Below are 56,313 nucleotides of genomic sequence, written 5' to 3' on the forward strand. Positions count from 1 at the left end.
TTCGACACGGTGGATCTTGCCGCCGCGGGTGGTGACGATGCCCTTGTAACGCTCGATCATCGCCGGCACTTGCTCGCTTTGGTCCGGGTGGACGATAAATACGATTTCATAGTGACGCATGTAGACTCCTTATGGACTTATTGAGACGCCCACCCCGGCGTCAAGACGGGTGTGGGAAGAGGAAAACCAGCGATCATACTAGGTTTTGGGCATGACGGCAACGTTCTGCTGCACTTCCCTTCACTTCCTGCAGCCCCTCTGCGACAAATACCTCCTCGCCCGCATGACGGCCTCTTATATATAGGTCGAAAAATCCAGCGATTCCACGCCATGGATGCAGCGCCGATGCAGATTCCCGCATGTTGCCGTTGACACATGGAATGGTGCTGTATAAAAATACAGACTGTTCATACAAACAGCCCTCCACACCGGAAGGCCAACCTCATGCTCAAACTGACCGCGCGCCAGGAACAGATCCTGAACCTGATCAAGAACGCCATCGAGAACACCGGCTTCCCTCCCACGCGCGCCGAGATCGCGGCCGAGCTGGGCTTCCGCTCCGCCAATGCCGCCGAGGAACACCTGCAGGCACTGGCCCGCAAGGGCGCCATCGAGATCTCCCCCGGCACCTCGCGCGGCATCCGGCTGCGTGACTCCGGCACCGGCGCCACGATGGCGGGCCGCCAGATGGCCCTGCCCCACCCGACCCTGATGCAGCTGAGCCTCCCCCTGATCGGACGGGTCGCCGCCGGCTCCCCCATCCTGGCCCAGGAACACGTGGAAAAGACCTACCAGGTCGATCCCGCCATGTTCTCCGGCAAGCCGGACTACCTGCTCAAGGTGCGCGGCATGTCCATGCGCGACGCCGGCATCCTCGACGGCGACCTGCTGGCCGTACGCAAGACCGACCAGGTCCGCAACGGCCAGATCGTGGTGGCCCGACTGGCCGACGACGTCACCGTCAAGCGCTACCAGAAGAGCGGCGCCGTCATCACCCTGTTCCCGGAGAACCCGGAGTTCGAGCCCATCATCGTCAAGCCAGACGAAGACCAGTTCGCCCTGGAGGGCTTGGCGGTGGGCCTGTTGCGCAGCTGGAACTAGGTCAGCAACAGCCCGAACCGGACGTCATTTCCCGCAAGCACAAAAAACCTTCACTAAAAACGAAGGTTTTTTTGCTTTCTGTTTCTGCCTTCGCGATGTCGGCACTACGCATATCATGCCTGCTGGATAGCTATGCCCGGCGCCACCGATGCGCCCAACCACCAGGATCTTATCGATGTCCACGCGCAAGAGCAGCAACAAGCACGCCCTCCCTGCCCAGAAGGCCCAACCGGCCACCAAGGTCTCGCAGCCGGCAGCGCCCAAGTACAACCTGCAGGATCTACTGGAAATCCGCAAATGCCTGGATCTCCTCGACGACCGCAAGTCCGACGAGGCCAAGGCGCTCTGCATGTCGGTCCTGGCGCGCAACCCCACCCTGGTGTTCGCCAATCACGCCCGTGGACTGGTGGCGATGCAGGAAAGCAAGTTCGCCGAAGGTGAGCACTACCTGCTCAAGGCGATCGAGGCCGATCCGGACAATGCAGACTACCTGGGCAACCTGGCCACCTGCGTACTGAGCCAGGACCGCATCGACGAATCCATCAAACTGTTCGAGCGCGCCATCGCCGTCGACGGCGAAAACCGTGCCGCGCGCGTCGGCCTGGCCAATGCCCTGCACCAGAAGAATGATCCCGAAGCCTCCATCGCCTATTTCCAGGACGCGGTGCGGCGCGAACCTGATGCACCCGGCCCACTCTCGCACCTGGGGCGCGCACTGATCGATGCCAAGCGCTACGAAGAAGCGGTGGCCACCATCCTGAAATCACTTGAACTGCAGATCACCTTCGCCCCCTCGCACACCGCCCTGGGCGAAGCCTTCCATGCCATGGAGATGTACAAGGAAGCGGTCGAATCCCACAAGACAGCCATCCTGCTGGATCCACAGGACACCTACGCCCACAACAAGATCGCCGACACCTACCTGAAGCTCAAGCAGGTGGACGAGGCGCACGAGCACTTGATGCGCATCATCGAGATCGCGCCCAAGGATCCCAACGGTTACGTCAAGCTGGGCGCGAGCTACTTCACGGCCAAGGATGACTTTGAGGCATCCATGGCCATGTTCCGCCGCGCACTGGAGGTCGACCCGAAATACGCATTAACGTACAACAACATCGGCGCCGTCCAGCACGATCACGGCGAAACCCACGAAGCGGTGGCGAATTTCCGCACGGCGCTTGAGTTGCGCCCCAACTACCCCACCGCAAAGCACAACCTGGCACTGAGCCTGCTATTGCACGGCGAATTCAAGGAAGGCTGGGAGTGCCACGAAAGCCGACTGATTACGCGCGAACGCTCCCACGTCTACCGCGTCATCCACAAGCTGTTCGAGGTCATCCCGAAGTGGGATGGCAAGTCCTCGCTGGCGGGCAAGTACATCCTGCTGATGCACGAGCAAGGCTTCGGCGACAGCATCCAGTTCCTGCGCTATGCCCGCAAGGTCATGGAAATGGGCGCCCGCGTGGCGGTTCACGTCAAGAACCCGCTGTATCGACTGTTCCAGTCCTTCACCCCCGAGGTGACCCTGATTCGCGAAAGCGACCCCCTGCCGCCAGCCGACTGCTCCTATGTATTGATGAGCCTGCCCTACGCCACGGGCATGGAACGGGTGGAGGACATTCCCACCTACCCCAGCTACCTGGCCGCCGACGCGCTCCTGGCCGCCACCTGGCGCGAGAAGATTGGCGCCCTGAGCAAGTCGCCCCAGCACCTGCGGGTGGGCATCGTCTGGGGCGGCAACCCGGAGCACGGCAATGACCGCCATCGTTCCATCCCCCTGGACCGGGTCAAGCAGCTGTTCACGCTGCCCAAGATCGAATTCTATTCATTGCAAAAGGGCAAGCCGCTGGAAGGCCTCAAAGACCTCCCGCCCGAGATGGTGGTCCACGACCTCGGCAGCGCCTGCGAAGACTTTGCCGATACGGCCGCGGCAATCAGCAACCTGGATCTGGTCATCAGCGTGGATACCTCGGTAGTCCACCTGGCCGGGGCCATGGGGCATCCGACCTGGGTCCTGCTCCCTCACGTACCTGACTGGCGCTGGCTCAACGATCGCGAGGACTCGCCCTGGTACCCGAGCATGCGCCTGTTCCGCCAGCCCGCGATCCAGGATTGGGACTCGGTCATGCAGCGCGTTGCCCAGGAATTAATTGCCTTGCAACAAAAGAAGGCCTAGACCATCCAAATTGCCACCCAGAAAACCGCCCGTACAGGGCGGTTTTCTTTTGGCAACTGAAATTGCCTGACCACAACGTAAAAAACCCTAAAGTTTTTCGGAATACCGTCGAAAAAGGATTTGCTTGGATTTTAAAAGCACGTAGTTTTAGTTCGGAAAGCCTTGAAAAAGATTTTTTGCCCAAAGCCCTAAACTTTTTCCAAGACTGCCCGATAAAGCAATCAACAGAGGTTGAAACGCCTGAGGCTCATGGGTAGAAGACCAAAGTTAAGCACTGAAACTCGGATCATCGGTCTCAAATCTTAGGAGAATTAACATGGCATCAATCATTAATACCAATATTGCGTCGATTGACACCCAGCGCAATTTGAACATGTCGCAGGCGTCCCTGCAGACCTCGATCCAGCGCCTGTCCTCTGGTCTGCGCGTCAACAGCGCAAAGGACGACGCCGCCGGTCTGGCCATCGCCACCCGCATGGACTCCCAAGTCCGCGGCCTGGCAGTGGCACAACGTAACGCCAACGACGGTATCTCGATGGCGCAAACCGCTGAAGGCGCTCTGTCGACCGTGAACGACAACCTGCAGCGTATGCGTGAACTGGCAGTGCAAGCTTCCAACGGCACCAACAGCGCACAAGACCGCAAGACCCTCAACGACGAATACACCCAGCTGTCGCAGGAAGTGTTCCGCGTCCTGAACGGCACCAGCTTCAACGGCCAAAACCTGTTCACCGGTGTCGGCCAAGGTGCTTCGGCTGGTACCGGCTCGGATTCGGCTAACGTCTCGGCAGCTCTGACCCTGTCCTTCCAGGTCGGCGCCAACGTCGTGAACAACAAGCTGAACGACCAGATCACCCTGACCCTGGACGACCTGTCGAACAACTCGACCATCGCCAACGTCATCGGCACCAGCGCCAAGGGCCTGATCGGTCTGGGCGACACCTCCGGCGTGAGCACCGCACAAGCGACCTACACCTCGGCACAAGCTGCCCTGGACAACCTGTTCGCTACCGGTTCCTCGCTGTCGGCTACCGCCCTGGCCTCGTCGGCTGTGACCCTGCAAGCCGCCGTTGACAGCGCCAAGCTGCAACTGGATGCCGCTGTTGCACAACCGTCGGCACAAAGCGATGCACAAAAGGCCATCCAGAACCTGGATCTGGCGATCAACCTGATCTCCTCCAAGCGCTCCGAGTTCGGTGCCGTGCAGAACCGCTTCACCGCCGTCATCAGCAACTTGCAAGTGTCGAGCGAAAACATCACCGCATCCAAGAGCCGTATCATGGACACGGATTACGCGTCGGAAACTGCAAACCTGACCCGTGCTCAGATCCTGCAACAAGCTGGTACCGCGATGCTGTCGCAGGCGAACTCCTCGCCTCAGTCGGTCCTGTCTCTGTTGAAATAAGACCAATAGCTAGGTAGGATGACGTGCGGAGGATACGCAATATTCTCCGCACGTTTTTTTAAGCAAGGGAGTAGGACCATGTCGATTGCACCACTGAACTCCACAAGCGCGGCCGATTCCAGCATTAACTATCCGCCCGCACAAGCTGCCGCCAATCCGAATCCGGTCGCGCCTGCTGTTGCTCCTGCAGCTTCCGCCTCGACGACAACGACCAGCGATGCACCCAAGCCGACCGACAAGCAGGTCGACCATGCTGTGAGCAAGCTCAATGACTTCGCTGCAGCCAATGCATCCTCGCTCAGCTTCGCCAAGGATGATACTTCCGGCAAGATGGTCATCAAGATCATGGATACCGAAACAAACACCCTGATCCGCCAGATCCCCAGCCAGGAAGCCATCAATATTGCGCAGTCGATCGACAAGCTGCAAGGTTTGCTGCTCAAGGAAAAGGCCTGAGTCTGGTACGAACTGCAGTGATCGACAAAAAAACATGCCTCTTCGCCCTGCGGCAGGTTGCATGATAGGATCGGTTACCTCAGTTCATAACGGATTTAACTAGTTATCTGCACAGCGTCCTTCGCCGCCGACGCCGTACTTGAGAGTTGCTCTCCTGTTGACTGCGCCAGCGAAGCCTACCGCGCTGTGCACCAAGCGAAACATCAGGAGTGAATCATGGCGACTTCCACCGGCACCATTACCACCTCAGCAGGCCCCCTCGACGTCAACACGCTCGTCAGTAACCTGATGCAGGCCGAGAGCGCTCAGGACCTGACTCCGCTGACCAACCAGGCCAGCAGCTACAACGCACTCGTTTCCGCCTATGGCACCTTGAAGAGCGCACTGAGTACCTATCAGAGCGCCATCCAGGGCATGACCACGGCCAGCTTCAGCTCCCAGAAAAGCTCGGTCTCCAATGCCGGCACGGGCAGCAACCTGACCAGCAATCCCTTCACGGCCACCATCAACAGCGACTCGTCGACCCAGATCCTGGCCCAGAAGATCCAATCGGCCGGCGTTGCCAGCGGCACCACGTTCAACGCGGGCGACTCCATCGCCATCAAGGTCGGCAGCGGCTCACCCACCTTCGTCACGCTCAAGGCAAATTCGACCATCGCCGGCGTGCGCGACGCCATCAATGCCGCCAATGCGGGCGTGACGGCTTCGGTCGTGACCGATGGCAGCGGCGACCACCTGGTACTGGAATCCAACACCGGCGGCACCGCCAATACGATCAAGGTGTCGGCCAACAATACCCTGTCCGGATTCGCCTACGACCCCTCCAGCTCGACCCCCAGCACCGTGACCCAGATCCAGGCGCCGCGCGATGCGACCTCTGCCGCCTCGGGCAACTATGCGGTGTCGATCTCGCAACTGGCGCAAACGGCGAAACTGAGCTCGGCGGGCATTGCCCCCGGAACCACGTTCGACAACGGCCTGCTGGCCATCAAGACCGGCACCGGCTCGACCGCGGTGATCCAGCCCGCCACCAATACCCTGGCCGGCGTGCGTGACGCCATCAACGCCAGCAGCGCCGGCGTGAATGCCACCATCGTCAGCGATGGCACCAATGATCACCTCGTCATCACCGCCAAGGACAGCGGCGCGGCCAACACCATCAAGATCACCGGCACCGGCAGCTATTCGGTGTTCAGCAGCGACCCCAGCGGTACCACGATCTCGCCCAATGTCTCGACCTCCCAGACCTATGCCAGTGGCACCCTGAGCCTGAAGGTCGGCGATACGACGGTCGCGATCAACCCCACCGCCAACGGCAGCGGCACCATCGACCTGACGCAGGTGATGAGCGCCATCAACGGCGCCAACGCCGGTGTGACGGCCTCGATCACCAATGACGGCACCAATAATCACCTGGTGCTCACGCCGACCGGTAGCAGCGCCACCAGCGCGGTGGCACTGACCGGCACGGGCGACTATTCCGGCCTGACCATGGCCGGCATGGGCCAGATGATCAAGGCCCAGGATGCCAAGCTGTCCATCGACGGCGTGACCGTCACCAGCCCCAGCAACCAGGTTGAGAATGTCATCTCCGGTGTCACACTGAATTTGACCAGTGTGACCAATTCCTCGGATAACCTGACCCTCAACATCTCCAACGATACCTCGGGCCTGACCACCGCGGCCAATACCTTCGTATCGGCCTATAACACGCTGGAAAAGGCCATCTCCAGCCTGACCGCGCAAACGCCGTCGACCACGCTGGGACAGTCGACCAATTCGTCCCCGCTGGCCAGCGAGTCGTCGGTGCAGACCATCGTCGACCAGTTGCGCAACACCCTGTTTGCGACGGTCAATGGCGGCAACGGCATCAGCTCTCTGTCCGATATCGGCATTTCCTTCCAGAAAGATGGCACCCTGGCACTGGACGCGACCAAGCTGTCGACCGCCGCCTCCAGCAACTTCGCCGGCATTGCCAATCTGTTCACTGCAACCGATGCGGATACGACCAACACCACGTCGGCCAACAATGGTATCGTCACGAAACTGCAGACGCTGATGACGAGCCTGCTGAGCGATACCGGCCTGATCGCCACCAAGACCAATGGTCTGCAGACCAGCCTGAAGCTCAACCAGGCCCAGCAAACTGCAGTTCAGACGCGCCTGACCGCCATGCAAGATGCCTACACCAACCAGTTCAACCAGCTGAACACGACCCTGTCGAGCATGCAGGCCACGCAAAGCTACCTGACGCAACAGCTGGCCAACCTGCCCAAGACCAGCTAAGACTCAACCCGCGAACACAGGAGAATGTGATGTTCGGAACCATGAAACGTGGCGCCAACGCCTATGCCAACATCGGCATGGAAACCGGCGTGCTGGCCGCCAATCCGCACAAGCTCATCACGATGCTGTTCGACGGCGCGCTGGTCGCCATTGCCATGGGCAAGAAGCACATGGCCGATGGCGACATCCGCAGCAAGGGCAAGTCGATCACCCATGCCATCCTGATCATCGACAATGGCCTGCGAGCCAGCCTGAACAAAAACGTCGGCGGCGAGCTGGCCCTGAACCTCGACTCCCTATACGAGTACATGAGCCGCCGCCTGTTCCAGGCCAACGCCACCAATGACCCGGCCATCCTGGACGAAGTCCACGGGCTGCTCACCGACATCCGCTCGGCCTGGGAGCAAATCAATCCCAACGGCACACCCGGCGTGGCACCACAAGTGCCGGCAGCCTACGAGGACGCCGTTTCGCCAACCCGCCTTGCAAAGGTGTAATCAGACATGAACGGTGATGACGTCATCGCCATCTACGAGTCGATTTCGCTATTGACCGACCAGATGCTGGGTGCCGCACATGCGGCCGACTGGGAACTGCTGGCCACGCTGGAGAACCAGTGCGGCCAGCACATTGCGAACCTGCGCATCTGCGAGGAAAACATCGCCCTGACCCAGGTGCAACGCGACCGGAAGGTCGTCTTCATCACCAAGATCCTGGAAGACGATCGCGACATCCGCAACCTGACCGAACCCGGCCTGCGCAAGCTGTCGGCGCTCATCCAAAGCAATCACACCGAACGCAAACTGCTCAACACCTACGGCATAGGTAGCTGATCATGTTGCCGCGGGCAGATATCGCCACGGCTGTACAGCCCGTCAATCCAGTCGATCCGGCCACTGCCGTCGTTTCAGTCGCCGATGCCAAGCAGGAAGCCTTCAGCCGCCTGGCCCAGATCGCCGTGGGCCAGCAGTTGGCCGGACGCATCCTCTCCACCTTCGATGACGGCACCTTCCTGGTGCGCATTGCCAATACGGCCGCGCGCATGGTGCTGCCGCCCAATGCCCGCACTGGCGACTCGCTGGTCCTGACCCTGGTCTCCAAGGACCCGCGTCCGACCTTCGCCGTCAAGGAAGACAGCATTGGCCAGGATAGCGAGAGCAGCTCAGTTGCCCTGAGTACGGCGGGCCGGGCGATGCAGAAAGACCTGAAGTCGCTGCAGTTCGTCACCCGTGACGAAAGCGGCGCCGGACAGATCGCCGAGCACGAGGAAGCCCTGCTCGATGCCCAGGCCAAGGGAGCCCAGTCCGGTCAGGCCGGCACCGCCACCAGCACACCCACCACCCTGAGCAATGCCGCCAAGCTGATCAACAGCCTGCTGCAGGCGTCCCAGCAGGGCGACATGGCCGATCACGTCAGCGCGACCACACCACTGCTGGCCCGGGCTGGCGCACCGACCGACCAGGTCGCAAACGCCTTGCAGAATGCCATCACCTACAGCGGCGTCTTCTACGAATCCCATGTCTCTGCCTGGGCCGCCGGGCAGCGCTCCGCCGAAGATCTGATGAAGGAACCGCAGGCCCAGGTCGCCGCCCAGAAAGGCGGTGACATCAACCTGCTCAGTACCGATGACCCGACCCAGAACCAGCTGGGGCAGATCATCAACCTGCAGCTCAACGCCCTGGAGCAGCAACGCGTGCTCTGGCACGGCGAGGTCTGGCCTGGCCAGAAGATGGAATGGGAAATCAACCAGGAAGACGGCAACGACAAGCCCAAGACACCAGGCGAAGCGCAGGAGCCACCCAGCTGGCACAGCGTGGTGCGCTTCAACTTCGCCCACCTGGGCAGCGTGAGCGCCTCCATTCGCCTGATCGGCCAGCAGATCCATGTGCAGGTCAAGGCCGATAACGAAGCCGCCACCGCCGCCCTGCGCACCAACACTCCGATGTTCGCCGATGCCATGGCAGCGGCTGGCACCTCCCTGGACTCCCTGATCGTCAAGCAAGCCGATGGAGAAATCTAACATTGCAATGCAGAATGCGGTCGCGCTGGCCTACAACGCCAACCAGGCCGCTCCCCAAGTCGTGGCCAAGGGCCGTGGCCTGGTGGCCGAAGCCATCATCGCCCGCGCCCGCGAGAGCGGGGTCTATGTACACGAATCCAAGGAGCTGGTATCACTGCTGATGCAGGTGGAGCTGGACCAGCAAATCCCCCCTGCCCTGTACCGCACCGTGGCCGAATTACTGGCCTGGCTATATCGTATTGAAAATATGCAATTAGGGCAGTCGGTGATGTATGATACGAGGTTAAATTATTCCAATAATCCCTCTGGGGAAAGCGATCCCACTCGCTGAATTTCAGACGTACAAGACGCACAGATGGCTAATTACGACGAGATCGACGACGACAGCCCATACCGGGTTCATTCACGGAGGGAGATCATTTCCCTGCTGACCAGCATGATGGAGAAAAACCAGCTGCTGAGCCTGCTGATCAAGGGCGGATCGGAATCGGTCATCACCTCCATTCTCGAAGTGGATGACGACGATGGCGCCATGATCATCGACGCCGCGCCCAGCGCCATGCTCAACGACAGTATCGTCTCCAGCAAGCGCATCAACTTCGAAGCGATCTACAACAGCATCCGCATCACCTTCGCCGTCGACGGCGCGAGCCAGGTCGAATACCAGAACCGCCCCGCCCTGCGCGTGGCGCTGCCGGACAGCCTGGTGCGCCTGCAACGCCGCGAATACTTCCGCATCCCCACGCCGATCGCCAAGCCGCTGCGCTGCACCTTCCGCATCACGCAAGCGGATGGCTCGTTCATCACCGTGGTCACGCTGCTCAACAACATCAGCGCCGGCGGCGTGGGCATTACCGACGAAAAGAAGGTCCTGCCCACCACCCAGGGCACGATCTATGAAGACTGCCAGCTGGAACTGGGCGATAGCACCCTGGTGTCGGTCAAGCTGCAGGTGCGCGACTGCAAGGAATTCAAAATGACCACCGGCAAGACGGTCAACCGCTTCGGTTGCCAGTTCGTCGACATTCCGCGCACCGTGCTGGCCGCCATCCAGCGCTTCATCACCAAGCTGGAACGCGAACAGAATGCCAAGGCCTCCGGCATGATGTGACGCCGGCAGGCAAGCGAACAACAAAACACCCCAGGAACCGGCGACCGGTTGCTGGGGTGTTTTTTTTGCTCCTCCCGAGCACGACGGCCGGGAGAATGAATACGCCCGCCTACACCTGCATCGTCATGATGTCCCGGTAGGCCGACACCAGCTTGTTGCGCACCTGGATGCTGGTCTGGAAGGAGATGCTGGCCTTTTGCGAGGCAATCATCACGTCCGACAGGTTCACACTATCATCGCCCATGGCGAAGGCCTGGGACATTTTTGCAGCCTGCTGCTGGGAATCGTTGACCTGGTTGATCGCGCCCTTGAGCACATCGGCAAAATCCACGCGCGGCGCCGCTTTCTCGGCAGCAACATCATTCTGAACCGGGTCCACAATGCCCTGGGCACGTGCCGCCGCAGCCTTGAGCTGGGCCACCATCGCCTCGATCTTGCTGGTATCAATCACGCTGTCGATCGCCATTTCTCATCCCTTGATTGCCATATTTCAGAACCTGCCGGCGCGTAGCACGTACTACCGCCATCTACAGCAGCACCTTAACACCATTGCATTGACAAATCGCACCAATAAGCGGGGAAATTGCCATTCTGTTCGGGCGATCAAATTCCCAACTCCAAAGGACAATCCACACTGAGCAAAAAACCTCTTAAGGGTAGGCAAGCAGTGAACAAAGTCATTATCAAGCTGGCAATCGCAGGGCTGCCAGAGGGGAAATCATGGCGGTAGCAGCCGACGGCACAATGACCGGCGACACCAACAACCAGACCGAGAACAGCAATCTCGAGGGTCTGCCCCAGGCGCAACCCGCCCCGGGCGGCGTGGTTGGCTATGCCCGCTCGCCACAGGGCCGGCGCATCCTGCTCATCATTGCCGCTGCCGCGACCATTGCCGTGATGGTGGGTATCTGGCTGTGGAGCCAGAAGGTCGAGTACCGGGTCCTGTTCTCCAACTTCAATGACCGCGACGGTGGTGCCATTGTGGCCTCGTTGCAGCAGATGAACGTGCCCTACAAGTATTCCGAAGGCGGCTCGGCCATCCTGGTGCCGGAGAACATGGTGCATGACGCCCGCCTGAAACTGGCGGCGCAAGGCCTGCCCAAGGGCGGCAATGTCGGCTTCGAGCTGATGGAAAACCAGAAGCTGGGCATTTCCCAGTTCCTCGAACAAGTCAATTTCCAGCGCGCACTCGAAGGTGAGCTGGCGCGCTCGGTGCAATCGCTGTCCTCGGTGCAGACTGCCCGCGTCCACCTGGCCCTGCCCAAGGCATCCGTCTTCGTGCGCGACCAGCAAAAGCCGACCGCCTCGGTCGTGCTGGCCCTGTACCCCGGCCGCTACCTGGATCAGCAACAGGTCAGCGCCATCGTCCACCTGGTCGCCAGCAGCGTGCCTGAGCTCTCGCCCAAGGCCGTGACCATCGTCGACCAGAACGGCAACCTGCTCTCCGACACCACCAAGCAGGCGCAGACCAATACCCTGGATCCGACCCAGCTGAAGTACGTGCAGGACATGCAGCAGGACATCATCAAGCGCGTCGAATCCATCATCGCCCCCATCGTGGGCAATGGCAACGTGCGCGCCGAAGCCACCGCCGATGTCGATTTCTCGCGCTCCGAGCAGGCATCGGAGGCCTACAAGCCCAACCAGGCCAAGGACACCGCCGCGGTGCGCAGCAAGCAGAGCAGCGAGGCCAACAATTCGTCCTCGGGAACCTCTGGCGTGCCGGGCGCCTTGACCAACCAGCCGCCGGCGCCGGCCACGGCACAGATCGTCAATCCGGCGGCCGCCAATGGCGCCGCCAACCAGGCAGCCACACCCAATGGCGCAGCGCCCTCGCCTACTGCCAGCGGCAACTCGCGCAAGGATGAGACCGTCAACTACGAGGTCGACAAGACCGTGCGCTACACCCAGCAACCGATGGGTGGCGTGCGTCGCCTGACCGTGGCCGTGGTGGTGAACTACAAGCGCACCATCGACAATACCGGCAAGATCGTGATGCGTCCGCTCACCGAGGCCGAGCGCAACCAGATCACCGATCTGGTCAAGGAGGCGATGGGCTACAACAAGGATCGCGGCGACTCGCTCAACGTGGTCAACACCCAGTTCAGCACCGACCTGGAACCGGAAGTGCCGCTGTGGAAGCAACCGGGCATGATCGACCTGGCCAAGGAAGCGGGCAAGTACATCCTGCTGGCTGCCGTGCTGCTGTTCATCTACTTCCGCGTGCTGCGCCCCATCATCTGGAAGCTGTCGGGTCGCGAAGAACGCGAACGCCTGGCCAAGGAAAAGGCCGAGGCCGAAGCCGCCGCCGTTGCCGCCGCAGTCGCCGCCGGCTTCGATCCGGACGATCCGGATGCCATCGTCAACCTCTCCGGCGAGCCCGAGGTCGACGAACGCGCCGCCTACAAGGCCAATCTCGAAACCGCCAAGCAGTGGGCCAAGAATGATCCCAAGCTGGTGGCAAGCATCATCAAGTCATGGGTGAACAATGAGTAACGACGGCGTTCAGAAAGGTGCCATCCTGATGCTCGCCCTGGGCGAGGATGAAGCGGCCGAGGTGATGAAGTATCTGGGTCCGAAGGAAGTCCAGAAGCTGGGCGCGGCCATGTCGGCCCTGCGCAATGTCAGCTTCGAGGAAATCAATGAAGTGCTGGAAGCCTTCGTCGCCGAGACCGGCCAGGCCTCTTCGCTGGGCCTGGATTCGGACGAGTACATCCGCAGCGTGCTGACCAAGGCCCTGGGCGACGACAAGGCCACCTCCCTGCTCAACCGCATCCTGGGTGGTCGCGACGCCTCCGGCATCGAAAGCCTCAAGTGGATGGACGCGCAGTCCGTGGCAGAGCTCATCCGCAACGAACACCCGCAGATCATCGCCACCATCCTGGTCCACCTGGAGCGCGACCACGCCTGCGGTATCATCAACAATTTCACGGAACGTTTGCGCAACGACGTCATCCTTCGTATTGCAACCCTGGACGGCGTGCAGCCGGCCGCGTTGCGCGAACTCAATGACGTGTTGACCAAGCTGCTGACCGGCAACGAAAGCCTGAAGAAGCAACAGATGGGCGGTATCCGTACCGCGGCCGAGATCCTCAACTTCATGTCGGGCGAGAACGAGACCGCGGTGATGAACAACCTGCGTTCCTACGACGAGGACATGGCGCAGAAGATCATGGACGAGATGTTCGTCTTCGAGAACATCATCGACATCGACGGCCGCGGCATCCAGCTGCTGCTGCGCGAAGTCCAGTCCGAGTCGCTGATCGTGGCCCTGAAGGGTGCCTCGCAAGGCCTGCGCGACAAGATCTTCGCCAACATGTCTCAGCGCGCGGCCGAGATGATGAAGGAAGACCTGGAATCCAAGGGACCGGTGCGCCTGTCCGAAGTCGATGCGCAACAGAAGGCCATCCTGCAGATCGTGCGCCGCCTGGCCGACGAAGGCCAGATCGTGCTCGGCGCCAAGGGCGAGGACGCGTTCGTCTGATGCGCTTGACGCCCATCGTGCAGTTTGCTGTCGGCATGCCGGCCTGAGGAGTCAAAGAAGCCATGCGTGCAAAGATCATCCCCAAGGAAGAGATGACGCCCTACCAGCGCTGGGAGCTGGCGTCCTTCAACGAAGAACCCGAACCGGAGCCCGAACCGCTGCCGGTGGAAGAGGAATACCTCGAAGAGCCACCGCCAGTGCCGCAACTGACGGCCGAGCAGCTCGACGCCATCCGTGAAGCGGCACGCCAGGAAGGCTTTGCCGAAGGTCGCGCGCATGGCCTGCAGGCCGGACGTTCGGAAGGCTACATGGCGGGCTTGCAACAGGGCCAGAAGGAAGTCAACGAAGTCATCCAGCATTTCCGCCAGATCGCCGTCAATTTCGGCACCGAAGTCTCGCAATGCAGCGAAAGCATGGCCCCGGAACTGCTGGACCTGGCCCTGGACCTGGCCAAATCCATGCTCAAGACGGCGCTCAACGTGCGCCCGGAGCTGGTGCTGCCCACCGTCACGGCGGCCATCCAGACCCTGCCCGTGCTGCAGTTGCCTGCGGTGCTGACACTGCACCCGGAAGATGCTGCGCTGGTACGCCAGCATCTGGGCGAAGAACTGGGCCAGCAAGGCTGGAAGATCGAAGACGACGCCCACATGGAGCGCGGCGGCTGCCGCGTGGAAACCCGTACCAACCAGATCGATGCCTCGCCCCAGACCCGCTGGAAACGCCTGGGCGAATCGCTGTCCCAGCAGCTCGACTGGCTGGATTGAGTAGCGCACGTGACCCTGACCTGAACGGGAGACCCGCATGAACTCCCCGATGCCTTCCCATAGCAGTCTCTGGCAAGCCTATCTGCACAACTGTCGCAGCCTGGTGGCCACGGCCGAACCCACCCAGACCGCTGGCCGCATCACGCGCGTGGCCGGCCTGGTGATGGAAGCGGTCGGCCTCAAGCTGCCCGTGGGCAGCCCCTGTAATGTCCCCCTGCCCAATGGCATGATGATCGAGGCCGAAGTCGTCGGCTTCCAGGACGAGCGCCTGTTCCTGATGCCGCAAAGCGATGTCGAAGGCATCGTGCCGGGTACGCGCGTCTTTGCGGTCGAGCCGGTCAAGCCGCCCCCGCGCACCGGACCGATCACCTTCACGCCGCGCCGTGTGGACGAACATAGCCGCCGCCTGCCGGTCGGCGACGAATTGCTGGGCCGGGTGCTCGATGGCGCCGGCCGCCCGCTGGACAGCCTCGGCCCCCTGCATACCGAACGCTCCGCGCCCCTGGCCGTGCGGGCCGCCAATCCGCTGGGGCGCGCACCGATCCGCGACATCCTCGATACCGGCATTCGCGCCATCAACTCCATGCTCACCGTAGGCCGTGGCCAGCGCATGGGCCTGTTCGCCGGCTCCGGCGTGGGCAAGAGCGTGTTGCTGGGCATGATGGCGCGCTATACCAGCGCCGACGTGATCGTGGTCGGCCTGATCGGCGAACGCGGCCGCGAAGTCAAGGAATTCATCGAGCAGATCCTCGGCGCCGAAGGCCTGGCGCGCTCGGTCGTGGTGGCCGCACCGGCCGACACCCCGCCACTGATGCGCCTGCAGGGCGCCGCCTACTGCACCTCGATTGCCGAGTATTTCCGCGACCAGGGCAAGGATGTGCTGCTGATCATGGATTCGCTGACCCGCTATGCCATGGCCCAGCGCGAGATCGCCCTGGCCATTGGCGAGCCGCCCGCCACCAAGGGCTACCCGCCCTCGGTGTTCGCCAAGCTGCCCGCACTGGTCGAACGCGCCGGCAATGGCGACGAGGGTGGTGGCTCGATTACGGCCTTCTACACCGTGCTGACCGAAGGCGACGACCAGCAGGACCCGATCGCCGATGCCGCCCGCGCCATCCTGGACGGCCACATCGTGCTCAACCGCCAATTGGCCGAAGCCGGACACTACCCCGCCATCGATATCGAACAATCGATCAGCCGGGCCATGCACAGCATCACCGACGCCGATCACCAGCGTCGCTCGCGCCATCTGAAGCAGCTGTATTCGCGCTTCCAGCGCAACCGCGACCTCATCAGCGTGGGTGCCTACGCGGCCGGCAGCGACCCGATCCTGGACGAGGCCATTGCATTATTGCCAAGAATGGAAGCGTTTTTGCAACAGGGGATCCATGAACAGGCCGATGTATCAGAGAGCTTGAGGCAACTTACCGCTCTATTCGGGTGATTGAGAGCTGCAGCGCAAAAATATAATCAAAACCATCATGGCTACTCCCTCCGCACTTGATACGCTGATCGAATTGGCGACCAAAGAGACCGACGAAGCGACCAAACGCCTCGGCCGGGCTATTCGCGTGAGCGAGGAAGCGCAACAGAAGCTGGTGATCCTGCAGCAATACCGCGATGACTACGCGGCCCGCTTCCAGGAAACCCTGAGCAATGGCCTCACGGCGTTGAGCTACCGCAACTTCCAGTTGTTCATCGAGAAGATCGATACGGCCATCGATGGCCAGGAAGATGTCGTCAAGAGCAGCCAGCAACGTGTGGCCGAAGCCCGCGCAGCATGGCAGGCCTGCGAACGCAAGCGCATGTCCTACGACACGCTGGCCGCGCGCGCCAGGGAGCAGCAGTTGCAGAAGGAAAACAAGCGCGACCAGAAGTCCATGGACGAGCATGCCTCCCGCATGACGTTCTACAAGCGCTGATCCGGACCCGACGAGAGCAGCACAGGCAGCAGGCAGCACGTAAAATCGCAAACCAACGCACGTAATAGCAAGTTACCGACAGGCTACCCATCATGAATCCTTCCCTGCCGCTGTTGAATGTGCTGACCGGCTCGCAAGCCGCCAACGCCTCGCGCTCGTCCAATCTCGCCGACAGCTTCAGTGCTGACGCGTCGTTCACCCAGATGCTCAACAACCAGGTCAGCGCGCGCACTGCAGACAACAATGCGCAGAATGCCGCACCTGCAAGTCAGGATTCGTCGGCATCGGCACCGCCCCCGGCGACGCCAGCTCCACCGGCAGCCCAGGCGGCCCAGTCCACCACCAGCAGCGACAAGAGTGCCTCGACCAGCGCCACCAGCGACAAGCAGGAAACCAGCGCCAAGAACGACGATCAGGACGACGACACCACCACCCAGGCCTCGGCGGAATTGCTGGCCCTGGTAGCCAACCTGCAGCAGAATGCGGTCACCCCCGTCAACAACAGCAAGGGCAGCGACGCCGACCTGCTGGCCCAGGGCAAGCGCGGCAATGGCAAGGGCTCGCTGGAGGCGCTGGATGCACAGGCGGCCGCCCTTGATGCCAAGGGCAAGAAGATCGACATCAACGGTCTGCAGAGCAGCATCGATGCCAACAAGGCCAGGCTCGACGCTGGCGCCACGCAGACCAGCCAGGATGACGGCCAGGCCAGTGCCGACCTGGGTGCCGATGGTGGTCGCGGCGGCAAGCCGGCCATCGACCTGAACAGCGCCGCCAAGGCTGCCCCCAAGAATGACAGCAGCGCCCAGGCCACCTCGGCACAACTGGCCAAGGTAGCGCCGGAAGCACAGGCCTCGCGTCAGGACCTGCCCCTGGCGACCCCGACACCGGTGCTGATGCCGGCCATGCAGCAGACCCTGGCCGCCAATCAGCCGCAAGCCGTGTTCGGTGCAGCCTATACCGACAAGATCCAGCCCAATGTCGGCAGCGCCGGCTGGGATCAGGCGGTCGGCAACAAGATCACCTGGATGGCCACGGGTGGCATCCAGAGCGCATCGCTGACCCTGAACCCGCCGGACCTCGGTCCCATGCAGGTGGTCCTGAGTGTCCACAACCAGCAGGCCGACGCCACCTTCATCACCGCCCAGCCGGAAGTCAAGCAGGCGCTTGAAGCCGCCATGCCCAAGCTGCGTGAAATGATGGACCAGGCCGGCATCCAGCTGGGCCAGGCCACCGTCAACACCGGCATGCCCAACCAGCAGCAAGGCGCCAATAGCCAGCAGCAGGCGCGGGGTTCGTCCTCCTCGGGTGGATCAGGACAGGATGAAGAAGGCGATCTGGCCCTGGCCGGGGTCGCTGGTACGACCCAGGCCACCACCAGCGGGCTGGGACTGGTCGACACCTTTGTCTGAGCCCTGCCGGCCGGCACAGCCCCAGGAAATGCAATTTCGTCCGCGCAGGACTCAACAATAAGAAATCTTTGCCGTTAAGCAGATATCCGCGATATCAAAGTACCAAGTACCACGCGCTGACGAACTGAAAGGAATAGTAGATGGCAACAAAAGGAAAGGCCCCGGCCAAGGGCGCTGAAGCAGACGCAGCACCAGCGAAATCGAGCAAGAAGATGCTCTTCATCATCGTCGGCGCCGTGCTGGTGCTGGTCATCGGTGGTGCGGCAGCTTTCTTCATGATGGGGGGCAAGAGCAAGAAGGGTGAAGACCACGCCGAAGAACATGTGGAAGCCAAGGCGCCCACCTTCGTGGTCATCGAACCCTTCGTCGTCAACCTGCAGCAGGAAACCGGCGACCAGTACCTGCAAGTGGCCATGACCCTGCAAGTACAGGATGCGCAGACAGCAGAAGCGCTCAAGCTCTACATGCCCCAGGTGCGCAGCCGCCTCCTGATGGTCCTGTCGAGCAAGAAGGCCTCGGAGCTGCTCACCAGCGACGGCAAGCGCAAGCTCACCGACGAGATCGTCGACCAGCTGGGCGAGCCGTTCTCGGGCAAGGGCAAGGGACCGCAGATCACCGATGTGTTCTACACTTCCTTTGTGATCCAACAGCAGTAACCGAAGTCAGAGATTCACACGACCATGGCCGAGCACTTTCTCTCACAGGAAGAAGTCGATGCCCTTCTGAAGGGCGTGACAGGAGATGAAGACGAAGAAAAAATCGTCGAAGAAGCTCCTGGTACGGTACGTACCTACAACCTGGCAACGCAGGAACGGATCGTGCGCGGGCGTATGCCCACGCTCGAAATCATCAACGAGCGCTTCGCCCGGCTGTTCCGCATCGGCTTGTTCAACTTCATCCACCGTACCGCCGAGATTTCGGTCGGTCCGGTGAAGGTGTCCAAGTACAGCGAATTCATCCGCAACCTGGTGGTGCCGACCAACCTGAACCTGGTCCACATCAAGCCCTTCCGTGGCATCGGGCTGGTGGTCTTCGATCCCCAGTTCGTGTTCATGCTGGTGGACAACATGTTCGGCGGCGATGGTCGTTTCCATACCCGTATCGAAGGTCGTGAATTCACGCCCACCGAGCAGCGCATCATCATGCGCGTGCTGGAGATCACCTTCGAAACCTACGCCAAGTCGTGGGAGCCGATCTATCCGATCGAATTCGAGTTCATCCGCTCGGAAATGAACACCCAGTTCGCCAACATCGCCACCCCCAACGAAGTGGTGGTCTCGACCACCTTCACCGTGGAACTGGGGCCGGTGTCGGGCGAAATCCATATCTGCACGCCCTACTCGATGATCGAGCCGGTGCGTGACCGCCTCACCAGCAGCATGCAGGGTGAGGCACTGGAAGTCGACAAGCGCTGGATCCGCCTGATGAAGCAGCAGATCCAGACCGCCGAGGTCGAACTCATCGTCAATTTTGGCACTGCCCGACTCAACTTTACTGATCTGCTGCACATGCAGGTCGGCGACGTGATCCCGCTGCAAACCACCGAGACCGTCCAGGCACAGGTCGACGGCGTGCCCGTGATGGAGTGCAGCTACGGCCAACTCAATGGCCAATACGCCTTGCGTGTGGAAAAACTGCTGTCCATCACCCATCAAGAAACACCGGAAAGCTTTCAAGGAGATTAGTAATGGCTGATGAGAATGTAGCAGGCGCGGGCGCGGCCGAAGACGATCCGTGGGGCGCGGCCATGGCCGAGCAGACCCAGGCCGAGGAAGCGCAGAAGAAAGGCCAGATGGAAGACGAGAAAGGTATCTCGGCAACCCCGGCTGCAGCCACTGTCTTCAAGGACCTGAGCTCGAGCGATATCAAGACCAACACGCCCAATGACATCGACTTCATCCTCGACATCCCGGTCCAGCTGACCGTGGAACTGGGCCGTACCAAGATCGCCATCAAGAACCTGCTGCAACTGGCGCAGGGCTCGGTGGTGGAACTGGATGGCATGGCGGGCGAACCGATGGACGTGCTGGTCAACGGCTGCCTGATCGCGCAGGGCGAAGTGGTGGTGGTCAACGACAAGTTCGGTATCCGCCTGACCGACATCATCACGCCGGCCGAACGCATCCGCAAGCTCAACCGCTGAGCGGGACGGTCTCTATTTGATGAAACGCATCCGCGCAGCATCCCTTTCGCGCAGCCTGCAACAGACCCGGGCGGGCCTAGTGTCCGCCCGGCTCTTTCTGGGCGGCAGTCTTCTCGCCTGCGCCCAGGCCTGGGCCGAGAACGCGGCACCGGCCAGCACGACGACGGCATCCATAGCGACGCCGCCGGCCGCGGTGGCCGGGTCGGCCATCCCCTCCTCCAGCGGCAGTGTCTTCACCATGCTCTTCGGACTGGCGGCAGTGCTGGCCCTGATGGCGGCAGTCGCCTGGCTGCTCAAGCGCTTTGGCCTGACCCAGGGCCTGGCCGGCAATGCGGTGGCCAAGGTGGTCGGTGGCGTCAGTGTCGGTACGCGTGAACGCGTGATGGTGGTCGAGGTCGGCGAACAATGGATCGTGGTCGGGGTCGCCCCCGGCCGGGTCAACGCGCTGGCCACCCTGCCGCGCCAGGAAGTCGCGCCGCAACAGGATAGCAAGACCGGCACGCCGGCCTTCGCCGCCTGGCTCAAGCAAACCATGGATAAACGTAATGGCGAGGCCGATCGCGGTGCTCGCCCAGGTCAAGATGGCAGCACATCCTAACCCGCAAGGGACTTTCCCGGCGACGGCGCCCCAGCCGGGCCGACGCCCGCTGGCCGGCACGGCCAGCCTGTTGTATCGCTTCCTGTGCAGCCGCAAGTGGCTGCTGCTGGTGCTGTGCCTGCCCCTGGCAGCCTCGGCACAGCAAGGACTCCCCGCATTGAACAGCATGCCGGCAGCTGGTGGTGGCACGAACTATACGTTGCCCATCCAGACCATGCTGTTGCTGACGTCGCTGTCGTTCATCCCGGCGGCGATGCTGATGATGACCAGCTTCACGCGCATCGTGATCGTGCTGTCCCTGCTGCGCCAGGCACTGGGCACGCAATCCACGCCACCGACCCAGGTGCTGGTGGGCCTGTCGCTGTTCCTGACCTTCTTCGTCATGGGGCCGGTGTTCGACCGCATCTACACCGACGCCTACCAGCCCTTCTCCGAGAACAAGATCCAGATGATGGAGGCGCTCGACAAGGGCGCCGCGCCACTCAAGGAATTCATGCTCAAGCAGACCCGCCAGGCCGACCTGGCGCTCTACGTCAAGCTCTCGCGCGGCCCGGCGCTGCAGGGACCGGAAGACGTGCCACTGCGCCTGCTGGTGCCGGCCTTCGTGACCAGCGAATTGAAGACTGCCTTCCAGATCGGCTTTGCCATCTTCATCCCCTTCCTCATCATCGACATGGTGGTGGCCAGTATCCTGATGTCCATGGGCATGATGATGATGTCGCCGGCCATCGTCTCGCTACCCTTCAAGCTGATGCTGTTCGTGCTGGTGGATGGCTGGCAGTTGCTGATCGGGTCGCTGGCCCAGAGTTTCTACTAGGATTAAGGAATAGGAGAGCCCCATGACTCCTGAAAGCGTCATGACCCTGGGCCGTCAGGCCATGGAAGTCACCCTGCTGATCGCCGCGCCGATGCTGCTGACGGCGCTCATCATCGGTCTGCTGGTCAGCATCTTCCAGGCCGCGACCCAGATCAACGAACAGACCCTGGCCTTCATCCCCAAGCTGGTGGGCGTGTTCCTGGCCCTGATCGTGGCCGGTCCCTGGATGCTCACCATCATCCTCGACTACATGCGCACCATGTTCAGCGGCATTCCCGCCATGGTCCAGTAATCCCGGGGCCGTGGCCGGTACCATACCGGCCACGGCCGCCTGATCCACGCCAATGCTCACCTTTTCCAGCCAGCAACTCTACGCCTGGGTCGCCATGTTCATCTGGCCGACCACGCGCATGCTCGGCCTGCTGAGCCTGGCGCCGCCCTTCGGCAGCGCCAGCGTCCCCATGCTGGTGAAGATCCTGCTGGGCATTGCCATCGGCGTGGTCATCGCACCTGACGTCCCCATTCCGCCGGCCATCGATCCCATGTCGATGACGGGCCTGCTGATCCTGCTGGAGCAACTGCTGATCGGCCTGTCCATGGGGCTGGCCATGCGTATGGTGTTCGCCGCCGTAGAAGCGGCCGGTGACCTCACCAGCTCCACCATGGGCCTGTCCTTCGCGGCCTTCTTCGATCCCCAGAGCCAGGGCCGTACCGCCGTCATCAGCCAGGTCTTCTCGCTGCTGGCGACCATGGTCTTCCTGAGCCTGAACGGCCACCTGATCCTCCTGCAGGTAATGGCCGAGAGTTTCCAGACCCTGCCCATCACCGGCCAGCCCATCACCGCCGAGGGCTTCCATCAGCTAGCCCTGTGGGGGAGCAAGATTTTCAGCATGGGTATCCAGCTGTCGCTGCCGTTCCTCATTGCCCTGCTGATCACCAACTTCGCGCTGGGCATCCTGACCCGGGCGGCGCCGCAACTGAACCTGTTCGGGATCGGTTTTTCGATTACCATGCTGGCTGGCTTCCTGCTGATCGGCTTTGGCCTGCCCTACATGCTCACGCCGCTGCAACGCTTCCTCTCGGAAGGCGTCGAAATGGTGCGGCTGCTGGGCAGCGTCCCGCCGATCAAGGTCCTGCCACGTCCGTGACGTTGACGGAGACGGGCATGCGCTGGCTAAACCGCGCATACACTCGATCACAGAAAATTTACCTGTCCTGACGATCGCCGACAGTCTCCCGATACACACTATCGCCTGCCAAGAAATGTCCGCAGTGCGCACCCGTCCCGCATGAATATTGCCAAGCTCCGTCGTCCCAAGATCCTCCTTTCCACCCTCTTCGTCCTGCTATTGGTCGGCTATGTCGGCTATCGCTGGCTGACGCCACCACCGCCGCCCAGCTACCTGAGCGCACCGGCTACCGTGGCCGATATCCAGGACGTGGTCCTGGCCAGCGGCACCGTCAAGGCCTACAAGCAGGTCAGCGTGGGTGCGCAGGCATCGGGCCAGATCAAGTCGCTCAAGGTGGCCCTGGGTGACCAGGTCAGGAAGGGTCAGCTGGTGGCCGAGATCGATTCGCTGACCCAGGCCAACTCCCTGGCCAGCGCCGAATTCTCGGTGCAGAACCTGCAGGCGCAACTGCGCTCCAAGGAAGCCACCCTGAAACAGGCGCAACTGGCCTATGAGCGCCAGAAGACCATGCTGGCCGGCGACGCCAGCTCGCGCGAGAGCTTCGAGAGTGCCGAAGCCACACTGAACTCCACCCGCGCCGATATCGCCTCGCTGCAGGCCCAGATCAAGTCCGCTGCCATCGAGGTCGACACCGCCCGCGTGAACCTGGGCTACACCCGCATCACCTCGCCCATCGACGGCCAAGTGGTTGCCATAGTCGCGCAGGAGGGCCAGACCGTGAACGCCAACCAGAGCACGCCGACCATCATCAAGGTGGCGCGCATGGATACGGTGACCGTCAAGGCGCAGATCTCGGAGGCCGACGTCATCCGGGTCAAGCCGGGCCAGCAGGTCTACTTCACCATCCTGGGCGACCCCGACCACCGCTACCGCACCACCCTGCGCGCCATCGAGCCGGCACCGGACTCGATCCTGCAGGACGACACCTCCACCAGCACCACCAGCAGCAGCACATCGAGCAGCAGCTCCAGCTCCACGGCGATCTACTACAACGGCTTGCTGGACGTCCCCAATCCGGATGGCAAGCTGCGCATTTCGATGACGACCCAGGTCAACATCGTGCTCTCCGAGGCCAGCAACACCCTGGTGGTGCCGTCCACCGCGCTGGGCGAGAAGGATGCCCAGGGCCGCTACACCGTGCGCGTGCTCGATGCCCAGGGCCAGGCGCAGCCGCGCAAGGTCAGGACCGGCATCAACACCAATGCCCAGGTGCAGATCATCGAAGGCCTGAAGGCCGGCGAACGCGTGGTCACCGGCACGGCCACGACAGCGACGATCGACAGCACCACCGAGCGCCGTGGCCCGCCACCGCGCATGTAAGGGGCGGCCATGAGCACACCCCTGCTACGGCTGCGCGGACTGCGGCGCGACTTCCCGGCTGGCGACGACACCATCACCGTCCTCGACGACGTCAATCTCGATATCGCCGCCGGCGAGATGGTGGCCATCGTCGGTGCGTCGGGCTCCGGCAAGTCCACCCTGATGAATATCCTCGGCTGCCTGGACAAGCCCAGTGCCGGCAGCTACCAGGTGGCCGGCCGCGAGACCGGCGAACTGGATCCGGATGCGCTGGCACAGTTGCGGCGCGAGCACTTCGGCTTCATCTTCCAGCGCTATCACCTGCTCTCCGACCTGGATGCCACCGCCAACGTGGAAGTGCCATCGGTCTATGCCGGGCGTGAGCGCAAGGAGCGCCGCGCGCGCGCCACGCAACTGCTGGCGCGCCTGGGCCTGGCCGAACGCAGCCACCACAAGCCCGGACAATTGTCGGGCGGCCAGCAGCAGCGCGTCTCGATCGCCCGCGCCCTGATGAATGGCGGCGACGTCATCCTGGCCGACGAACCAACCGGGGCGCTGGACAGCCACAGCGGCCTGGAAGTGATGAACATCCTCAAGGAACTGCATGCCGAGGGCCACACCATCATCATCGTCACGCACGACATGCAGGTGGCCAGCAACGCCCAGCGCATCATCGAGATCAAGGATGGCGTGATCGTCGCCGACCGTCGCAACACGAGCCCGGATGCCACCCCGGCGGCGACCCTGCAGCCGCAGCAGCGACAGGCGGCACGGCCCTGGCGGGCGGCGCTGGATCGCCTCAAGGAAGCCCTGCACATGTCGCTGCTGGCCATGAACGCGCACCGGCTACGCAGCTTCCTGACCATGCTGGGCATCATCATTGGCATCGCCTCGGTGGTGTCGGTCGTGGCCCTGGGGAGTGGCTCGCGCGAGCAGATCCTCTCCGACATCAGCGCCATGGGCACCAATACCATCGACATCTTTCCCGGCGCCGACTTCGGCGACATGAAGTCGGCCGCGATCCGCACGCTCACACCCGCCGATGCCGCGGCCCTGGCCGAGCAGAACTTCGTGGACAGCGTCACGCCCAGCGTCTCCACGTCCTCGTCGGCGCGCTATGGCAACATCTCGGTGTCGGCCACCATCAATGGTGTGGGCGAGCAGTATTTCCGCGTGCGCGGCCTGAAGATGGAACGCGGCAAGAGCTTCGACCAGGATGGCATCCGCCGCTACGCCCAGGAAGTGGTCATCGACGCCAATACCTACAAGAAGCTCTTCCCCGCCGATCGCGATCCGCTGGGCGAGGTGATCTTCCTGGGCAGCGTGCCCTGCCGCATCATCGGCGTGACGCAAAAGCGCGAGAACGGCTTTGGCAACAACAATGCCCTCAATGTCTGGGTCCCCTACACCACCGCCATGAGCCGCGTGATCGGTCAGCGCTACCTGAGCGGCATCACCGTGCGCGTCAACGACAACGTGCCCAGCGCGGCGGCCGAGCAAGGCATCGTCCAGCTGATGACGCTGCGCCACCGCACCAGGGACTTCTACATCTTCAACACCGACAGCATCCGCCAGACCATCGAGAAAGCGACCGCGACGCTGACCCTGCTGGTCTCGATGATCGCCCTGATTTCGCTGGTGGTGGGCGGCATCGGCGTGATGAACATCATGCTGGTCTCGGTCACCGAGCGCACCCGCGAGATCGGCGTGCGCATGGCCGTGGGCGCGCGCCAGGACGACATCATGCAACAGTTCCTGATCGAGGCGGTGCTGGTGTGCCTGGCCGGTGGCTTGATCGGTGTGCTGCTGGCACTGTCCTTCGGCGCCATCTTCTCGCACTTCGTCAGCAGCTTCCGCATGATCTATTCGACTGTCTCCATCGTCAGCGCCTTTGCCTGCTCGACCCTGATCGGCGTCGTCTTCGGCTTCCTGCCGGCGCGCAATGCGGCGCGCCTGAACCCGGTCGATGCCCTGGCCCGCGAATGAAATCCCTGTCCATGTCCCCTGTCCTTTCTCGCCTGTCGCTGGCCCTGGCACTGACCCTGCTGGGTGGTTGCAGCGCCCTGGTACGCACGCCCTATACCCCGCCCCTCACGCAAGCCCCCGTCGCCTGGCTGCAAGGCGGCACGCAAGCCGAGGTCAATGCCCAGCGCTGGTGGCAAGCCTTCGGCGACGATACCCTCACCGGCCTCATCGATGAGGCGCTGCGCAAGAACAATGACCTGGCCGCCGCCACCATCAAGCTCAGGCGCGCCCAGCTGCAAGCCGGGCTGGCCAACGATGCCTTCGTGCCGGCGCTGGGCGCCACCCTGGGATCGACGGCCAGCAAGCAGCTCGATGGCACGCGCCAGACTACCCGCAGCAGCCAGAATACGGTGACGCTGTCCTATGAAGTCGACCTCTGGGGCCGCCTGGGCGCCAACTACGACGTGAGCCGCTGGGAGGCGCTGGCCACCGCGCAGGATCGCGACAGTACCGCACTGAGCCTCATCGGCACCACCGCCAATCTCTACTGGACCGGGGCCTACCTGAACCAGCGCATCCGTACCAGCCTGCAGAGCATCGACTACGCGCAGAAGACGCTGGAGCTGGTGCGCACGCAGTACCAGGCCGGTGCCGTGTCCTCGCTGGAGGTGCTGGAAGCCCAGCAGAACCTGATCACCCAGCAATCCAGCCATACCGAACTGGTGCAGCAGCAGGTCGAGAACGACAATGCCCTGTCCATCCTCTTCGACAGCCCACCCGGCAAGTCCGTCGACCTGCCGGCGATGCTGCCCCAGCAAGCCTTGCCATCCCTGGCGGCGGGCCTGCCGGCCGAACTGCTGGCGCGCCGTCCAGACCTGCGGGCGGCCGAACTGCGACTGCGCGAGTCGCTGGCCAGCGTCGACCTGGCGCGTACCAACTACTACCCGCAACTGACCCTGACCGGCAGCCTCGGTACCAGCAGCGATGCCTTGCTGCGCCTGGTACAGAATCCGGTCGCCTCGCTGGCGGGGCAGTTGACGCTGCCCTTCCTGCAGCACACCGAGATGAAGCTCAAGGTGGGGGTTGCCCAGGCCGACTATGACAAGGCCGTCGTCGACTTCCGCCAGAGCCTCTATGCGGCCTTCAGCGACGTCGAGAATGCCTTGTCGGCACGGCGCCAGTACGCCATGCAGCAAGCCCTCCTGCAACGCAACCTGGAGGCGGCACAGGCCGCTGAGCGGCTCTACGAACTGCGTTACCGGGCCGGCTCGGTGACCCTGCAATCCTGGCTGGACCAGCAGGACAAGCGGCGTACCGCCGAAGTGTCGCTGGCACAGGTGCGGCTGAGCCAGCTGAAGAACCAGATGACGCTCTACCAGGCATTGGGGGGTGATGACCGCATCACTGCGGCACAGGCTGCCAGAACGGCTGCACCATGATGCCTGCCGGCCAGAACGACAAAGGCGAACCCGCAGGTTCGCCTTTGTCCTTGTCCATCGCGCCGACCGGGCGGCGACGCGGGAATGATTACTTCAGGTAGTTCAACAGCGACAGGCTGCTGGTGGTGACGAACACCTTCTGCGCCGCCGACAGGTAGGTCTGCTTGAGCGTGAGGTCACTGATCAACGAGCTGACATCGGAAGTATTGCGTCCAAGCAGGTCATTGATGGTGGCCGTGTAGTTCTCGTTCTTGACCTCGCCGGCAGCGTCCAGGCTGTCCAGCTCGTTCTGGCGCGCACCAATGGAAGCCTGTGCCGTGGTGACGTTGCCGATCATGGCGTCGATCTGGGTGTTGAACGCCGCCAGGTTACGCGTCAACGCGGCCTGGCTGCCCGGCACCGGGGTACGAGCGGCATCGGCGGCATCCGATTGCAGCTTCAGTGCGGCCACCTGGGTAAATTTGGCCGCATAGGTCGGGTCGCTCGGATCGAGTGCATCCAGCTGCGCCTGTGCCGTCTTGTAGGCCGCGATGGGATAGGTCGCCGGCGAGCTGTTGGCGGGATACTGGAAATTGTCGGCCGCCGTCACGTCGGCATTGTTGGCCGCCTCGGTCACCGGGATCGACAGGGTGTTGATCATGTTGCTCATGGTCTTGAAGATGTCTTGACCATTGCCCTGGAAAATCTGTTGACCCGACGCACTGATGGCCATCTGGCGGGTCGAGTCGACCTGCAGGGTCATCACACCCTGGTCACCGTTGTAGGTCACGCCGCCGGTCCCATCCTGGGTAAACGGCTGGGTCGAGCTCTTGAAGCCGGCAAACAGATAGTCCCCGGTACCGTCCTGGGCGTTGGCATAGCCCAGCACTTCATTGAGGTTGCCCTTGATCTCGGAGGCCAGGTCGGAACGCTCGTTATTGGAATAAGAGGCGTTGCCGGCCGTGATCACATCCGACTTGAGCTTGACCAGCATATTGCTGAAGCTGGTCAGGGTGGACTGGACCGTGGTCAGGGCGCTGTTGGCGTTCTGGCGATTGGTCTTGTATTGGCTATTGAGCGACTGGCTCTGGGTCACATCCAGCGCCCGTGCCGATGCCACCGGATCATCCGAGGGGACCAGCACCGTCTGGCCGGCGCTCACCTGCTGCGTCAGCTTCAGGATGTCGCCCTGCATGTTGGTCAGGTCGGTGTTGCTCTGCTGATAGAGCATCTGGGTACTAATGCGCATTTGCCTGTTCCTTTAAGCTCGATTAGGTGCCCAGCGTGAACAACACGTTGAGCATGTCGCTGGCCGCCTGGATGATCTTGGCCGCAGCCTGGTATTGCTGCTGGTTCTGGATCATCTGCGCCAGCTCCTCATCCTGGTTGACCCCGGACTCGGACTGCTGTTGGCTCTGGATCGCCGCCAGGCGCGATTTCTCGGCCGTGTTGGTGACGTTGATCTCGTTGGTCTTGTTGCCGATGGTGGCAACAAGCTGGGAATAGGATCCCTGGAAGTTGGTGCCGGCGATCGTGGTCGCGGTTTGCAGCGCGCCCATGGCCAGCGTATTGCGGTTGTCCGACGCCGCATTGGTATTGGCCGAAATGGTGAACTGGTCACCATTGGAAGGCTGGCCCGAAATCTGGAACGATACGCCGCTGATGGCGAAGCTATCGCCCGCCTTGTAGGGGATGCTGGTGGCGCCGCCGGCGATGGCGGTGGTGGTACCGTCCAGGTGGGTGATGGTGCCGCCACCGGCCGGCACAGCCGGCGAAATGGTGAATGCCGGTGGTGCTGCCGCCGTGTTGTAGGTCAACGTGGTGGGCTTGGTCAGCGGCGTGGTCGTGGTCAGGTAGGCTGACGTGACCGAGCCGGTGCTGATGGTGGCCGTTCCCTGGTTGGCCGCAGTCGGCGTGAAGTTGAACTGGTCGCCGGCGTTGGGCGAACCGGTCAGCGTATAGGTCAGGCCACCGCTGGTGACGGTCATGCCGGACTGGTAGTTGAACGGCGTGGTGCCGGTCACGGTGCTGGACGTGCCATCCGGATAGGTCAGCGTCACGCTGGGCGTGGGCGTGGCACCGGACCAGGTCGCCGCCAGCTTGGTCTGGTTCGGCGTCACCGTGGTATCCACCGTGGTCGCGAAGGACACCGAGGAACCCTGCTGGAAGGTGGTCGGATCCACCGAGGTGTTGGTCACGATGCCGCTGCCGGTATTGGTCGCCGGCATCACCAGGTTGGCGTTGTTGGTGGCGTTGATCGCGGTGACGATGGGCGCGGCCGTGGCCAGCAACTGGGTATTTTGCAGCGCCACCGAGAATCCTTGCGCGCCGTTGGCCGTCGGCTGGATCTTGAACATGTCGCCGGCCGTCATGGTGGGCGCATATGGTCCGGGAGCGGCCGCACCATTGGAGTAGGTCACGCCATCCACGGTCACCGGGAAGTTGGCGGCCGTGTAAGTGGTCTTGGTGCCGTCCGACAGGCGCGTCAACGTGTAGTTGGTGCCGTCGTAGGACATGTTGTAGTCGCTGGTGGAGAGCTTGGACGGATCGCTGATCGTCGCGGTCAGGTTGGTCGTGCCCGTATTGGTCGGGTAGGCGATCAGGTTGGGCGAGCTGACATTGAACAGGTTGGTACCGGGATTGCCGTTCTGGTCCAGGCCCAGTTGCTGTTGCTGGTTGAACGCGGTCCCCAGCGCGATGGCGATGCGGCCCAGCGAGTTCTGCGTGGGATCGAGCGTTTCGGTACGGTACTTCAACAGCCCGCCGAGGCTGCCGCCATCGTAGAAGAAGCTGTCAGGGATGGTCGACGTACCGCCGCCGGTGGTCTGCACACCGACCTGCAGGCGCGAGACATCGGTGGGCGAATTGGTCGCCACCAGGGTGCTCACCTGGTCGCCTGCCACCAGGGCCTGACCGGTGCCGATGAACACGCTGATGGCACCCGTATCCTGGGGCACGGTGGTGATCTTGACGTACTTGTTGAGCTCGGCCACGACCTGGTCACGCTGGTCCAGCAAGTCGTTGGGCGCCTGGCCGCCGCTGGAGCCGGTCGCCTTGACGATGGCCTGGTTCAGGGCCGAGAGCTGCTGGGCATAGGAGTTGACGGTGCTGATCGTCGAGGTGATCTGGCTGTTGACCGCGGCACTGCTCTGCTGCAACTGGTCGCTCAGGCTCTGTACGCGTGCCGCCAGGGTCGATGCCTGCGACAACACGGACTGGCGCGATGCCTGGGTGGTCGGGTTGGAGGCCAGGCCCTGGACCGCCGAGAAGAAATTCTGCAAGGCCGGTGACAAGCCCGCCTGGCTATCGGCCAGCGTGTTGTTGATCTGCGAGATCTGCGAATAGTAGGAGTCCAGCGAGCTGGCCGAAGTCTGCGAGGCCAGCGCCTGCTTGGTCAGCAAGTCATCGTAGATACGCTTGATCTGGGTAACCTGGGTACCCTGACCGACGAACCCGTAGCCATAATTGATCCCGCCAGCCGAGCTTTGCACGACTTCCTGACGGTTATAGCCGGGGGTGGTGGCATTGGAAATGTTGTGGCTGGTGGTGGCTTGCGCCGCCATGGCTGCCTGCAACGCCGATTGCCCGATGCTGAAAATGTTAGTTGCCATGCTAGGTTGTCGTCCCTGAAAGCTTTTAGCGGAATAACCAAGTCAACGGCAGTCTTGACCAAAACTTTAGATGGCGTCAGTGGAAATTGTTTCCAATCAGAACTGACGAGCTTGCCGGCACAACAATGGCCGGCAACACTCAGGCCGACAGCGACTGGCGAATGATGCGCGAGAGTTTTTCCGCATAATGCGGATCGGTCGCATAACCGGCGCGCTGCAAGCCGTAGGCAAAGCCATGGGCATCCTGGGCGCTCGCCAGCACCTTCTCGTAGCGCGGATTGCTGCGCAGCAAGTTGGCGTAATCCTTGAAGGCATCCGCATAGGAATCATAGGCGCGGAATTTCTCCACGCGCTTTTGCGGCTTGCCGTTGACGTATTCGATCGTAGTGGCCTCGACCACCTTGCCGGTCCAGTTGCCGGTGGCCTTGATGCCGAACAGGTTGTGGGCCGAACGGCCATCGCGGGCAATGATCTCCTTCTTGCCCCAACCGGTCTCAAGCGCCGCCTGCGCCAGCATGAACTTGGCCGGGATGCCGGTCAGTTTGCTGGCCATCTCGGCATCGGCCTGCAGGCGATTCTGGAAGGCTTCCACATGGGCCGGCTTGTTGGGGTTGCGGCGCTTGTTGTTGCGACCATCCTGGTCGGTACCATCGGCGCCCTGCTGGCTTACGAAGCTCTGGATGAACTTGGCGCGATCGGCCTCGCTCATGTCCTTGACCAGCGGGATACCCATCGGCAGGCCATCCTCGGGCGAGGCAGGCTGGCCTTCCAGATCTTGCGCATCGGGCAACTTCTTGGGCAGCGACGCCGACAGCTGGCGCGTCAGCACATCGGCCAGGCCGACGCCGCGCTGGGCCAGGGTCTGGCTGAGCTGCTGGTCCAGCATGGACGTAAACATCTTGGTCTGTTCATTGTCGAACGGGCCATTTTGCGGGGTTGCATCCCGCATGCTCTTCATCACCATGTTCAGGAACAGCGCCTCGAACTGCTTGGCCGCTCCCTTGAGGGCTTCCGGCGAATTCTGCCGGGCCGCCTCACGCAGGCCATTGAGCCCATTCGCATCGACGGCCAGGCTGTCGGTCGGATTGGATGGGTTGATCTTGTTGATCATGGTTACCTTGGATGAGAGCGTTTGTTGTTGGACCCGGCTGCCAGCCAGGTCGCCCCGTTACATCAGATCACTTCGAGTTCGGCACGCAAGGAACCGGCCGCCTTCATCGCCTGCAGGATAGCCAGCAAGTCCTGGGGCGTGGCGCCGATGGCGTTGAGCGCCTTGACCACCTCGGCCAGCGACGCCCCACCCTTCAACAGCATGACCTTGCCGGGCTCCTTGTTGATCGAGATCTGCGCATTCTGCACGGCCGCGGTCTGGCCGCCGGCCAGGGCATTGGGCTGGCTGACCGCGTTGTCGGCCTGGATCACCACCGACAGGTTGCCGTGCGACACCGCGCAGGTATCGAGCATGACGCTCTGGTTCATGACCACCGAGCCGGTACGGGCATTGAGGATGACCTTGGCCGCCAGCTTGCCGGGCGTGACATCGACGTTTTCCAGCGCCCCCAGGAAAGCCACCCGGTCACCGCTGGAAATAGGTGCACGCACCCGGATCACGCGACCATCCTGGGCCACTGCCGTATCCGAACCGAAACGCTTGTTCAGTGCATCGACCACCCGGCTGGCGGTCGAGAAATCATTGTCGTTGAGCTCCAGCATCACCATGTCGCCACCGCCGAGGGCGCTGGGCACGGCGCGTTCCACCGTCGCACCACCGGAGATACGGCCGGCCGACAACTGGTTGATCGTCGTGCTGCTGCCGGCCGCCGAGGCACCGGCACCGCCCACCACGATGTTGCCCTGGGCAATCGCGTAGATCTGGCCATCGGCACCCTTCAGGGGCGCCATCAGCAAGGTGCCGCCGCGGATGCTCTTGGCATTGCCGATGGAAGACACCGTCACGTCGATCAGCTGGCCCGGTTGGGCAAAGGCCGGCAGGGTCGCCGTCACCATGGCCGCAGCCACGTTCTTCAACTGCATGTTGCTGCTGGTGCCGGTAGGCACGTTCACGCCCAGCTGCTGCAGCATGCTGATGACGCTCTGCACCGTAAACGGCGTCTGCGTGGTCTGGTCACCGCTGCCATCCAGGCCGACCACCAGGCCATAACCCACTAACTGGTTCTGACGTACGCCCTGGATACTGGCCAGGTCCTTGAGGCGCTCGGCATGGGCCGTCGTCGCGGCGGCCAGGCACAAGCCTGCCAACGCCACGGCCGACAGCAGCTTGCGCCCCATTTGCATTGCATCCATTACGCGATTTCCTTTCCTAGCCATGCATGAACCCACTTCAGAAAGGAGAAACACTGAAGAAGAAACGACCCAGCGAAGACATGAAATCAGCCATGTCTACGCGGGTATTGGTACGGTACTCGACCTTGGCGTCTGCCACCAGGAGCGAGGAGACGGTGTTGCCCGTCTGGATGTTATCCGGACTCACGGTACCGGAGAAGCGCACGTATTCCACACCCTTGTCCAGCGCCACCTGCTTCTCGCCGCTGACCACCAGGTTGCCATTGGGCAGCACTTCGATCACGGTCACGCCGATGGTGCCGGTGAAGGTGTTGCTGGACGTGGTGGCGCCCTTGTCACCGAAGCTGGCCGACGAGGTACCGCTGGCCGACAATTCCTTGATGGAGGTACCGAAGATGGTCGGTGCCGGCGATGCGACAGTGCCGGTCTTGCTGGCGGAGCTGGCCGCCGACTTGCCGGCAGCGGTGTTTTCATTGATTACGATGGTGATGGTGTCACCCACCAGGCGTGCACGGCGGTCTTCCAGCAGAGGACGATAGACCGCCGACTGGAAGATCGCGCCGGAAGTCGGGGGAGCGTAGGACGCCGGGATCGGACGCGCCGACTTGGGACCCGACACAATGCTGTCAGGCACGGTGGTGCATGCGGCCGTCGCCATGACGCCCACGATGGCGATCAGTTTCACCAAGCTATTCATATCTGCCTCGTCCTTCCTTCTCCAACTTCCTGCTTCCCTGCTACGCGAACTGCTGAATCAATACCGTGCTACCCACTACGCTGCTTACAGCTGCGAGATCTTGGCCAGCATCTGGTCCGAGGTGGTGATGGACTTGCTGTTGATTTCGTACGCACGCTGGGTCTGGATCATGTTGACCAGCTCTTCCACCACGTTGACGTTGGAGGTCTCGACATAACCCTGCCACAGCGCGCCGGCGCCATTGGTACCCGGGGTATTGGGATTGGGCGTGCCGGAGGCGGCGGTTTCCGAATACAGGTTCTCGCCACGGCTTTCCAGGCCGGCCGGATTGATGAAGGTGGCCACCTGGATGGTGCCGATCTGGGTGGTCGCGGTGGAGCCGGCCTGCATAATCGACACGGTACCATCGCGGCCCACCGTCAGCTTGGTGGTGTTGAGCGGGATGGTGATCGGCGGCTGCAGCGTGTAGCCGCTGGAGGTCACCATCTGGCCCTGGCTGTCGGTCTGGAACGAGCCGTCACGGGTATAGGCCGTGGTGCCATCGGGCAGCAGGACCTGGAAGAAGCCATTGCCCTGGATCGCCAGATCCTTGTCATTGTTGGTCTGGTTGACGTTACCCTGGGTAAAGATGCGCTCGGTGGCGACCGGACGCACGCCGGTACCGATCTGCAGGCCCGAGGGCAATTGCGTCTGCTGCGAAGACTGCGCGCCCGGCTGTCGCACGGTCTGGTACAGCAGGTCTTCGAACACGGCACGGGAGGCCTTGAAACCGTTGGTGCTGGTGTTGGCCAGGTTGTTGGAGATCACGTCCAGTTGCGTCTGTTGCGCATCCAGGCCGGTCTTGGAAATCCACAGGGAACGAATCATTTATTTCTCCGGTAATCAGCGCTTGGGCATCAAGACTAACAAGACGATCAAGACAGGGTGAGGATCTCGGTGGCCTTGGCGGCATCGCTCTGGGCGGTCGAGATCATCTTCATATTCAGTTCGAACTGGCGCGACAGGTTGATCATGTTGACCATCGCCTCCACCACGTTCACGTTGCTGCCTTCGAGTGCACCAGCTGCCAGGCGCACATTGGCATCGGGCTGGGCCGCGCCGGTGATGGTGCGGAACATGCCGTCATCGCCGCGCTTCATGTTCTTCGGGTCCGGGTTGACCAGCTTGATGCGGCCCAGCACGTTGACCGCATTGGGCACGCCCGTGGTCGGGATCGACGACACCGTACCATCGGCGGCGATGGCCACGGTGGTATCGGGCGGGATGGTGATCGGACCGCCATCACCCAGCACCGGCTGACCGCTCTGGGTCTGCAGGATGCCGTTCTCGTTGATCTTGAAACTGCCGTTGCGAGTATAGGCCTCGCTGCCATCGGCGGTCTGCACCGCGATCCAGCCATTGCCCTGCACCGCCACATCCAGGGCGCGGCCGGTATCCTGGATCGGTCCCTGGGAAAAATCATTGCCTGCAGTGGAGTCGACCACGAAGGCACGCGTAGGCAGGCCATCGCCGGTCACCGGCGCCGAGCGGAAGGTATTGAGCTGGGCACGAAAACCCGTGGTCGTGGCATTGGCCAGGTTGTTGCTGGCGGTAGCCTGCTGCTCCATCGTTTGCTTGGCGCCCGACATCGCGGTATAGACCAGACGATCCATAAAACCCCTTTTGGACGGCGCCTCTGACAGCACCGCCGGTTGAAACCAGCCGCCGGCGACGCCGGCGGCCTTGAAGCCCGCGCCCCCGCAGGGGCGCGCAGATCAGTGCATCAGCGCAGGCTGACCAGGGTCTGCAGGACGGTATCCTGCACCTTGATGGTCTGCGAGTTGGCCTGGTAGACGCGCTGGGCCACGATCATGTTGACCAGCTCGGCGGTCAGGTCGACGTTGGAGTCTTCCACCGCGCGCGCCTGCAGGGTGCCGAAGGTACCGGTGGTCGGCTTGCCCACCAGCGGGCTGCCGGCCGCGGCCGAGGCCTGGTACAGGTTGTTGCCCAGCGGCTGCAGGCCGTTGGGGTTGGCGAAGTTGACCAGCACCACGCTGCCCAGGTTCTTGGTCTGCTGGTTGCTGTAGGAACCGACGATGGTGCCATCGGCGGCGATCGAGAAGCTCGACAGCGTGCCCGGCGGCATGCCGTTCTGGGTCTGCGCCAGGTTCACGAAGGCCGAACCGGTCTGGGTGGAGCCGGTATAGCTCAGGGCGATGGTGCTGGCGAAGTTGCCGCCGCCGGCAGCGATGCCAGGGTTGGTGCCGGCCGAGGTCAGGTCGATGGTCATCGCGCCGCCAGCGGTCAGGGTGCCGGTGGAATCGAAGGTCATCGTGCCCAGCTTCAGTGGCACGGTACCGCCCGCGGTCGTCGTCAGGGTGGTGCCATTCACGGTGGCATACACATCCCAGTTGGTCGTCGGCGGCGTGCCGGTCGGCGCGTTCTTGACGTAGTAGGTCTGCACGCTGTACGGGTTACCCAAGCTGTCGTAGACCGTCACGCCGGTGGAGTTGTTGTAGCTGGTCGGATCGGTCGACTTGAAGGGCGTGGTGGTCGGCACGGTCACGCGCGAATCCAGGTTGACCTTGGTGTTGATGGTCGTGGTGGTGGTCGCGGGAATGGACGAGGTATCGATCTTCAGCGGCACCGGATCACCGCCCGTGACACCGGCTGCATAACCCATCAGGTTGGCGCCGTTTTCGCTGGGGTTGACGATGTAGCCGTTCTTGTCCAGCTGGAACTGGCCATTGCGGCCATACATCGGCGACAGGTTGGTCGGGCTGGCCGCCATCTGGAAGAAGCCGTCGCCGTTGATGGCGATATCCAGTGGATTGTTGGACGACGTGATGTTGCCCTGCGTGAATTGCTGCGACACGTCCGCCACGGTCACGCCGATACCGACCGGCGAATTGCCCGAACGGTTCATCGAATTGGCGTACATGTCGGCAAACTGCGCCTGCGATTGCTTGAAGCCCACCGTGCTGGCGTTGGCCACGTTATTACCGATGACGTCCAGGCTCTTGGAGGCGCCGTTCAGTCCGCTCAGACCTTGTTGAAAACCCATGAGATATCCCCTTGATACGAAAGATGTCGGTAATGACGATTAAAGAATTTGCAGAACGTCGGTCGGCTTGATGGTGCCGATGTTGGCGACGTTGAGCATGACCCCGCTGCTGGTGGTCGACACGCTGGAGACCGTACCGAAAGCAAGTGCCGTGGCATTGACCGCCACGCCATTGTTGGAGGCGTTGACGGTGAAGGTGTAGTTGCCGTCGGCAGCCTTGCTGCCGGCGTCGTTGGTGCCATCCCAGATGACCGGCACCACGCCCGAGGACTGGGTCCCCAGATTCATGGTGCGCACCGTGGCACCGGTGGAGTCCTTGACCGTCACGACCACCGAGGACGCCGTCGAATCGAGGTTCACGCCGAACACCGCCTTCTGCGACGTGGTCGTCGTGCCATCGGTGGCGGTGGTGGTGTCGGAGGTCAGCTGGATGCTGTTGCCCGGGGCCAGCACGCCATGGCCGATCATGTTGGCCGTGGACAGCGCCTGCGAGCTGTTGAGGTTGCTCAGCAGCGTGGACAGGGTGTTATTGAGCTGGCTGATGCCCGACACCGTCGACAGCTGCGCCATCTGCGTGGTCAGCTGGGAGTTGTCCATGGGATTGCTGGGATCCTGGTTCTTCATCTGCGCGATCAGCAGCGTCAGGAAGCGATTCTGGATCGCATCGGGGCTATTGTCGTTGAGACTGGAAGCGCTGGTCGCGGCGGTGGACGAGCTGCTGCTCGTCCCGTTCATGGCGCTGAGCAGATCGTTGGATACGGTTGTCATGGCGAACTATCCTTGGCTTATTGACCGATGGTGAGAGTCTTGACCAGCATGGCCTTGGCGGTATTCATGGTTTCCACGTTGGTCTGGTAAGAGCGGGAAGCCGAGATCATGTTGACCATTTCCTCGACCGGATTGACATTGGGCATGGCGACGTAGCCGTTGGCGTCGGCCATGGGATGCTTGGGATCGTAGACCAGCTTGGGAGGTGCCTGATCCTCCACCACGGCAGCCACTTTCACGCCGCTATCCTTGACATCCCCCACGGGGATGGCCTGGAACACCACCTGCTTGGCCTTGTAGGGCGTGCCGTCGGGGCTGGTGGCGCTATCGGCGTTGGCAATATTGCTGGCGGTGGCGTTGAGTCGCTGCGACTGCGCGCTCATGGCCGAGCCGGCAACGTTGAAGATGTTGGAAAGTGACATGGCTTATCAACCCGGTTGGATGGCGTTAATCATGGCCTTGATCTGGCCGTTCACGGCGGTAACACCGGCTTCGTAGCGGATGCCGTTATCGAGGAACTGGTTGCGCTCCACATCCATATCGACCGTATTGCCGTCCACGCTGCCCTGGGTCACGGTGCGGTAGAGCAAGGGCGAGCCGCCCAGGCTACCGGCACTGTTGTCGGGCGCCGTCGCCGCCACATGGGCCGCCGAGGTGCGCGCCAGCTGCAGCGGCGGCAAGGTGGTCGACTTGCTGTCCAGCGCATTCTGCAGCGCATCGGCAAAGTTGACATCCCGCGCCTTGTAGTTGGGCGTGTCGGCATTGGCGATATTGGAGGCGAGCACCTGCTGGCGCTGGGCGCGCAGATTCAGCGCCATTTCGTTGAAACGGAAGAAATCGTCGAGCTTAGAGACCATCAGGTCCTCCAGGATGACCGGCGCCGCGAGGTGATCACGCACTGCGCCGATGATGGAATTACGTAGACTTGATGATACGGATCCACTCGCCACTCTAAGGGGCGATAAACCAAGAAAAGCCTCTCTTGTTCCTCCTTTTGACCTCACGCGCGCGGAGTACGATGGCTGCCAAGATTGGACAAGGCCCGTGCGCCGGGCAAGTTGCATAAAATGAAACACCCCCTTCACTTCCTCGGCGCGGCGCGCCTGGCGCTTGCCTCCCTGGCCCTGCTGGCTGGCAGCCTGGCCTGGACAAGCCCGGCCCAGGCACAGAACGACCCGACTCCTCCGCAACGCCAGGACTTGCAAGTCGTACAACAATCCGCCGAAGAATTCCTCAAGAGCCAGACTGCCGGCCTGCCCGGCAGCGTCACCATCAGCGTCGACCCGGTCGACCAGCGCCTGACGCTGGCCGCCTGCGTCGAACCACAGGCCTTCATGCCCAACGGCGCGCGCCTGTGGGGCCGCACCACGGTCGGCATCAAGTGCGTCGCCCCCTCCCCCTGGACGGTCTACCTGCGCGCCAATGTGCAAGTGGTTGCGGACTACCTGGTGGCCGCCGTGCCGCTGGTACAGGGCCAGACCATCAGCGCCAGCGACATCACCCGCGTACGCGGCGACATGTCCAGCCTGCCCAGCGGCGTGATTACCGAGGAATCGCAGGCCGTGGGCCGGGTTGCCGGCATGTCGCTGCGCGCCGGCACGCCCCTGCGCATGGATGCGATCCGCAACCAGCGCGTGGTCCAGCAAGGCCAGTCGGTACGGGTGGTGTCCAACGGCCCCGGCTTCCAGATTTCTACCGAGGCACGTGCCATGACCAATGCCACCGAAGGACAGATGGCCCAGGCCAGGACGGCGACTGGCCAGGTAGTGAGCGGCATTGCCAAGGCCGGCGGAATTCTTGAAATCAATTATTGATCGCAAGAAACGCCAGCTGGCAAGGATTCTCGTCAGACTTGTGAAGAAAAATGCATCCGAACCCGCAATTTAGGGGCGATGGTGTTAAAGTTTGCGGAGAATTGGTCGATAATCTATGCGACAGGCGGGTGCAAAGCGCCCCCACCCTACAAGGAATACTGCCGTGAACGTTAACGACGCCCTCAAATCCACTGCCCTCAATGCCGAGCAGACCCAGACGCGCAACAACGCCCAGTCTGGTGCGGCCGCCGGCAACGGTGCCGCCGGTAACGCCGCCGCTTCCGACAGCGTGCGCCTGTCCAGCACCTACCAGTCGCTGGAAACCAAGGTGAGCAGCAGCAGCGGCAGCTTCGACGCCAAGAAAGTGGCCGAGATCAAGGCCGCCATCGCCAACGGCACCTTCCAGATCGACCCCGAGAAGATTGCCAACGGGGTGATCGACACCGTCAAGACCCTGATCAACGCCCGTACGCCAGCCTGATCACCGCTTTCCACAGATCTTTCGCATGAGCCACCCCGCTAGCCAACTGAACCAGGAAAAGGGCGCCATGCAGCGCCTGATCGAGAAGCTGCGCCAGGAACAGGCCCTGCTCTCGGAGGCCAGCGCCGAAGGGATGACTGAAATCATCACCGATAAAGCTGCCATCGTTGCCGAAATGACCACACTGGCGGGAAATCGCCATCGCCAGCTGGCCGAACTGGGCTATGTCGATGACGAGACCGGCATGCAGAAATGGATGAATGAACAAGGTTCGGATGCCGACAAGGATATCTGGGCCGATCTGTTCGAGCTGGCCCAGGATGCCAAGGAACTGAACCGCGTCAATGGCTTGCTGATCGGCAAGAAACTCTCGGTCAACCAGAATGCCCTGACCGTCCTGCAAGGCAAGACCGGTACCGGCAGCTTCTATGGTCCGGATGGCCAGAGCAGCATCAAGTCTTCCGGCCGCAGGCTGGGCGTGGTTTGAAATCGGCGAGCCCCACCAGTCTCGGCCACCATGAAAAAAGCCCGGCAATGCCGGGCTTTTTGCTTACCTGACGACTACCCTGGCACTCAGGAAACGCCACTCCACGAATGCTCCCGCAGATAGGAGCGCATCCGCGAAATCGCCTGGCTGTGCAACTGGCACACACGCGACTCCGACACCCCCATGACGGCACCGATTTCCTTGAGGTTCATCTCCTGCTCGTAATACAGGGCCATGAGGATCTGCTCGCGCTCGGGCAAGGCCTTGATGGAATCCACCACCGCCTCGCGGAAACCGCCGTTGATCAGGTTCTGCAGCGGATCGTCCGACTCGGAGGTCTGGTAGCGGTCCAGGAAATGCTCATGACCGCCGTCGTCGTCGTGGAAATCTTCGTAGTAGATCAGCTGATGACCACCACACTCGGTCAGCAGGGACTGGTATTCCACCAGGCTGATCTTCATGTGCTGGGCGACTTCCGCCTCCTGCGGCGGACGACCCAGCTGCTGCAGCAGGGTCTGCAGGGCCTCTTCCACCTTGCGCGCATTCTGGCGGATGCTGCGCGGCAACCAGTCGCTGCTGCGCAGCTCGTCGAGCATGGCACCACGGATACGCTGCACGGCATAGGTCTCGAACTGGGCGCCATGCGTCTCTTCGTAACGCTGCACAGCATCCAGCAGACCCATCATGCCAGCCTGGATCAGGTCATCTACCTCGACGCTAGGGGGCAACTTTGCCTTGAGCTGATGCGCCAGCTTCTTCACCAGCGGCGCATGCTGCTCCAGCAAATCGTTCTTGCCTTTCTTTCCCTTGACGTTATACATGCACGTCACACTCCCAGACTGGCACCATCGGTGGCCATGCCGTAACTGCCGCGCGCCGGCTCTGCCAGCGTGAAGCGCTTGGCCAGGCGCTGGAACGCCACTGCCGCGCCCGCAAACGGGAACACGTCCATCACCGCCCGCCCCTGCCCGGTCGCCCGGCGGATGTGGTCATCAGCGGGGATGGACCCCAGGAAATTCAACTGCGCCGCCAGGTAGCGGCTGGCCGCCTGCGCCATGTTGGCATGGACGGTACGTGCCTCGGCCTCGGTGGCGTCATTGACGATGAGGCTGAAGGGACGGCGTCCAATCCGGTCGCTCAGGTTCTTGAGCAGCACGTAGGCGGCCTTGATCGAGGTCGCCGTGGTCGACACCTGGATCACGATTTCGCCCATCTCCATGGTCGGCACCGGCATGGACTGGTCAGCCGCCAGCACGCCATTGACCAGGGTGATCTCGGCCTGCTCGATGAGGCTGTCGAAGATCTCCGCCAGCCGTCCGGCCTGCGGATCAATCGAGGACGGCACCGTGCGGCGCGCGATCCGGGCCATCGAAAAACCTTCCGGCAGCAGGCGCATGGCTTCGCCCAGCGGACGCTCCATGCGCGCCACCTCCTGCAGGGTCGCCACATCGTGGCGCAAGCCGATGCGGGTCAGCAGCCCCGTGGAGGCGACATCGCCATCGATGACCAGCACATTGTGGTTACCCTGGGACAAGGATGCCGCCAGGTTGATCAGCATGGCGCTCTTCTCTTCCTCACCCAGCACCGAGAAGAACGTGAACAGCCGTGGCACCGGGCGCTCCAGCATCCGGCGCAGTCCTGCAGCCTGATCGATTTCGTAACTAGCCAAAGCTCACCTCGCGCAGGCCTTTGTCATTCATGGACATGGCAGTCGGGCCAATGACACCAGGCAACTCGGACTCCTGGAATTCAAAAGGGGCAGTCTCCCTCTTCTGCTTGAAGGCACGGTCAGCCAGGTAGAGCTTGTTGGCCACATGCAGGTCTTCCGGCACACGCTGGCCGTTGGCCACGTAGTGCAGGTTGAGCTTGTGGCGGATCACCACATCGAGCACGTTGCCGATGGTGGCGGCTTCGTCGAGCTTGGTGACGATACAACCGGCCAGGCCGGAGCTGGAATAGGCGTGCACCACCTCGTTGAGGGTACCGCCGGTGGCCGTGGCGTTCAGGCACAGCAGGCGCTTGATATCCACGCCGGCACCGGCCAGCATGGCATCCTGCTCGACCACCATCTGGTCTCGCTGGCCTACCCCAGCCGTATCGATGAGCACGGTATGCTTGCCCTTGAGCTCCTGCAGGGCGATGCGCAGGTCAGCCTCATCCTTGACCGAGTGCACCATCACACCCAGGATCTTGCCGTAGATGCGCAGTTGTTCGTAACCACCGATACGGTAGCCGTCGGTGGTGATCAGGGCCAGCTTGCCGGAGCCGTGGCGCATCACGCAGCGCGCCGCCAGCTTGGCGGTGGTGGTGGTCTTGCCCACGCCGGTGGGGCCGACCAGGGCGAAGACGCCGCCGTTCTCCAGCAGTTCGTTTTCGTTGGACAGGGTGTTGAGATTGCGCGCCAGCACCGACTTGACCCAGAACATGATGTCCTGCGACTTCGAGTTGGCCGGCAGGTTCTCGGTGATCAGGCGCGACAGGCTGGCCGAGAAGCCGGCCGCCAGCATTTCCTTGAGCACGATGCCCTTGAGCGGCTCGCGCTTTTGCGTGCCACCCCAGGAGATCTCGGCCAGCTGGGTCTCCAGTACGCCACGCATGGAGCGGATCTCGCTCATGACTTCCGACAGGATTTCGTCGTAGTCCTTGCCATCGAACTCAGGCAAGGCCGAGCGCGGACGCGCCGACTCCTGCTCACTGGCCTCTGCGGCATCGCTGGTGCCGGCCTGGCGGGCGGCTCCCTCGCTGCTACGACTACGCCAGACACGGGCGTCGCTGGTCGGGGCAGCCCCTTCGGCGGCGCGGGCATTGATCCGGCCTAGCGGCTGCTGGTCCAGCAGCGGTGGCACGTCGGCACGCGGCTGGCGCGGGGCCTGCGACGCCACCGGTGAGGACAGCAAGGCCGGCCGCCTGGGTTGCTGCGCCGGCGGCAAGCCCGATTGCTGCTGCAGGGAAGCCGCCTGGGGCCGCCCCACCGCCTCGCGCGCGCCCGTGGGTGCGACCAGAGTGGTCATATCCTCGTTGGCCATGGCCAGGATTTCCACCCCATCAGGAATATTGCGGTTGGAGAGAATGACGGCATCCGGCCCAAGCGCCTCGCGCACCTGACGCCAGGCCTCGCGAGAGGAATTGGCGATAAATTTCTTGACGTTCATGCTTGCCCTCCAACTAGGCTAGTAACTTTAATCGTTTTCGATTCCGGTATTTCAGCGTGCGACAACACACGCAATTGTGGCATGGCACGACGCAGGAAGCGCGCCAGCAAGGTCCGCAAGGGCGCGCCTACCAGCAATACCGGTGACAGGCCCATCTGTTCCTGGCGTTGCGCCGCCATTTCTGCCTGCGTCACCAGCGAGTCGGCCAGGCCGGGCTCGATGCCGCCGCTGTCGCCGCTGGCCTGCAGTGCCTGCATCAGCAGACGCTCCAGCTTGGAGTCGAGCGCCATGACCGGCAACTCGCTCTCGCCCGGGAAGATCTGCTGCACGATGGCCCGGCCCAGCGCAATGCGCACGATGGCGGTGAGGTCGGTGGGATCCTGCACGCGCGCCACGTTCTCGGCCAGCGTCTCGATGATGGTGCGCATGTCGCGGATATGCACGCCTTCGAGCAGCAAGTTCTGCAACACCTTCTGCAAGGTCCCCAGCGGCAACATCTTGGGCACCAGATCCTCGACCAGCTTGGGCGCTTCCTTGGCCAGATGGTCCAGCAGGCTCTGCACCTCCTGGCGCCCCAGCAGCTCGGACGCATGGGTGGTGATCAGGTGGTTCAGGTGGGTCGCCACCACGGTACCAGCATCCACCACAGTGTAGCCCATGGTGGACGCCTGCTCGCGCAAGCCGTTCTCGATCCAGACCGCCGGCAGGCCAAACGCCGGATCGGTCGTCATCATCCCCGGCAAGGGACCGGTCACCATACCGGGATTGATGGCCAGGTACTGGCCCGCATGTGCTTCACCGTTACCCACTTCCACACCCTTGAGGGTAATGCGATAGGCCGAGGGTTTCAATTCCAGATTGTCGCGGATATGGATGGGGGGCGACAAAAAACCGACTTCCTGAGCGAATTTCTTGCGAATACCCTTGATGCGCTTGAGCAATTCGCCGCCCTGCCCCTTGTCGACCAGCGGAATGAGGCGGTAACCCACTTCCAGGCCCAGGGTATCGACCGGCATGACATCGTTCCAGGTCGCTTCTTCGCCCTCATTCACCGGAGCTGCAGCCGACGCGGCTTGCGGCTGGGCAGCAGCTTCCGCCTTGACCTTCTCGGCGCGCTTGCCAATGGCGTAAGCCCCACCGCCCATGGCCGCCGCCAGCAGGATGAAGGCGATATGCGGCATGCCCGGGATCAGGCCCATGCCACCGATGATGGCCGCCGTGATGTAGAGCACTTCCGGCTTGGCGAAGAGCTGGTTGATGAGCTGTCCGCCGACGTCCTGGTCGTTGGCCACACGCGAGACCACCACACCGGCAGCGGTCGAGATGATCAGCGAGGGGATCTGCGCCACCAGGCCGTCACCGATGGCCAGCAGGGTGTAATTCTTCAGGGCCGCATCAAAGGCCAGGTCGTGCTGCACCATGCCCACCACCAGACCACCGACGATGTTGACCACGGTGACGATGATGCCGGCCACGGCATCGCCGCGCACATACTTGGAGGCACCGTCCATGGCGCCATAGAATTCGGACTCCTGCGCCACTTCCTTGCGGCGGGCACGGGCCTCGGGTTCGCCGATCAGGCCGGCGTTGAGGTCGGCATCGATCGCCATCTGCTTGCCGGGCATGGCGTCCAGGGTAAAACGGGCACCCACTTCGGCGATACGACCGGCACCCTTGGTCACCACCATGAAGTTGATGATGGTCAGGATGATGAAGACCACGATACCGACCGTGTAATTGCCCCCGATCAGGAAGTGGCCGAAGGCCTCGATCACCTTGCCTGCCGCGTCGGGGCCGGTGTGGCCCTCCGTCAGCACCACCCGGGTCGAGGCCACGTTCAGCGACAGCCGCAACATGGTCGACACCAGCAGCACCGCCGGGAAGGCAATGAAGTCCAGCGGCTTGACCGTGTAGAGCGCAGTCATCAGCACGATCACCGACAGCGAGATGTTGAAGCTGAACAGCAGATCCAGCATGAAGGCCGGCAATGGCAGCACCATCATGGCCAGCATCAGGATGATCAGGACCGGCGCTGCCAGTGCCCGGCCGCTCTTGATCGGCACCCAGGTCGGGATTTTCAGGGTATTGAGTTTGGTTGCCATAGTTACTACGTGTTTCTACGCTGTGCTCCGCGCGGTTTCTTGGGCGCGGTTGCCGGGTCCAGGTCCCTGGGCACCTGCAGCTCGGTGGGTTCGACTGGACGCAAACCGCCAAACTGGCCATAGGTACGCAGCTGGAACACATAGGCCAGCACCTCGGCCACGGCGGTATAGAGTGCCTCGGGAATCTGGTCACCGATCTCGGTGTGGGTGTGCAAGGCACGCGCCAGCGGCGGCGCCTCCAGCAGCGGCACCTTGTTCTCGCGGGCGATCTCGCGGATCTTGGCGGCGATCTCGTCGGATCCCTTGGCCACCACCTTGGGCGCAGCCATCTTGCCTTCGGTATATTTCAGGGCGACCGCGAAGTGGGTCGGGTTGGTCACCACCACGTCGGCGGTCGGCACCTCGGCCATCATGCGACGACGGGCCATGGCACGCTGCATCGCACGGATCTTGCCCTTGATGTGCGGATCGCCTTCGGACTCCTTGTGCTCCTGCTTGACTTCCTGACGCGTCATGCGCAGCTTGCGGCCATAGTTCCAGATCTGGTAGGGCACATCGATGGCGGCGATGAAGGCCAGTGCCGCGACGATCACGATGAAGCTGGTCCACAACAGGTGTGCCGAATGGCTGCTGGCGGTCGCGAGCGATTCCACGCCCAGCCCCATGACGGCGTCGATCTGGCTACGGATGACCAGCCAGGCCACGATGCCGACCACCAGGGTCTTGAGGACGGCCTTGCCCAGCTCGACCAGGGAATTGATGGAAAACATGTTGCCAATCCCGTTGAGGGGATTGAGCTTGCCGAACTTGGGTGCCAGGGAATCGACATTGAAGAGCCAGCCGCCCAGCATCAGGGGCGCGGCCATGGCCGCCAGGGTCATCATGAAAGCGATCGGAATGATGGAGATGGCGACCTCGATGAAATGGGCGCTGAGCATGTTGAACAGCACCACCGGGTCGAAAGCGGCGGCGCGCTCGAAACTGAGCGTCGCCACCATGATGCGGTTCACGCTGGTCACTACCGGACCGCTGAACATCCACACACAGCTGCCCCCCACCAGCAGCAACAGGCAAGTGGCCAGCTCGCGCGAACGCGGCACATCACCCTGCTCACGGGCACGCTCAAGGCGTTTACCCGTGGCGGGTTCGGTCCGCTCCATGTCGCTATCTTCGGCCATCCGCCGCATCCCCCCTGCAAAACTGCACGTCCGTCCAAGAACGCTTTCAATGGACGGATTTCTAGAACAATAGGCAGGATTATTGGGGACGGCGGGACGGGATCATCAGGGGAATAGGGGCGGAAAGGTCCCCCATTTCGGACTAGGCAAAAACGCAAGTGTCTGCGTCAGGCAGAACGATGCGTCTCGAAAAATGGGAAACGTCCGGTAGACGGGGTCAGGCAAACAACAAAACTTGCCAAAACATCACAAAAGACAGGCTACGGGCGCGAAAAAAGCCTTCGCGCCCGTCCGGACAGCCTCAGAAACCCAGGCTTTCCAGCAGGTCGTCGACCTGCCCCTGGTTGGCGATCACATCCTTGCCAGCCGGATCGATCTGCGGCCCGTTGAGCAGGCCGGTATCCTCGCGCTTGGCGTCAGAAGGCGAATAATCGACCAGCAATTGCACCAGTTGCGACTCCAGGTCATGGGCCAGCTTGGTCACGCGCTTGATGACCTGGCCGGTCAGGTCCTGGAAATCCTGGGCCATCATGATGTCCAGCAGTTGCTGCTTGGTCACGCTGCTGTCCTCGCCCGCCTGGGCCAGGAAAGCGGCGGTCTTCGCTCCCAGGGCGCGATAATCGGCCTCCGAGAAACTGCCGGCATTGGCGGCATCCCATTGCGCCTTGAGCTCACCGGCGCCCTCGCCGATGCGCTCCTGCAAGGGACTGGCCAGCTCGGTGGCATTGAGCACGCGCTGCGCGGCCTGCTCGGTCATGCGGGCCACGTATTCAAGGCGATCACGGGCGTCCGGCATGTCGCTGGCCGCCCGCTCCAGCAGGCGGTCAAAACCCAGGCCGCGCAGGCTATCGTGCAGGTTGCGCGTCATGTGACCGATGCGCACCAGCACCTCTTCGTTCGCCGCTACACCGTCGCCGGAGGGCTTGCGGGCAGAATCGAGGCCCTCTTCCATATCAGCCACCTGCAGCCATCTTTTCGAAGATCTTGGCCAGCTTTTCATCCAGCGTCGCCGCGGTGAAAGGCTTGACCACATAGCCATTGGCACCAGCCTGGGCGGCGGCGACGATGTTTTCCTTCTTGGCCTCGGCCGTCACCATCAGCACGGGCAGCTTGGACAGCGCCGGATCCTTGCGGATTTCCTGCAGCATGGTCAGGCCATCCATGTTGGGCATGTTCCAGTCGGAGACGACGAAGTCGAACTGGTCGCTGCGCAGCTTCTGCAGTGCCTGGACACCATCTTCAGCCTCATCCACGTTGGTGTAGCCCAACTCCTTGAGCAGGTTGCGCACGATGCGGCGCATGGTCGAGAAATCATCGACGACTAAGAACTTGGTATTGGGACCGGACATGCTAAGACTCCATCTGTTCAATTGAATTCTTGGATAACGGCAAGCCCGGATGCGAACTTGAACCGCTCCCTTTTTCTGTGTGTTGCATCAGCGGCGCCATGCCGCAGATGCATCCCTCTCGGCTGCCACGGAATTGTAGTGCAGCAATAGCAAAAATGGCAGCACAATCGCTGCTGCCGGCCTTTTCAGACACGCAGCGCGCGACTGCCGTGTTCCGCCAGCCACGCCAGCACCCGTCCCGGCATGGCTTGCAGGGACAGCACTTCATGCGCCGCACCGATGGCGATGGCCTCGCGCGGCATGCCAAACACCACGCAGGAGGCCTCATCCTGGGCAAAATTGTAGGCACCGGCATTGCGCATTTCCAGCATGCCTTGCGCGCCATCCTTGCCCATGCCGGTGAGAATGACACCCACGGCGTTCTTGCCCGCGCAACTGGCCGCCGACTGGAACAGCACGTCCACCGAGGGGCGGTGACGGTTCACCGGCGGCCCCTGGTCGAGCTGGGTCATGTAGTTGGCGCCGCTGCGCACCAGTTTCAGGTGCGAATGGCCCGGGGCGATATAGGCGTGACCAGGCAGTACGCGCTCGTTGCCAGCGGACTCGACCACCGAGATCTTGCACAGGTTGTTGAGGCGCTGGGCAAAGGAGCGGGTGAAGCCTTCGGGCATGTGCTGGGTGATCAGGATGCCCGGGCAGTCCGAGGGCATGCGGATCAGGAATTCCTTGATGGCTTCGGTGCCGCCGGTGGAGGCACCGATGATGATGAGCTTTTCGCTACTGGTGAGCGGATTGCGGATCTGCGGCAGCACCTCGCCGGGCGTATTGGCCTGCTCGGCACTGCGCGGCGGACGGGCGCGCACGCGCGCCTTGGCGGCTGCGCGGATCTTGTCGGCGATCATGTCGGCATATTCCTGCATGCCGCTCTGGATCGAGATCTTGGGCTTGGTCACGAAATCGATGGCACCCAGCTCCAGGGCGCGCAAGGTGATTTCGGAGCCGCGCTCGGTCAGCGAGGACACCATCACCACCGGCATGGGCCGCAGGCGCATGAGCTTTTCCAGGAAATCCAGGCCATCCATGCGCGGCATTTCCACATCCAGCGTCAGCACATCCGGGTTGGTCTGCTTGATCAGCTCGCGTGCAATGATGGGGTCGGGCGCCACGCCCACCACCTCCATGTCTGGCTGACTACCGATGATCTCGCGCATCACGCTGCGGATCAGTGCCGAATCGTCGACGATAAGAACTTTTATTTTCATCACTCTACACTCTAGTTTCCGTATTGCCCTGCTTTCCCTGAACCTGCCCAAACCTGCCAAATCTGCCGCTCATCAGAACAGATCGACCTCGCCACCCACCGGCTTGGTCACCAGCTTGCTGGCGTAGGCTTTTTCGCGATCCACCAGCGTATTGTTGTGCATCTGCTTGAGCTTCTTCACCAGCACCTTGCCGGTGCGGGGGAAGAAATAGACCTTGCGCGGATAGATATCATTGAGATCTTCGGCCACCACGCGGATATTTTCCGCCTTGAGGTAGCGCCGCACGAACTCGGCATTGCGCTCGCCCACGTTGATGGCCGAAAAGCCCCGCAGCACGTTGCCGCCACCAAACACCTTGGCCTCCAGGTTTTCGCGGCGGGCACCGGACTTCAGGACATCGTTGATCAGCACTTCCATGGCATAGGTGCCATAGCGCGCCGACGCCGAGACGGGGCTGCCATCATCGCCGCCGCCGTCGGGCAGCATGAAGTGGTTCATCCCGCCGATACCCGAGACGCGGTCGCGGATACAGGCCGAGACACAGGACCCGAGCACGGTCACGATCATCATGTCCTTGCCCGTAAAAAAATACTCGCCAGGCAAGATCTTGGCCGCATCGCAATCGAAGGTGCGATCGTAATAGAGATTGGTGGCAATCTGCTCCGAGGCCTGACTCATGTCTTGATCCTTGCACCGCGCTGGGCTGCGTTGAGTTCATAGACTGTCTTGCCCTTGAGCTTGAGCGAATCGGAGACATACAGGAAGTTCTCCGAATGGCCGGCGAACAGCAAGGCATGGGGCTTCATCAGTGGTACGAATCTGGACAGGATCTTGCTCTGGGTCGGCTTATCAAAATAGATCATCACATTGCGACAGAAGATCACGTCGAACTGGCCACTGATGGGCCAGCCATCGGCCAGCAGGTTCAACTGCTTGAAGGTGATCAGCTTGCGCAACTCCGGGCGCACGCGTACGTAGCCCTCGTGGCTACCCTTGCCACGCAGGAAGAATTTCTTGACCCGCTCGGGCGACATCTTCTCGATGCGCTCCATGGGATAGACACCATTGGCACCGGTGGCCAGCACATTGGTATCGATGTCGGTGGCCACGATCTGCACCGGCGGCGTCAGCGATCCGTAAGCCTCGCAGGCGGTCATGGCGATGGTGTAGGGCTCCTCCCCCGTGGAGGCGGCCGAGCACCAGATGGTGGCCGGTTCCTTCAGGGTCTTGAGGAAGTCGGCCAGGATGGGGAAGTGGTGAGCCTCGCGAAAGAACGAGGTCAGGTTGGTGGTCAGCGCATTGGTGAAGGCCTCCCACTCCTCTGAATCGTGGGTCCGCTCCAGCATGTCCAGGTACTGATTGAAGGAGGTAATGCCGGTGGCGCGCAAACGCCGCGCCAGGCGGCTGTACACCATCTCCTGCTTGCTGTCGGCCAGCGCGATCCCCGCGCGCTGGTAGATGAGGCCACGCACGCGCTCGAAATCACGGCTATTGAAATCGAACTCCTTGCCGGATGATTCGCCCTTGCTTGGCACCGTAGGCTTCACTGTCTTTCCTTCCCTGGTACGGCGCCGAGACCGGCGCGCCGTTTGCTGTCTAACGCCCGCTCCGTGCGGGCGGCTATCCCCTTGTCGAATAATCTATCAGCCACCAGGCGGGGTCAAGCAAATCAGCCCCGGAAATGAAACGGTTTTACCCCCCTATTGCGGCAAGTCAATCACCGGCCGGCGTGCTTGCGTTCTCAATGCTTTGAAATCCTCACCGCGCTTGCCCTGAGCGGCGTTGCGGGCATTTGGGTCGCAATCTGAGCTAGCCCGGGGGCCACCGCGCCAACCGCCCCCGGCACCGGTGCATGACTGGAACGGTAACCCACCCGGAAACCGCCCCAGTGCTTGCCATGCACATAGATGGGAACCGACAGGTCATGCATGACCTCGCCGGTATCGCGCTTGTAGGTCTGCAGCAGGAAGGGCTTGGTATTGGCGCCGCAACGCTTGCCGGTGCGGTCGCTGAAGATACGCTTGGTGCGGTTGTTGACCAGGTCAACGTCATAGTTGCCGGTCAGGGGCTGCGAAAACTTCTTGTTATGGGTAGGAAAGTAACCATTGTTATCGACCGCTCCGGCATAGGCCAGCTGCGGCATGCGCTCCAGCAAACCCTCCTGGATCGCCGGCAGCACGCGGTCGGTGAAGGTATCGAACTGGCTGGTGTGCTTGGGCGGTGAGGTATGGGCAATGGGCTGGTAGGTCCGGTCGAACAAGGCGGCCTCGGAGATGCGGCCGGCCTTGATCGACTCCTCGAACAGGCGCCCCACCGCCCTGGCCGCCTCGGCTGCACCGGCATGGATATCGTCATGTCCGCTGCGCGCCCCGCCTTCGACGATGGCCTCGAAGACGGCCTCGGCACGCTCGGAGAGCTGCATGGCCGACGCCGCCACGCGCGGCAGTTCGGCATCGGTATGCAACATGCCGTTGCGGATATCGGTGATGGCCTCGGCAATCTCCTGGGTGGTCTGCACATGTTCGCGCGAGGCCACGGCGATCTCCTCGATCTGCTCCTGGGACTGGCTGGCCGAACGCTCGATGCTGTTCAGGAGGCCATGGACCTTCTCCACGTTCTGCGCCGCCTCCAGCACCCGTCCGCTCAGGGCGTTCATGCCCGAGGCGGCCCGCTCGGCCTCCTCATTGATGGCACGCACCATGACGCCGATGTCATCGGTGGCCTCCTTGGTGCGCTGGGCCAGTTGCCGCACCTCGCCGGCCACCACCGCGAAACCGCGCCCCTGCTCGCCCGCGCGCGCCGCCTCGATGGCCGCGTTCAGCGCCAGCAGGTTGGTGCGCGCAGCGATCTCGCTGATGACCTCGGTAATGCCATGGATGCGGCGCGACTTGTCCTGCAACTGCTCCATCATCGAGGAAGCCGACAAGGCATCGGTACGAGCCTGGCCGATCTGCTGCAATCCACGATCGACCTCGGAGCGGCCACTGACGCTCTCGGCCCGGACCTCGGAAGCGATCGCCGAGGCACGCTCGGCATTGGCGGCGATCTGTTCGGTGGTGGCCGCGTTCTGCTCCGCGCTGGCGGCGATGCGGTTGGCCGCGTCGACATCCTTGCCGATCTTGGTCTTGATGGTATCGACAAAGAAGGAAGTCTCGGCCGCACCGATCATGATGTGATCGATCTCCCCGCCGATCTTGCCGACCATCTGGTTGCCCGATGGCGTGGCGCGCCTGCGCACCAGGGTCGATCCCAGCAGGCCGGCCAGTACCGCCACGCAAGACACCCATGGCGCCCCGATTGCATTCACCGCGCCCGTCGCATCCAGCGCGAAGGCCACGCCTGCGCCCAGGACCAGACCCGCCGCCCATGGCGCAAGCGCCCCAAGCCACTGCACCGGCGCACCTGCGGCGCCGGCCACCCTGATCTTTGCCATCCTTGTCTCCCTGCGGGTATCCCGCTTGTCGGTACCTGCTTCCAGGCAGGCATGGTTGCGGACGCACGCGCCGCAGTCTCATGAGGCTAATGCGCTTAGCTTACGCGTAACTTAACGAACAGCAATAGCTGACATCAAGCTGACCGTAACAGCATTGATCGACTTGCCTCCTCCTCCTTCGACTTTTCGGATAGAATCACCCCTTTATAGGATAGGGGGGTATGGTATGTCCCATCTCACACAGGACAAGGATGCCCTGCTCAAACGGGTTCGCCGCATCAATGGCCAGGTCCAGGCACTGGAGCGCGCCCTGGAAGGCGATGCCGATTGCGCCAGCACCCTGCACCTGGCAGCGGCCATCCGGGGCGCAGTACACGGACTGATGGACCAGTTGATCGAAGCGCACGCACGCGAGCACGTGGCCCGGCCGGGCCTGAGCGATGAGCAGCGCAACCAGGGGCTGGAAGAAGTCCTCGAAGCGATCCGTCGCTATGCCAAATAACCGACCGAATTGACAGGAGCAAGCATGCAAGGCACTTCCCCGTTCCGCCACGAACACGTCTATCTTGGCGCCAATCACGACCGCAATACCCGCCGCACCCTGTGGGTAGTGGCGCTGACCGCGGTGATGATGGTGGCCGAGATTGCGGCCGGCTATCTGACCGGCTCCATGGCATTGCTGGCCGATGGTTTCCATATGGCCACCCACACCGGCGCGCTGGCCATTGCCGCGTTTGCCTACCTGTTCGCGCGCCGTCACGCCCACGACACGCGCTTCAGCTTCGGCACCGGCAAGGTGGGAGACCTGGCGGGCTTCGCATCAGCCCTGGTGCTGGCCGTGATTGCCATTGGCATTGGTGGCGAATCGGTGTGGCGACTGGCCAATCCCAGCCCGGTGGAATTCGGCGACGCCATCGTCATCGCGGTGATCGGCCTGATCGTCAACATCGCCAGCGCCATGCTGCTGATGGAAAGCCATGATCACGACCATCATCACCATCATCACCATCATGCGCACGATGCACAGAGCGACGCACATGAGCACGGACACCACCATCATGGTCACGACAACAACCTGCGCTCGGCCTATGTGCACGTAGTGGCCGACGCCCTGACCTCGGTCCTGGCCATCGCCGCCCTGGTGGCTGGTCTCTATCTTGGCTGGACCTGGCTGGATCCCTTGATGGGCGTGGTCGGCGCCGTGGTGATTGCGCGCTGGTCCTACAGCCTCCTGCGCAGCAGTGCGTCGATGCTGCTGGACGTGACCGACGAACAGGTCGCCGCCCGCATCGAGCGCGCCCTTGATGGCCTGGAGGCGCAGATCGACGACCTGCATGTCTGGCGCATCGGCCCCGCCGCGCGTGCCGCCATCATCAGCGTCTCGACCCCGGCTGCGACCACCGAGGAGCAATTGCGCACCCGACTGTCGACGATCGCCGAGCTGCAGCACCTGACCCTGGAGCATCGGCCAAGATAAGCATCCCGGCGCAAAGCAAAAAAAACAGCGGCATGCAGCCGCTGTTTTCATTTGTACGCTACTACGCCTGGCGCAGACATCAGCGCCAGCCGCGATGCCAGCCGTATTGCGGATGGTGCCAGCCCCAGCCGTAGTGGGCGTGATATTCCCATGCCCAGCCCGGGCCCGGCGAAGCATAGGTCGGCTCGACGTAGACCACACCCGGAGGCGCGACATAGGCCGGACGTACGCTCGGCGGCGTGACCACGCAACCGCTCAAGGCAAATGCCGCCGCGATGGCGGGAATCAATAAAAGGGATTTCATGCTTGCGCTCCTGATCTTGTTTGGCGAATTGTTCCGGCGTGGAGAGCCGGACGCCACGAAATGTAGGCCGTGGTGAGCAGATAACGGGCAAGGCAATGGTTAAGCGGACGGGAAATTGTATGTTTGTGTAACCTGGCCGCCGAACTTGCCATAAAAACAAGTTAATACCATCCCTCCATCAGCCAGACGCCTGCTTGCCTCACCCGGCGCCCGGCCGCCCACCCTGGCCGCGCCAGATGCGGCACACCACCAGATCCAGACCGAACAGCACCAGAGGCAGCAATGCAAGCCCGTACGTCACCAGGGCGGTCTGCAAGGCAATCTGATTGAGGAAAACCCCATTCATGCCCACCACGGCCAGAAACGTCGCCCGCAGTGGCGCCGCCCTGATCCGCCGCCCCAACAAGTCCAGCATCCACAGCAGGAGAGGCCCGAGCGCGGCAAACAGACACAAGCCACCCATGCCGAAAGCAGCATATCCACCGAGAAAGTAGATCCCGGGATTGCTGCCGCTATCCGGCCCCAGCAAGGTCCGGGCCACCTCGATATCCGGCAGGCGCGGAACCAGCCCGAAGACCTTGGCCAGCATGTTGATGCCACTCCATCCCGTGTAGAGGACCAGGCAGAACAGGACAGGAAATAGCGTGAACCTGAGCCGCCCGATCACATTTTCAAGACGCCAGCCATCGGAATATCTTTCGTTGCGCAGCAAGCGGTAATCGCTGCCTTCGAACCGGAATGCCAGGAATCTCAGGACATCCGACTTGAAATGCCGGAATTCCGGACTGGCCATGAACAACAGCAGGATCGCCAGCAGCACGATAGCGGCGGCGACGGCAATCGAGACAGACATTCGTTCGGACGATAGAAGTACCCCATGCGTCTTCAGATCAACCAGCATCGAATGACGGGCTCTCAACCACGTCACCACGAACATTGAAATCAACAAGAACTTCAAGACAATCACGTATAGATCTCCCTGACCGTGCCAGGCTCATCTCGCAGAAGTCCATACACCCCGACACCAAAAAAGACGGCGCACAGCAAGACATTGGCGATCAGCGCAGCCAGGGCTATCGCATAAGCTCCCCAGTTCCCCACCAGACCGATGGCGATCGGGAGCACCACTGCCAGCACCGCCAGATGTGCGCCGGCATAGACGCCCTCCCGATCCGTCATGAGCATCAGGTTGCTCCAGGGAAGAGAAAACGCGAAAAGAAGCTGAGAAAGAACGATCAGCCCCAGGATCGGCGATGAGCCCACATATTGCTCGCCGAACAGCAATCC

58 protein-coding genes (1 of these 58 only partly in view) are annotated in these 56,313 nt (G+C 62.3%); 31 read left to right on the forward strand and 27 right to left on the reverse strand.

Going from position 1 to position 56,313, the window contains the following annotated elements; translation table 11 throughout:
- A partial coding sequence (locus ACIPHN_RS20920) for a 30S ribosomal protein S6 (RefSeq protein ID WP_400439852.1) occupies positions 1–120 on the reverse strand: 120 nt, incomplete at its 3' end.
- 324 nt (positions 121–444) lie between these two features.
- Between ACIPHN_RS20920 and lexA the strand changes: the two genes are divergently transcribed.
- The 10 genes from lexA to ACIPHN_RS20970 all read left to right on the forward strand — a co-directional run bounded on the left by lexA (position 445) and on the right by ACIPHN_RS20970 (position 10,555).
- Positions 445–1,101, forward strand: a complete 657-nt coding sequence (gene lexA / locus ACIPHN_RS20925; RefSeq protein ID WP_400439612.1) for a transcriptional repressor LexA — start codon at positions 445–447, stop codon at positions 1,099–1,101.
- A 175-nt stretch (positions 1,102–1,276) separates the two neighbouring features.
- The gene (locus tag ACIPHN_RS20930) at positions 1,277–3,277 is read left to right on the forward strand and encodes a tetratricopeptide repeat protein (protein WP_400439615.1); all 2,001 of its coding nucleotides are present in this window, start codon (positions 1,277–1,279) and stop codon (positions 3,275–3,277) included.
- 316 nt (positions 3,278–3,593) lie between these two features.
- A complete protein-coding gene (locus ACIPHN_RS20935; protein ID WP_400439618.1) occupies positions 3,594–4,682 on the forward strand; it encodes a flagellin in 1,089 nt (362 codons plus the stop codon).
- 78 nt (positions 4,683–4,760) lie between these two features.
- Positions 4,761–5,138 (forward strand): flagellar protein FlaG, encoded by a 378-nt coding sequence (locus ACIPHN_RS20940; protein WP_400439621.1) that lies wholly within the window; start codon positions 4,761–4,763, stop codon positions 5,136–5,138.
- A gap of 216 nt (positions 5,139–5,354) precedes the next feature.
- Complete coding sequence (gene fliD, locus ACIPHN_RS20945; protein ID WP_400439624.1) at positions 5,355–7,424, forward strand: flagellar filament capping protein FliD; 2,070 nt, start codon at positions 5,355–5,357, stop codon at positions 7,422–7,424.
- Positions 7,425–7,453: 29 nt separating this feature from the next.
- Positions 7,454–7,921: a flagellar export chaperone FliS gene (gene fliS / locus ACIPHN_RS20950; RefSeq protein ID WP_400439627.1), complete on the forward strand. Its 468-nt coding sequence runs from the start codon at positions 7,454–7,456 to the stop codon at positions 7,919–7,921.
- Between the two features lie 6 nt (positions 7,922–7,927).
- Complete coding sequence (locus ACIPHN_RS20955) at positions 7,928–8,257, forward strand: flagellar protein FliT (RefSeq protein ID WP_400439630.1); 330 nt, start codon at positions 7,928–7,930, stop codon at positions 8,255–8,257.
- Positions 8,258–8,259: 2 nt separating this feature from the next.
- A complete protein-coding gene (locus ACIPHN_RS20960; protein WP_400439632.1) occupies positions 8,260–9,444 on the forward strand; it encodes a flagellar hook-length control protein FliK in 1,185 nt (394 codons plus the stop codon).
- Complete coding sequence (locus ACIPHN_RS20965) at positions 9,431–9,775, forward strand: EscU/YscU/HrcU family type III secretion system export apparatus switch protein (protein WP_400439635.1); 345 nt, start codon at positions 9,431–9,433, stop codon at positions 9,773–9,775. The genes ACIPHN_RS20960 and ACIPHN_RS20965 overlap by 14 nt, the downstream gene beginning before the upstream one ends.
- A 24-nt stretch (positions 9,776–9,799) precedes the next feature.
- Complete coding sequence (locus tag ACIPHN_RS20970) at positions 9,800–10,555, forward strand: flagellar brake protein (RefSeq protein ID WP_400439638.1); 756 nt, start codon at positions 9,800–9,802, stop codon at positions 10,553–10,555.
- Between the two features lie 109 nt (positions 10,556–10,664).
- On the opposite strand, the gene fliE is transcribed toward ACIPHN_RS20970, so the two are convergent.
- A complete protein-coding gene (gene fliE / locus ACIPHN_RS20975; protein ID WP_400439641.1) occupies positions 10,665–11,021 on the reverse strand; it encodes a flagellar hook-basal body complex protein FliE in 357 nt (118 codons plus the stop codon).
- 254 nt (positions 11,022–11,275) lie between these two features.
- On the opposite strand from fliE, the gene fliF reads away from it, so the two are divergent.
- The 16 genes from fliF (at position 11,276) to ACIPHN_RS21055 (ending at position 27,585) form a co-directional block, all read left to right on the forward strand.
- Positions 11,276–13,051: a flagellar basal-body MS-ring/collar protein FliF gene (fliF, locus tag ACIPHN_RS20980; RefSeq protein WP_400439645.1), complete on the forward strand. Its 1,776-nt coding sequence runs from the start codon at positions 11,276–11,278 to the stop codon at positions 13,049–13,051.
- Positions 13,044–14,039, forward strand: coding sequence for a flagellar motor switch protein FliG (fliG, locus tag ACIPHN_RS20985; protein ID WP_034338562.1), 996 nt, complete (start codon positions 13,044–13,046; stop codon positions 14,037–14,039). Before fliF ends, fliG begins: the two co-directional genes overlap by 8 nt.
- Positions 14,040–14,101: 62 nt before the next feature.
- Positions 14,102–14,803, forward strand: a complete 702-nt coding sequence (fliH, locus tag ACIPHN_RS20990; RefSeq protein ID WP_400439648.1) for a flagellar assembly protein FliH — start codon at positions 14,102–14,104, stop codon at positions 14,801–14,803.
- A 37-nt stretch (positions 14,804–14,840) separates the two neighbouring features.
- Positions 14,841–16,247 (forward strand): flagellar protein export ATPase FliI, encoded by a 1,407-nt coding sequence (gene fliI, locus ACIPHN_RS20995; RefSeq protein ID WP_400439651.1) that lies wholly within the window; start codon positions 14,841–14,843, stop codon positions 16,245–16,247.
- A 37-nt stretch (positions 16,248–16,284) separates the two neighbouring features.
- A complete protein-coding gene (gene fliJ / locus ACIPHN_RS21000; protein ID WP_400439654.1) occupies positions 16,285–16,725 on the forward strand; it encodes a flagellar export protein FliJ in 441 nt (146 codons plus the stop codon).
- Positions 16,726–16,817: 92 nt separating this feature from the next.
- Positions 16,818–18,134: a flagellar hook-length control protein FliK gene (locus ACIPHN_RS21005; protein WP_400439657.1), complete on the forward strand. Its 1,317-nt coding sequence runs from the start codon at positions 16,818–16,820 to the stop codon at positions 18,132–18,134.
- 140 nt (positions 18,135–18,274) lie between these two features.
- Complete coding sequence (gene fliL / locus ACIPHN_RS21010; RefSeq protein WP_400439660.1) at positions 18,275–18,790, forward strand: flagellar basal body-associated protein FliL; 516 nt, start codon at positions 18,275–18,277, stop codon at positions 18,788–18,790.
- Between the two features lie 24 nt (positions 18,791–18,814).
- The gene (gene fliM / locus ACIPHN_RS21015) at positions 18,815–19,819 is read left to right on the forward strand and encodes a flagellar motor switch protein FliM (RefSeq protein ID WP_400439663.1); all 1,005 of its coding nucleotides are present in this window, start codon (positions 18,815–18,817) and stop codon (positions 19,817–19,819) included.
- Between the two features lie 2 nt (positions 19,820–19,821).
- Positions 19,822–20,277 (forward strand): flagellar motor switch protein FliN, encoded by a 456-nt coding sequence (gene fliN / locus ACIPHN_RS21020; RefSeq protein ID WP_400439666.1) that lies wholly within the window; start codon positions 19,822–19,824, stop codon positions 20,275–20,277.
- A 19-nt stretch (positions 20,278–20,296) separates the two neighbouring features.
- Positions 20,297–20,875, forward strand: coding sequence for a flagellar biosynthetic protein FliO (gene fliO, locus ACIPHN_RS21025; protein ID WP_400439669.1), 579 nt, complete (start codon positions 20,297–20,299; stop codon positions 20,873–20,875).
- A complete protein-coding gene (gene fliP, locus ACIPHN_RS21030; protein ID WP_400439855.1) occupies positions 20,859–21,692 on the forward strand; it encodes a flagellar type III secretion system pore protein FliP in 834 nt (277 codons plus the stop codon). The genes fliO and fliP overlap by 17 nt, the downstream gene beginning before the upstream one ends.
- A gap of 22 nt (positions 21,693–21,714) precedes the next feature.
- A complete protein-coding gene (gene fliQ / locus ACIPHN_RS21035; RefSeq protein WP_400439671.1) occupies positions 21,715–21,984 on the forward strand; it encodes a flagellar biosynthesis protein FliQ in 270 nt (89 codons plus the stop codon).
- A 52-nt stretch (positions 21,985–22,036) separates the two neighbouring features.
- Entirely contained in the window at positions 22,037–22,840 is an 804-nt protein-coding gene (gene fliR, locus ACIPHN_RS21040; protein WP_400439673.1) for a flagellar biosynthetic protein FliR, read from the forward strand.
- A gap of 141 nt (positions 22,841–22,981) precedes the next feature.
- Positions 22,982–24,202 carry an efflux RND transporter periplasmic adaptor subunit gene (locus tag ACIPHN_RS21045; RefSeq protein ID WP_400439676.1) on the forward strand — a complete coding sequence of 407 codons (1,221 nt, stop codon included), beginning with the start codon at positions 22,982–22,984 and terminating at the stop codon, positions 24,200–24,202.
- 9 nt (positions 24,203–24,211) lie between these two features.
- Entirely contained in the window at positions 24,212–26,167 is a 1,956-nt protein-coding gene (locus ACIPHN_RS21050) for a MacB family efflux pump subunit (RefSeq protein ID WP_400439679.1), read from the forward strand.
- Complete coding sequence (locus tag ACIPHN_RS21055; RefSeq protein ID WP_400439682.1) at positions 26,164–27,585, forward strand: efflux transporter outer membrane subunit; 1,422 nt, start codon at positions 26,164–26,166, stop codon at positions 27,583–27,585. The genes ACIPHN_RS21050 and ACIPHN_RS21055 overlap by 4 nt, the downstream gene beginning before the upstream one ends.
- A gap of 88 nt (positions 27,586–27,673) precedes the next feature.
- Here ACIPHN_RS21055 and flgL read toward each other — a convergent pair whose 3' ends face one another.
- The 11 genes from flgL to flgB all read right to left on the reverse strand — a co-directional run bounded on the left by flgL (position 27,674) and on the right by flgB (position 38,844).
- On the reverse strand, positions 27,674–28,813 hold the full coding sequence (gene flgL / locus ACIPHN_RS21060; protein ID WP_400439685.1) for a flagellar hook-associated protein FlgL: 1,140 nt from the start codon (positions 28,811–28,813) through the stop codon (positions 27,674–27,676).
- 22 nt (positions 28,814–28,835) lie between these two features.
- Positions 28,836–31,175 (reverse strand): flagellar hook-associated protein FlgK, encoded by a 2,340-nt coding sequence (flgK, locus tag ACIPHN_RS21065; RefSeq protein WP_400439687.1) that lies wholly within the window; start codon positions 31,173–31,175, stop codon positions 28,836–28,838.
- A gap of 139 nt (positions 31,176–31,314) precedes the next feature.
- Positions 31,315–32,286: a flagellar assembly peptidoglycan hydrolase FlgJ gene (flgJ, locus tag ACIPHN_RS21070; protein WP_400439690.1), complete on the reverse strand. Its 972-nt coding sequence runs from the start codon at positions 32,284–32,286 to the stop codon at positions 31,315–31,317.
- A 62-nt stretch (positions 32,287–32,348) separates the two neighbouring features.
- Entirely contained in the window at positions 32,349–33,479 is a 1,131-nt protein-coding gene (locus ACIPHN_RS21075; RefSeq protein ID WP_233170764.1) for a flagellar basal body P-ring protein FlgI, read from the reverse strand.
- A gap of 37 nt (positions 33,480–33,516) precedes the next feature.
- A complete protein-coding gene (locus tag ACIPHN_RS21080) occupies positions 33,517–34,176 on the reverse strand; it encodes a flagellar basal body L-ring protein FlgH (protein ID WP_400439694.1) in 660 nt (219 codons plus the stop codon).
- Positions 34,177–34,260: 84 nt separating this feature from the next.
- On the reverse strand, positions 34,261–35,043 hold the full coding sequence (gene flgG, locus ACIPHN_RS21085) for a flagellar basal-body rod protein FlgG (RefSeq protein WP_400439697.1): 783 nt from the start codon (positions 35,041–35,043) through the stop codon (positions 34,261–34,263).
- A 47-nt stretch (positions 35,044–35,090) separates the two neighbouring features.
- A complete protein-coding gene (gene flgF, locus ACIPHN_RS21090; RefSeq protein ID WP_400439698.1) occupies positions 35,091–35,828 on the reverse strand; it encodes a flagellar basal-body rod protein FlgF in 738 nt (245 codons plus the stop codon).
- A 110-nt stretch (positions 35,829–35,938) separates the two neighbouring features.
- Complete coding sequence (gene flgE / locus ACIPHN_RS21095) at positions 35,939–37,219, reverse strand: flagellar hook protein FlgE (RefSeq protein ID WP_400439701.1); 1,281 nt, start codon at positions 37,217–37,219, stop codon at positions 35,939–35,941.
- Positions 37,220–37,258: 39 nt separating this feature from the next.
- Positions 37,259–37,987 (reverse strand): flagellar hook assembly protein FlgD, encoded by a 729-nt coding sequence (locus ACIPHN_RS21100; protein ID WP_400439704.1) that lies wholly within the window; start codon positions 37,985–37,987, stop codon positions 37,259–37,261.
- A 17-nt stretch (positions 37,988–38,004) separates the two neighbouring features.
- Positions 38,005–38,409 carry a flagellar basal body rod protein FlgC gene (gene flgC, locus ACIPHN_RS21105; protein ID WP_400439706.1) on the reverse strand — a complete coding sequence of 135 codons (405 nt, stop codon included), beginning with the start codon at positions 38,407–38,409 and terminating at the stop codon, positions 38,005–38,007.
- A 6-nt stretch (positions 38,410–38,415) separates the two neighbouring features.
- Entirely contained in the window at positions 38,416–38,844 is a 429-nt protein-coding gene (flgB, locus tag ACIPHN_RS21110) for a flagellar basal body rod protein FlgB (RefSeq protein WP_400439858.1), read from the reverse strand.
- Positions 38,845–39,054: 210 nt separating this feature from the next.
- Here flgB and flgA point away from each other — a divergent pair, with 210 nt between their 5' ends.
- The 3 genes from flgA (at position 39,055) to ACIPHN_RS21125 (ending at position 40,769) form a co-directional block, all read left to right on the forward strand.
- The gene (gene flgA / locus ACIPHN_RS21115; protein ID WP_400439709.1) at positions 39,055–39,801 is read left to right on the forward strand and encodes a flagellar basal body P-ring formation chaperone FlgA; all 747 of its coding nucleotides are present in this window, start codon (positions 39,055–39,057) and stop codon (positions 39,799–39,801) included.
- 163 nt (positions 39,802–39,964) lie between these two features.
- A complete protein-coding gene (gene flgM, locus ACIPHN_RS21120; protein WP_400439712.1) occupies positions 39,965–40,282 on the forward strand; it encodes a flagellar biosynthesis anti-sigma factor FlgM in 318 nt (105 codons plus the stop codon).
- A gap of 25 nt (positions 40,283–40,307) precedes the next feature.
- Complete coding sequence (locus ACIPHN_RS21125) at positions 40,308–40,769, forward strand: flagella synthesis protein FlgN (protein ID WP_400439715.1); 462 nt, start codon at positions 40,308–40,310, stop codon at positions 40,767–40,769.
- Between the two features lie 86 nt (positions 40,770–40,855).
- Here the strand turns inward: ACIPHN_RS21125 and ACIPHN_RS21130 are convergent, their stop codons facing one another.
- From ACIPHN_RS21130 to ACIPHN_RS21180, 11 genes are all read right to left on the reverse strand, one after another.
- Positions 40,856–41,590 carry an RNA polymerase sigma factor FliA gene (locus ACIPHN_RS21130; protein WP_400439718.1) on the reverse strand — a complete coding sequence of 245 codons (735 nt, stop codon included), beginning with the start codon at positions 41,588–41,590 and terminating at the stop codon, positions 40,856–40,858.
- A gap of 5 nt (positions 41,591–41,595) precedes the next feature.
- A complete protein-coding gene (locus ACIPHN_RS21135) occupies positions 41,596–42,396 on the reverse strand; it encodes a MinD/ParA family protein (RefSeq protein ID WP_400439720.1) in 801 nt (266 codons plus the stop codon).
- A 34-nt stretch (positions 42,397–42,430) separates the two neighbouring features.
- Positions 42,431–43,921, reverse strand: a complete 1,491-nt coding sequence (gene flhF / locus ACIPHN_RS21140; RefSeq protein WP_400439723.1) for a flagellar biosynthesis protein FlhF — start codon at positions 43,919–43,921, stop codon at positions 42,431–42,433.
- Positions 43,918–46,023, reverse strand: a complete 2,106-nt coding sequence (gene flhA, locus ACIPHN_RS21145) for a flagellar biosynthesis protein FlhA (protein WP_400439726.1) — start codon at positions 46,021–46,023, stop codon at positions 43,918–43,920. Before flhA ends, flhF begins: the two co-directional genes overlap by 4 nt.
- A gap of 5 nt (positions 46,024–46,028) precedes the next feature.
- Complete coding sequence (flhB, locus tag ACIPHN_RS21150; protein WP_400439728.1) at positions 46,029–47,201, reverse strand: flagellar biosynthesis protein FlhB; 1,173 nt, start codon at positions 47,199–47,201, stop codon at positions 46,029–46,031.
- 301 nt (positions 47,202–47,502) lie between these two features.
- Positions 47,503–48,153 (reverse strand): protein phosphatase CheZ, encoded by a 651-nt coding sequence (gene cheZ / locus ACIPHN_RS21155; protein WP_400439731.1) that lies wholly within the window; start codon positions 48,151–48,153, stop codon positions 47,503–47,505.
- A gap of 1 nt (position 48,154) precedes the next feature.
- Positions 48,155–48,550: a chemotaxis response regulator CheY gene (gene cheY, locus ACIPHN_RS21160; RefSeq protein WP_180668759.1), complete on the reverse strand. Its 396-nt coding sequence runs from the start codon at positions 48,548–48,550 to the stop codon at positions 48,155–48,157.
- Between the two features lie 185 nt (positions 48,551–48,735).
- A complete protein-coding gene (locus tag ACIPHN_RS21165; RefSeq protein WP_233170761.1) occupies positions 48,736–49,812 on the reverse strand; it encodes a chemotaxis response regulator protein-glutamate methylesterase in 1,077 nt (358 codons plus the stop codon).
- Positions 49,813–49,884: 72 nt separating this feature from the next.
- Positions 49,885–50,490, reverse strand: coding sequence for a chemoreceptor glutamine deamidase CheD (gene cheD, locus ACIPHN_RS21170; protein ID WP_400439734.1), 606 nt, complete (start codon positions 50,488–50,490; stop codon positions 49,885–49,887).
- The gene (locus tag ACIPHN_RS21175; RefSeq protein WP_400439736.1) at positions 50,487–51,359 is read right to left on the reverse strand and encodes a CheR family methyltransferase; all 873 of its coding nucleotides are present in this window, start codon (positions 51,357–51,359) and stop codon (positions 50,487–50,489) included. Before ACIPHN_RS21175 ends, cheD begins: the two co-directional genes overlap by 4 nt.
- 194 nt (positions 51,360–51,553) lie before the next feature.
- On the reverse strand, positions 51,554–53,245 hold the full coding sequence (locus tag ACIPHN_RS21180; RefSeq protein WP_400439739.1) for a methyl-accepting chemotaxis protein: 1,692 nt from the start codon (positions 53,243–53,245) through the stop codon (positions 51,554–51,556).
- 226 nt (positions 53,246–53,471) lie between these two features.
- On the opposite strand from ACIPHN_RS21180, the gene ACIPHN_RS21185 reads away from it, so the two are divergent.
- Both ACIPHN_RS21185 and dmeF read left to right on the forward strand, forming a co-directional pair.
- Positions 53,472–53,747 (forward strand): metal/formaldehyde-sensitive transcriptional repressor, encoded by a 276-nt coding sequence (locus ACIPHN_RS21185; protein WP_400439742.1) that lies wholly within the window; start codon positions 53,472–53,474, stop codon positions 53,745–53,747.
- 24 nt (positions 53,748–53,771) lie between these two features.
- Complete coding sequence (dmeF, locus tag ACIPHN_RS21190; RefSeq protein WP_400439744.1) at positions 53,772–54,722, forward strand: CDF family Co(II)/Ni(II) efflux transporter DmeF; 951 nt, start codon at positions 53,772–53,774, stop codon at positions 54,720–54,722.
- Between the two features lie 79 nt (positions 54,723–54,801).
- On the opposite strand, the gene ACIPHN_RS21195 is transcribed toward dmeF, so the two are convergent.
- The 3 genes from ACIPHN_RS21195 to ACIPHN_RS21205 all read right to left on the reverse strand — a co-directional run.
- Positions 54,802–55,026 carry a hypothetical protein gene (locus ACIPHN_RS21195; RefSeq protein ID WP_400439747.1) on the reverse strand — a complete coding sequence of 75 codons (225 nt, stop codon included), beginning with the start codon at positions 55,024–55,026 and terminating at the stop codon, positions 54,802–54,804.
- Between the two features lie 199 nt (positions 55,027–55,225).
- Positions 55,226–55,993, reverse strand: a complete 768-nt coding sequence (locus ACIPHN_RS21200) for a hypothetical protein (RefSeq protein ID WP_400439750.1) — start codon at positions 55,991–55,993, stop codon at positions 55,226–55,228.
- Positions 55,990–56,313, reverse strand: the end of a protein-coding gene (locus ACIPHN_RS21205; protein WP_400439753.1) for a lipopolysaccharide biosynthesis protein. The gene runs 846 nt beyond the window's last position; only the last 324 of its 1,170 coding nucleotides appear in the window; its start codon lies off the right edge, out of view — the gene reads right to left on this strand; it ends in the stop codon at positions 55,990–55,992. The genes ACIPHN_RS21200 and ACIPHN_RS21205 overlap by 4 nt, the downstream gene beginning before the upstream one ends.

It is taken from the genome of Herbaspirillum sp. NPDC087042 (assembly GCF_044745245.1).
Lineage (GTDB): Bacteria > Pseudomonadota > Gammaproteobacteria > Burkholderiales > Burkholderiaceae_D > Herbaspirillum.

What these genes read in the sequence shown, in the direction of transcription:
- lexA (WP_400439612.1), top strand. Translation starts at nt 445, where the DNA reads ATGCTCAAACTGACCGCGCGCCAGGAACAGATCCTGAACCTGATCAAG.
- flgB (WP_400439858.1), bottom strand. Translation starts at nt 38,844, where the DNA reads ATGGTCTCTAAGCTCGACGATTTCTTCCGTTTCAACGAAATGGCGCTG.
- fliH (WP_400439648.1), top strand. Translation starts at nt 14,102, where the DNA reads ATGCGTGCAAAGATCATCCCCAAGGAAGAGATGACGCCCTACCAGCGC.
- fliO (WP_400439669.1), top strand. Translation starts at nt 20,297, where the DNA reads ATGAAACGCATCCGCGCAGCATCCCTTTCGCGCAGCCTGCAACAGACC.
- fliP (WP_400439855.1), top strand. Translation starts at nt 20,859, where the DNA reads ATGGCAGCACATCCTAACCCGCAAGGGACTTTCCCGGCGACGGCGCCC.
- fliQ (WP_400439671.1), top strand. Translation starts at nt 21,715, where the DNA reads ATGACTCCTGAAAGCGTCATGACCCTGGGCCGTCAGGCCATGGAAGTC.
- cheZ (WP_400439731.1), bottom strand. Translation starts at nt 48,153, where the DNA reads ATGGAAGAGGGCCTCGATTCTGCCCGCAAGCCCTCCGGCGACGGTGTA.
- ACIPHN_RS20955 (WP_400439630.1), top strand. Translation starts at nt 7,928, where the DNA reads ATGAACGGTGATGACGTCATCGCCATCTACGAGTCGATTTCGCTATTG.
- ACIPHN_RS20930 (WP_400439615.1), top strand. Translation starts at nt 1,277, where the DNA reads ATGTCCACGCGCAAGAGCAGCAACAAGCACGCCCTCCCTGCCCAGAAG.
- cheY (WP_180668759.1), bottom strand. Translation starts at nt 48,550, where the DNA reads ATGTCCGGTCCCAATACCAAGTTCTTAGTCGTCGATGATTTCTCGACC.
- fliR (WP_400439673.1), top strand. Translation starts at nt 22,037, where the DNA reads ATGCTCACCTTTTCCAGCCAGCAACTCTACGCCTGGGTCGCCATGTTC.
- fliJ (WP_400439654.1), top strand. Translation starts at nt 16,285, where the DNA reads ATGGCTACTCCCTCCGCACTTGATACGCTGATCGAATTGGCGACCAAA.
- ACIPHN_RS21195 (WP_400439747.1), bottom strand. Translation starts at nt 55,026, where the DNA reads ATGAAATCCCTTTTATTGATTCCCGCCATCGCGGCGGCATTTGCCTTG.
- ACIPHN_RS21135 (WP_400439720.1), bottom strand. Translation starts at nt 42,396, where the DNA reads ATGCTGGAGCGCCCGGTGCCACGGCTGTTCACGTTCTTCTCGGTGCTG.
- ACIPHN_RS21005 (WP_400439657.1), top strand. Translation starts at nt 16,818, where the DNA reads ATGAATCCTTCCCTGCCGCTGTTGAATGTGCTGACCGGCTCGCAAGCC.
- fliS (WP_400439627.1), top strand. Translation starts at nt 7,454, where the DNA reads ATGTTCGGAACCATGAAACGTGGCGCCAACGCCTATGCCAACATCGGC.
- ACIPHN_RS21050 (WP_400439679.1), top strand. Translation starts at nt 24,212, where the DNA reads ATGAGCACACCCCTGCTACGGCTGCGCGGACTGCGGCGCGACTTCCCG.
- flgC (WP_400439706.1), bottom strand. Translation starts at nt 38,409, where the DNA reads ATGTCACTTTCCAACATCTTCAACGTTGCCGGCTCGGCCATGAGCGCG.
- cheD (WP_400439734.1), bottom strand. Translation starts at nt 50,490, where the DNA reads ATGAGTCAGGCCTCGGAGCAGATTGCCACCAATCTCTATTACGATCGC.
- flgK (WP_400439687.1), bottom strand. Translation starts at nt 31,175, where the DNA reads ATGGCAACTAACATTTTCAGCATCGGGCAATCGGCGTTGCAGGCAGCC.
- ACIPHN_RS21080 (WP_400439694.1), bottom strand. Translation starts at nt 34,176, where the DNA reads ATGAATAGCTTGGTGAAACTGATCGCCATCGTGGGCGTCATGGCGACG.
- ACIPHN_RS21125 (WP_400439715.1), top strand. Translation starts at nt 40,308, where the DNA reads ATGAGCCACCCCGCTAGCCAACTGAACCAGGAAAAGGGCGCCATGCAG.
- flgF (WP_400439698.1), bottom strand. Translation starts at nt 35,828, where the DNA reads ATGGATCGTCTGGTCTATACCGCGATGTCGGGCGCCAAGCAAACGATG.
- ACIPHN_RS21075 (WP_233170764.1), bottom strand. Translation starts at nt 33,479, where the DNA reads ATGGATGCAATGCAAATGGGGCGCAAGCTGCTGTCGGCCGTGGCGTTG.
- ACIPHN_RS20935 (WP_400439618.1), top strand. Translation starts at nt 3,594, where the DNA reads ATGGCATCAATCATTAATACCAATATTGCGTCGATTGACACCCAGCGC.
- fliG (WP_034338562.1), top strand. Translation starts at nt 13,044, where the DNA reads ATGAGTAACGACGGCGTTCAGAAAGGTGCCATCCTGATGCTCGCCCTG.
- ACIPHN_RS21045 (WP_400439676.1), top strand. Translation starts at nt 22,982, where the DNA reads ATGAATATTGCCAAGCTCCGTCGTCCCAAGATCCTCCTTTCCACCCTC.
- fliI (WP_400439651.1), top strand. Translation starts at nt 14,841, where the DNA reads ATGAACTCCCCGATGCCTTCCCATAGCAGTCTCTGGCAAGCCTATCTG.
- ACIPHN_RS21165 (WP_233170761.1), bottom strand. Translation starts at nt 49,812, where the DNA reads ATGAAAATAAAAGTTCTTATCGTCGACGATTCGGCACTGATCCGCAGC.
- flgG (WP_400439697.1), bottom strand. Translation starts at nt 35,043, where the DNA reads ATGATTCGTTCCCTGTGGATTTCCAAGACCGGCCTGGATGCGCAACAG.
- fliL (WP_400439660.1), top strand. Translation starts at nt 18,275, where the DNA reads ATGGCAACAAAAGGAAAGGCCCCGGCCAAGGGCGCTGAAGCAGACGCA.
- ACIPHN_RS21100 (WP_400439704.1), bottom strand. Translation starts at nt 37,987, where the DNA reads ATGACAACCGTATCCAACGATCTGCTCAGCGCCATGAACGGGACGAGC.
- fliM (WP_400439663.1), top strand. Translation starts at nt 18,815, where the DNA reads ATGGCCGAGCACTTTCTCTCACAGGAAGAAGTCGATGCCCTTCTGAAG.
- ACIPHN_RS20970 (WP_400439638.1), top strand. Translation starts at nt 9,800, where the DNA reads ATGGCTAATTACGACGAGATCGACGACGACAGCCCATACCGGGTTCAT.
- flgL (WP_400439685.1), bottom strand. Translation starts at nt 28,813, where the DNA reads ATGCGCATTAGTACCCAGATGCTCTATCAGCAGAGCAACACCGACCTG.
- ACIPHN_RS21180 (WP_400439739.1), bottom strand. Translation starts at nt 53,245, where the DNA reads ATGGCAAAGATCAGGGTGGCCGGCGCCGCAGGTGCGCCGGTGCAGTGG.
- dmeF (WP_400439744.1), top strand. Translation starts at nt 53,772, where the DNA reads ATGCAAGGCACTTCCCCGTTCCGCCACGAACACGTCTATCTTGGCGCC.
- flhB (WP_400439728.1), bottom strand. Translation starts at nt 47,201, where the DNA reads ATGGCCGAAGATAGCGACATGGAGCGGACCGAACCCGCCACGGGTAAA.
- flgE (WP_400439701.1), bottom strand. Translation starts at nt 37,219, where the DNA reads ATGGGTTTTCAACAAGGTCTGAGCGGACTGAACGGCGCCTCCAAGAGC.
- flgJ (WP_400439690.1), bottom strand. Translation starts at nt 32,286, where the DNA reads ATGATCAACAAGATCAACCCATCCAATCCGACCGACAGCCTGGCCGTC.
- flgA (WP_400439709.1), top strand. Translation starts at nt 39,055, where the DNA reads ATGAAACACCCCCTTCACTTCCTCGGCGCGGCGCGCCTGGCGCTTGCC.
- ACIPHN_RS20960 (WP_400439632.1), top strand. Translation starts at nt 8,260, where the DNA reads ATGTTGCCGCGGGCAGATATCGCCACGGCTGTACAGCCCGTCAATCCA.
- flhA (WP_400439726.1), bottom strand. Translation starts at nt 46,023, where the DNA reads ATGGCAACCAAACTCAATACCCTGAAAATCCCGACCTGGGTGCCGATC.
- ACIPHN_RS21130 (WP_400439718.1), bottom strand. Translation starts at nt 41,590, where the DNA reads ATGTATAACGTCAAGGGAAAGAAAGGCAAGAACGATTTGCTGGAGCAG.
- flhF (WP_400439723.1), bottom strand. Translation starts at nt 43,921, where the DNA reads ATGAACGTCAAGAAATTTATCGCCAATTCCTCTCGCGAGGCCTGGCGT.
- ACIPHN_RS21185 (WP_400439742.1), top strand. Translation starts at nt 53,472, where the DNA reads ATGTCCCATCTCACACAGGACAAGGATGCCCTGCTCAAACGGGTTCGC.
- fliF (WP_400439645.1), top strand. Translation starts at nt 11,276, where the DNA reads ATGGCGGTAGCAGCCGACGGCACAATGACCGGCGACACCAACAACCAG.
- ACIPHN_RS21055 (WP_400439682.1), top strand. Translation starts at nt 26,164, where the DNA reads ATGAAATCCCTGTCCATGTCCCCTGTCCTTTCTCGCCTGTCGCTGGCC.
- fliN (WP_400439666.1), top strand. Translation starts at nt 19,822, where the DNA reads ATGGCTGATGAGAATGTAGCAGGCGCGGGCGCGGCCGAAGACGATCCG.
- ACIPHN_RS20940 (WP_400439621.1), top strand. Translation starts at nt 4,761, where the DNA reads ATGTCGATTGCACCACTGAACTCCACAAGCGCGGCCGATTCCAGCATT.
- fliD (WP_400439624.1), top strand. Translation starts at nt 5,355, where the DNA reads ATGGCGACTTCCACCGGCACCATTACCACCTCAGCAGGCCCCCTCGAC.
- ACIPHN_RS20965 (WP_400439635.1), top strand. Translation starts at nt 9,431, where the DNA reads ATGGAGAAATCTAACATTGCAATGCAGAATGCGGTCGCGCTGGCCTAC.
- fliE (WP_400439641.1), bottom strand. Translation starts at nt 11,021, where the DNA reads ATGGCGATCGACAGCGTGATTGATACCAGCAAGATCGAGGCGATGGTG.